Source organism: Streptomyces lavendofoliae, assembly GCF_014649735.1.
Lineage (GTDB): Bacteria > Actinomycetota > Actinomycetes > Streptomycetales > Streptomycetaceae > Streptomyces > Streptomyces lavendofoliae.
Map to the genome: position 1 here is coordinate 1 of NZ_BMTP01000004.1, position 54,921 is coordinate 54,921.

Annotated in this window: 58 protein-coding genes (1 of these 58 only partly in view); 28 read left to right on the top strand and 30 right to left on the bottom strand. The window is 72.7% G+C overall.

Translation table 11 applies throughout. The features are described 5' to 3' along the window. Positions 1 to 201: 201 nt before the first annotated feature. Both IE109_RS08395 and IE109_RS08400 read left to right on the top strand, forming a co-directional pair. Positions 202 to 1,071, top strand: coding sequence for an aminoglycoside phosphotransferase family protein (locus IE109_RS08395; protein ID WP_189550149.1), 870 nt, complete (start codon positions 202 to 204; stop codon positions 1,069 to 1,071). Between the two features lie 59 nt (positions 1,072 to 1,130). Then, positions 1,131 to 1,697: a GNAT family N-acetyltransferase gene (locus IE109_RS08400; protein ID WP_189550150.1), complete on the top strand. Its 567-nt coding sequence runs from the start codon at positions 1,131 to 1,133 to the stop codon at positions 1,695 to 1,697. Here IE109_RS08400 and IE109_RS08405 read toward each other — a convergent pair. From IE109_RS08405 to IE109_RS08435, 7 genes are all read right to left on the bottom strand, one after another. Then, positions 1,687 to 3,243: a P-loop NTPase family protein gene (locus tag IE109_RS08405; RefSeq protein WP_189550151.1), complete on the bottom strand. Its 1,557-nt coding sequence runs from the start codon at positions 3,241 to 3,243 to the stop codon at positions 1,687 to 1,689. The genes IE109_RS08400 and IE109_RS08405 overlap by 11 nt on opposite strands. A gap of 1 nt (position 3,244) precedes the next feature. After that, positions 3,245 to 4,651 carry an ATP-binding protein gene (locus IE109_RS08410; RefSeq protein WP_189550152.1) on the bottom strand — a complete coding sequence of 469 codons (1,407 nt, stop codon included), beginning with the start codon at positions 4,649 to 4,651 and terminating at the stop codon, positions 3,245 to 3,247. Positions 4,652 to 4,666: 15 nt separating this feature from the next. Continuing rightward, positions 4,667 to 6,220, bottom strand: coding sequence for an SCO6880 family protein (locus IE109_RS08415; protein WP_189550153.1), 1,554 nt, complete (start codon positions 6,218 to 6,220; stop codon positions 4,667 to 4,669). Next, the gene (locus IE109_RS08420; RefSeq protein ID WP_189550154.1) at positions 6,217 to 7,590 is read right to left on the bottom strand and encodes a hypothetical protein; all 1,374 of its coding nucleotides are present in this window, start codon (positions 7,588 to 7,590) and stop codon (positions 6,217 to 6,219) included. Before IE109_RS08420 ends, IE109_RS08415 begins: the two co-directional genes overlap by 4 nt. Next, positions 7,580 to 8,428: a DUF8175 domain-containg protein gene (locus IE109_RS08425; RefSeq protein WP_189550155.1), complete on the bottom strand. Its 849-nt coding sequence runs from the start codon at positions 8,426 to 8,428 to the stop codon at positions 7,580 to 7,582. The genes IE109_RS08420 and IE109_RS08425 overlap by 11 nt, the downstream gene beginning before the upstream one ends. Positions 8,429 to 8,527: 99 nt before the next feature. Beyond that, positions 8,528 to 8,836, bottom strand: coding sequence for a DUF8827 family protein (locus tag IE109_RS08430; RefSeq protein WP_017945892.1), 309 nt, complete (start codon positions 8,834 to 8,836; stop codon positions 8,528 to 8,530). A 269-nt stretch (positions 8,837 to 9,105) separates the two neighbouring features. Then, positions 9,106 to 9,675 carry a TetR/AcrR family transcriptional regulator gene (locus IE109_RS08435; protein ID WP_189550156.1) on the bottom strand — a complete coding sequence of 190 codons (570 nt, stop codon included), beginning with the start codon at positions 9,673 to 9,675 and terminating at the stop codon, positions 9,106 to 9,108. A gap of 104 nt (positions 9,676 to 9,779) precedes the next feature. On the opposite strand from IE109_RS08435, the gene IE109_RS08440 reads away from it, so the two are divergent. The 3 genes from IE109_RS08440 (at position 9,780) to IE109_RS08450 (ending at position 12,710) form a co-directional block, all read left to right on the top strand. Further along, positions 9,780 to 10,670, top strand: coding sequence for an NAD(P)-dependent oxidoreductase (locus tag IE109_RS08440; RefSeq protein WP_268251463.1), 891 nt, complete (start codon positions 9,780 to 9,782; stop codon positions 10,668 to 10,670). Positions 10,671 to 10,832: 162 nt separating this feature from the next. Next, positions 10,833 to 11,846: a C40 family peptidase gene (locus IE109_RS08445; protein WP_189550157.1), complete on the top strand. Its 1,014-nt coding sequence runs from the start codon at positions 10,833 to 10,835 to the stop codon at positions 11,844 to 11,846. Between the two features lie 138 nt (positions 11,847 to 11,984). After that, on the top strand, positions 11,985 to 12,710 hold the full coding sequence (locus tag IE109_RS08450; protein WP_189550158.1) for a phosphatase PAP2 family protein: 726 nt from the start codon (positions 11,985 to 11,987) through the stop codon (positions 12,708 to 12,710). Between the two features lie 74 nt (positions 12,711 to 12,784). On the opposite strand, the gene IE109_RS33055 is transcribed toward IE109_RS08450, so the two are convergent. Continuing rightward, complete coding sequence (locus IE109_RS33055; RefSeq protein WP_229890786.1) at positions 12,785 to 12,970, bottom strand: hypothetical protein; 186 nt, start codon at positions 12,968 to 12,970, stop codon at positions 12,785 to 12,787. A 129-nt stretch (positions 12,971 to 13,099) separates the two neighbouring features. Between IE109_RS33055 and IE109_RS08455 the strand changes: the two genes are divergently transcribed. After that, entirely contained in the window at positions 13,100 to 13,912 is an 813-nt protein-coding gene (locus tag IE109_RS08455) for an SCO4651 family lipoprotein (protein ID WP_189550159.1), read from the top strand. A gap of 85 nt (positions 13,913 to 13,997) precedes the next feature. Then, entirely contained in the window at positions 13,998 to 14,183 is a 186-nt protein-coding gene (locus IE109_RS08460) for a hypothetical protein (RefSeq protein WP_189550160.1), read from the top strand. A 20-nt stretch (positions 14,184 to 14,203) separates the two neighbouring features. Here IE109_RS08460 and IE109_RS08465 read toward each other — a convergent pair whose 3' ends face one another. After that, on the bottom strand, positions 14,204 to 14,557 hold the full coding sequence (locus IE109_RS08465) for a metal-sensitive transcriptional regulator (RefSeq protein ID WP_189550161.1): 354 nt from the start codon (positions 14,555 to 14,557) through the stop codon (positions 14,204 to 14,206). A 192-nt stretch (positions 14,558 to 14,749) separates the two neighbouring features. Here IE109_RS08465 and IE109_RS08470 point away from each other — a divergent pair, with 192 nt between their 5' ends. Together IE109_RS08470 and IE109_RS08475 are read left to right on the top strand one after the other, a co-directional pair. Beyond that, entirely contained in the window at positions 14,750 to 15,370 is a 621-nt protein-coding gene (locus tag IE109_RS08470; RefSeq protein ID WP_189550162.1) for a DUF47 domain-containing protein, read from the top strand. 5 nt (positions 15,371 to 15,375) lie between these two features. Next, complete coding sequence (locus IE109_RS08475) at positions 15,376 to 16,374, top strand: inorganic phosphate transporter (RefSeq protein WP_189550163.1); 999 nt, start codon at positions 15,376 to 15,378, stop codon at positions 16,372 to 16,374. Between the two features lie 178 nt (positions 16,375 to 16,552). On the opposite strand, the gene pstB is transcribed toward IE109_RS08475, so the two are convergent. From pstB to mshD, 11 genes are all read right to left on the bottom strand, one after another. Continuing rightward, on the bottom strand, positions 16,553 to 17,329 hold the full coding sequence (gene pstB, locus IE109_RS08480; protein WP_189550164.1) for a phosphate ABC transporter ATP-binding protein PstB: 777 nt from the start codon (positions 17,327 to 17,329) through the stop codon (positions 16,553 to 16,555). Positions 17,330 to 17,351: 22 nt separating this feature from the next. Then, complete coding sequence (pstA, locus tag IE109_RS08485) at positions 17,352 to 18,431, bottom strand: phosphate ABC transporter permease PstA (protein ID WP_189550165.1); 1,080 nt, start codon at positions 18,429 to 18,431, stop codon at positions 17,352 to 17,354. Then, a complete protein-coding gene (pstC, locus tag IE109_RS08490) occupies positions 18,431 to 19,420 on the bottom strand; it encodes a phosphate ABC transporter permease subunit PstC (protein WP_189550166.1) in 990 nt (329 codons plus the stop codon). Before pstC ends, pstA begins: the two co-directional genes overlap by 1 nt. Before the next feature lie 107 nt (positions 19,421 to 19,527). Then, the gene (gene pstS / locus IE109_RS08495) at positions 19,528 to 20,658 is read right to left on the bottom strand and encodes a phosphate ABC transporter substrate-binding protein PstS (protein ID WP_189550167.1); all 1,131 of its coding nucleotides are present in this window, start codon (positions 20,656 to 20,658) and stop codon (positions 19,528 to 19,530) included. Between the two features lie 676 nt (positions 20,659 to 21,334). Then, on the bottom strand, positions 21,335 to 21,736 hold the full coding sequence (locus IE109_RS08500; protein ID WP_308431341.1) for an NUDIX hydrolase: 402 nt from the start codon (positions 21,734 to 21,736) through the stop codon (positions 21,335 to 21,337). Beyond that, the gene (locus IE109_RS08505; protein WP_189550168.1) at positions 21,733 to 22,677 is read right to left on the bottom strand and encodes a CHAD domain-containing protein; all 945 of its coding nucleotides are present in this window, start codon (positions 22,675 to 22,677) and stop codon (positions 21,733 to 21,735) included. Before IE109_RS08505 ends, IE109_RS08500 begins: the two co-directional genes overlap by 4 nt. Further along, complete coding sequence (locus IE109_RS08510) at positions 22,664 to 24,889, bottom strand: RNA degradosome polyphosphate kinase (RefSeq protein ID WP_189550169.1); 2,226 nt, start codon at positions 24,887 to 24,889, stop codon at positions 22,664 to 22,666. Before IE109_RS08510 ends, IE109_RS08505 begins: the two co-directional genes overlap by 14 nt. A 174-nt stretch (positions 24,890 to 25,063) precedes the next feature. Next, positions 25,064 to 26,014: an ABC-2 membrane transporter-related protein gene (locus tag IE109_RS08515; protein ID WP_189550170.1), complete on the bottom strand. Its 951-nt coding sequence runs from the start codon at positions 26,012 to 26,014 to the stop codon at positions 25,064 to 25,066. Continuing rightward, positions 26,011 to 26,904, bottom strand: a complete 894-nt coding sequence (locus tag IE109_RS08520; RefSeq protein ID WP_189550171.1) for an ABC transporter ATP-binding protein — start codon at positions 26,902 to 26,904, stop codon at positions 26,011 to 26,013. Before IE109_RS08520 ends, IE109_RS08515 begins: the two co-directional genes overlap by 4 nt. Next, the gene (locus tag IE109_RS08525; RefSeq protein ID WP_189550549.1) at positions 26,901 to 27,287 is read right to left on the bottom strand and encodes a GntR family transcriptional regulator; all 387 of its coding nucleotides are present in this window, start codon (positions 27,285 to 27,287) and stop codon (positions 26,901 to 26,903) included. Before IE109_RS08525 ends, IE109_RS08520 begins: the two co-directional genes overlap by 4 nt. Positions 27,288 to 27,381: 94 nt before the next feature. Then, positions 27,382 to 28,320, bottom strand: a complete 939-nt coding sequence (mshD, locus tag IE109_RS08530) for a mycothiol synthase (protein ID WP_189550172.1) — start codon at positions 28,318 to 28,320, stop codon at positions 27,382 to 27,384. A gap of 132 nt (positions 28,321 to 28,452) precedes the next feature. Here mshD and IE109_RS08535 point away from each other — a divergent pair, with 132 nt between their 5' ends. Both IE109_RS08535 and IE109_RS08540 read left to right on the top strand, forming a co-directional pair. Beyond that, complete coding sequence (locus tag IE109_RS08535) at positions 28,453 to 30,261, top strand: bifunctional metallophosphatase/5'-nucleotidase (RefSeq protein ID WP_189550173.1); 1,809 nt, start codon at positions 28,453 to 28,455, stop codon at positions 30,259 to 30,261. 177 nt (positions 30,262 to 30,438) lie between these two features. Further along, positions 30,439 to 31,317 carry a phosphatidylinositol-specific phospholipase C gene (locus IE109_RS08540; protein WP_189550174.1) on the top strand — a complete coding sequence of 293 codons (879 nt, stop codon included), beginning with the start codon at positions 30,439 to 30,441 and terminating at the stop codon, positions 31,315 to 31,317. Between the two features lie 248 nt (positions 31,318 to 31,565). Here IE109_RS08540 and IE109_RS08545 read toward each other — a convergent pair whose 3' ends face one another. From IE109_RS08545 to IE109_RS08565, 5 genes are all read right to left on the bottom strand, one after another. Further along, the gene (locus IE109_RS08545; RefSeq protein WP_189550175.1) at positions 31,566 to 32,984 is read right to left on the bottom strand and encodes a HAMP domain-containing sensor histidine kinase; all 1,419 of its coding nucleotides are present in this window, start codon (positions 32,982 to 32,984) and stop codon (positions 31,566 to 31,568) included. Continuing rightward, positions 32,981 to 33,700 carry a response regulator transcription factor gene (locus IE109_RS08550; RefSeq protein ID WP_189550176.1) on the bottom strand — a complete coding sequence of 240 codons (720 nt, stop codon included), beginning with the start codon at positions 33,698 to 33,700 and terminating at the stop codon, positions 32,981 to 32,983. Before IE109_RS08550 ends, IE109_RS08545 begins: the two co-directional genes overlap by 4 nt. Positions 33,701 to 33,719: 19 nt before the next feature. After that, positions 33,720 to 34,679: a S1C family serine protease gene (locus IE109_RS08555; protein ID WP_189550177.1), complete on the bottom strand. Its 960-nt coding sequence runs from the start codon at positions 34,677 to 34,679 to the stop codon at positions 33,720 to 33,722. 162 nt (positions 34,680 to 34,841) lie between these two features. Then, a complete protein-coding gene (locus IE109_RS08560) occupies positions 34,842 to 35,870 on the bottom strand; it encodes a LacI family DNA-binding transcriptional regulator (protein WP_189550178.1) in 1,029 nt (342 codons plus the stop codon). Positions 35,871 to 35,894: 24 nt separating this feature from the next. Beyond that, entirely contained in the window at positions 35,895 to 36,689 is a 795-nt protein-coding gene (locus IE109_RS08565; protein ID WP_189550179.1) for a response regulator transcription factor, read from the bottom strand. A 218-nt stretch (positions 36,690 to 36,907) separates the two neighbouring features. On the opposite strand from IE109_RS08565, the gene IE109_RS08570 reads away from it, so the two are divergent. From IE109_RS08570 to IE109_RS08600, 8 genes are all read left to right on the top strand, one after another. After that, positions 36,908 to 37,723, top strand: coding sequence for an alpha/beta hydrolase (locus tag IE109_RS08570; RefSeq protein WP_189550180.1), 816 nt, complete (start codon positions 36,908 to 36,910; stop codon positions 37,721 to 37,723). Between the two features lie 33 nt (positions 37,724 to 37,756). After that, a complete protein-coding gene (locus tag IE109_RS08575) occupies positions 37,757 to 38,011 on the top strand; it encodes a MoaD/ThiS family protein (protein ID WP_189550181.1) in 255 nt (84 codons plus the stop codon). Between the two features lie 10 nt (positions 38,012 to 38,021). Further along, entirely contained in the window at positions 38,022 to 39,323 is a 1,302-nt protein-coding gene (locus tag IE109_RS08580; RefSeq protein WP_229890789.1) for a hypothetical protein, read from the top strand. A gap of 96 nt (positions 39,324 to 39,419) precedes the next feature. Beyond that, entirely contained in the window at positions 39,420 to 40,112 is a 693-nt protein-coding gene (locus IE109_RS08585; RefSeq protein ID WP_189550183.1) for an LmeA family phospholipid-binding protein, read from the top strand. A 184-nt stretch (positions 40,113 to 40,296) separates the two neighbouring features. Then, positions 40,297 to 40,377 (top strand): putative leader peptide, encoded by an 81-nt coding sequence (locus IE109_RS34000; protein WP_350497993.1) that lies wholly within the window; start codon positions 40,297 to 40,299, stop codon positions 40,375 to 40,377. Positions 40,378 to 40,548: 171 nt separating this feature from the next. After that, positions 40,549 to 41,394 carry a sulfurtransferase gene (locus IE109_RS08590; RefSeq protein WP_189550184.1) on the top strand — a complete coding sequence of 282 codons (846 nt, stop codon included), beginning with the start codon at positions 40,549 to 40,551 and terminating at the stop codon, positions 41,392 to 41,394. Positions 41,395 to 41,443: 49 nt separating this feature from the next. Further along, complete coding sequence (locus IE109_RS08595; RefSeq protein ID WP_189550185.1) at positions 41,444 to 41,731, top strand: DUF1416 domain-containing protein; 288 nt, start codon at positions 41,444 to 41,446, stop codon at positions 41,729 to 41,731. 100 nt (positions 41,732 to 41,831) lie between these two features. Then, positions 41,832 to 42,092, top strand: coding sequence for a DUF3099 domain-containing protein (locus tag IE109_RS08600; protein WP_189550186.1), 261 nt, complete (start codon positions 41,832 to 41,834; stop codon positions 42,090 to 42,092). A gap of 46 nt (positions 42,093 to 42,138) precedes the next feature. Here IE109_RS08600 and IE109_RS08605 read toward each other — a convergent pair whose 3' ends face one another. Further along, on the bottom strand, positions 42,139 to 42,501 hold the full coding sequence (locus IE109_RS08605; protein WP_189550187.1) for a DsrE family protein: 363 nt from the start codon (positions 42,499 to 42,501) through the stop codon (positions 42,139 to 42,141). 241 nt (positions 42,502 to 42,742) lie between these two features. Here IE109_RS08605 and IE109_RS08610 point away from each other — a divergent pair, with 241 nt between their 5' ends. The 3 genes from IE109_RS08610 to ygfZ are packed head-to-tail and all read left to right on the top strand — an operon-like array spanning position 42,743 to position 44,829. Then, on the top strand, positions 42,743 to 43,315 hold the full coding sequence (locus IE109_RS08610) for a heme-binding beta-barrel domain-containing protein (protein ID WP_064067591.1): 573 nt from the start codon (positions 42,743 to 42,745) through the stop codon (positions 43,313 to 43,315). A gap of 50 nt (positions 43,316 to 43,365) precedes the next feature. After that, positions 43,366 to 43,839 carry a Fur family transcriptional regulator gene (locus tag IE109_RS08615; protein ID WP_189550188.1) on the top strand — a complete coding sequence of 158 codons (474 nt, stop codon included), beginning with the start codon at positions 43,366 to 43,368 and terminating at the stop codon, positions 43,837 to 43,839. Positions 43,840 to 43,848: 9 nt separating this feature from the next. Continuing rightward, the gene (gene ygfZ, locus IE109_RS08620) at positions 43,849 to 44,829 is read left to right on the top strand and encodes a CAF17-like 4Fe-4S cluster assembly/insertion protein YgfZ (protein ID WP_189550189.1); all 981 of its coding nucleotides are present in this window, start codon (positions 43,849 to 43,851) and stop codon (positions 44,827 to 44,829) included. A 102-nt stretch (positions 44,830 to 44,931) separates the two neighbouring features. On the opposite strand, the gene dtd is transcribed toward ygfZ, so the two are convergent. Then, positions 44,932 to 45,357, bottom strand: a complete 426-nt coding sequence (gene dtd, locus IE109_RS08625) for a D-aminoacyl-tRNA deacylase (RefSeq protein ID WP_189550190.1) — start codon at positions 45,355 to 45,357, stop codon at positions 44,932 to 44,934. A gap of 144 nt (positions 45,358 to 45,501) precedes the next feature. On the opposite strand from dtd, the gene IE109_RS08630 reads away from it, so the two are divergent. The 4 genes from IE109_RS08630 to IE109_RS08645 all read left to right on the top strand — a co-directional run bounded on the left by IE109_RS08630 (position 45,502) and on the right by IE109_RS08645 (position 49,066). Then, positions 45,502 to 46,098 carry an RsiG family protein gene (locus tag IE109_RS08630; RefSeq protein ID WP_189550191.1) on the top strand — a complete coding sequence of 199 codons (597 nt, stop codon included), beginning with the start codon at positions 45,502 to 45,504 and terminating at the stop codon, positions 46,096 to 46,098. 48 nt (positions 46,099 to 46,146) lie between these two features. Next, a complete protein-coding gene (locus IE109_RS08635; protein WP_189550192.1) occupies positions 46,147 to 47,109 on the top strand; it encodes an asparaginase in 963 nt (320 codons plus the stop codon). Between the two features lie 98 nt (positions 47,110 to 47,207). Next, the gene (locus tag IE109_RS08640; protein ID WP_189550193.1) at positions 47,208 to 48,449 is read left to right on the top strand and encodes a GNAT family N-acetyltransferase; all 1,242 of its coding nucleotides are present in this window, start codon (positions 47,208 to 47,210) and stop codon (positions 48,447 to 48,449) included. A 5-nt stretch (positions 48,450 to 48,454) separates the two neighbouring features. After that, a complete protein-coding gene (locus IE109_RS08645) occupies positions 48,455 to 49,066 on the top strand; it encodes an HAD family hydrolase (protein WP_229890791.1) in 612 nt (203 codons plus the stop codon). Between the two features lie 22 nt (positions 49,067 to 49,088). Here the strand turns inward: IE109_RS08645 and IE109_RS08650 are convergent, their stop codons facing one another. Further along, positions 49,089 to 50,063, bottom strand: coding sequence for a zinc-binding dehydrogenase (locus IE109_RS08650; RefSeq protein ID WP_189550550.1), 975 nt, complete (start codon positions 50,061 to 50,063; stop codon positions 49,089 to 49,091). A gap of 111 nt (positions 50,064 to 50,174) precedes the next feature. On the opposite strand from IE109_RS08650, the gene IE109_RS08655 reads away from it, so the two are divergent. After that, positions 50,175 to 50,789: a TetR/AcrR family transcriptional regulator gene (locus IE109_RS08655; RefSeq protein WP_229890793.1), complete on the top strand. Its 615-nt coding sequence runs from the start codon at positions 50,175 to 50,177 to the stop codon at positions 50,787 to 50,789. Positions 50,790 to 50,912: 123 nt separating this feature from the next. Here IE109_RS08655 and IE109_RS08660 read toward each other — a convergent pair whose 3' ends face one another. Both IE109_RS08660 and IE109_RS08665 read right to left on the bottom strand, forming a co-directional pair. After that, positions 50,913 to 52,112 carry a cytochrome P450 gene (locus IE109_RS08660; RefSeq protein WP_189550195.1) on the bottom strand — a complete coding sequence of 400 codons (1,200 nt, stop codon included), beginning with the start codon at positions 52,110 to 52,112 and terminating at the stop codon, positions 50,913 to 50,915. Beyond that, positions 52,102 to 52,875 carry a cyclodityrosine synthase gene (locus IE109_RS08665; protein WP_189550196.1) on the bottom strand — a complete coding sequence of 258 codons (774 nt, stop codon included), beginning with the start codon at positions 52,873 to 52,875 and terminating at the stop codon, positions 52,102 to 52,104. The genes IE109_RS08660 and IE109_RS08665 overlap by 11 nt, the downstream gene beginning before the upstream one ends. Positions 52,876 to 53,083: 208 nt before the next feature. Between IE109_RS08665 and IE109_RS08670 the strand changes: the two genes are divergently transcribed. Next, positions 53,084 to 54,921, top strand: partial view of a HelD family protein gene (locus tag IE109_RS08670; RefSeq protein WP_189550197.1) — the 5' portion only. Its footprint extends 142 nt past the window's final position; 1,838 of the gene's 1,980 nt are visible here — the first part of the coding sequence; its start codon is at positions 53,084 to 53,086; the stop codon falls past the right edge of the window.

Below are 54,921 nucleotides of genomic sequence, written 5' to 3' on the forward strand. Positions count from 1 at the left end.
TTTCAGCGCCGATGGTACTGCAGGGGGGACCCTGTGGGAGAGTAGGACGCCGCCGAACAATCATTAGCCTCAGTCCCCGGACATCATGTCCGGGGACTGAGGCTTTTTTGCGTTCCCGTGCGTTCTCGTGCGTTCCGGTGCGTCCAGTGCGTTCTCGAAAAGAGTTTGACGGGCTCCGGCGGGCGGCGGTCGGATGACGTTATGCACATCGACGACGAACTCGTGCGACGGCTGATCGCGGGACGGTTCCCGCAGTGGGCGGGGCTCGCGGTGCGGCGGGTTCCGTCCGGTGGCACGGTGAACGCGGTGTACCGGCTCGGTGAGGACATGGTCGTCAGGCTTCCGCTCACCGAGGGCGGGGCGGCCGACGTGGCGCGGGAGCGGGCGTGGCTGCCCCGGCTGGCGCCCCGGCTGCCGGCGGGCATCCCCGAGGTGCTGGGGGCGGGAGAGCCCGCCGAGGGCTTTCCGTGGCCGTGGTCGGTGTACCGGTGGCTGGAGGGGGAGCATCCGCGGGCGGGTGCCGTGGTGGAGCCCGAGTCGCTGGCCGGGGACCTCGCGGAGTTCGTGGCCGCCATGTGGGGCGTCGACCTGCCGGACGCGCCGGCGGCCTACCGGGGAGGGCCGCTCGGTTCGCTCGACGCGGGGACGCGGCGGGCGATCGAGACGCTGCGGGGCGTTCCGGAGGAGGACGTGGACTGTGATGCCGCCCTGGCCGTGTGGGAGGCCGCGCTGGCGGTGCCCGGCTGGGACGGGCCGCCGGTGTGGCTGCACGCCGACCTGATGCCCGGCAACCTGCTGGCCGACCGGGGGAGGCTCACCTCCGTGATCGACTTCGGGTGCATGGGGGTTGGCGACCCGGCCTGCGACCTCTTCCCCGCGTGGAACCTGCTGCCGGACGGGGCGAGAGAGGTCTTCCGGGAGAGGCTCGGCGTCGATGACGCGACGTGGGCGCGCGGGCGGGCGCGGACGCTTTCGCAGGCGTTGATCGCGCTGCCGTACCACCGGCTGACGAACCCGTCGATGGCAGCCAACGCCCGGCATGTGATCCGGGCGGTGCTCGGTCCGCGGTGATGCCGGCGCCGAGGGCGAAATGCGTTGCGGCGACAGGCCGGTGCGGTCAGGATCCGGTCATGGAACACCGCATACGCACGGTCCGGGCCGACGAGTGGCCCAAGGCCCGGGACATCCGCCTCGACGCCCTCCGGGACCCCCTGGCGCCGCTCGCCTTCCTCGACACCTACGAGGCGGCGTCCGCCCGCGACGACGAGCACTGGGAGCAGTGGGCGGGCCGTGGGGCGGAAGGCAGCGACAGTGCCCGGCAGTTCGTCGCGGAGGCGCCGGACGGGTCCTGGGACGGCACGGTGACGGTCCTGGTCGAACGGGCGGGGCGGGAGACCGTGTTCGGTGAGGTTCCCGAGACGGATCAGACACATGTGGTCGGGGTGTACGTACGGCCCCGGGCGCGGGGTGCCGGGCTCGCGGAGGCGCTGTTCCGGGCCGCGGTGGAGTGGTCGTGGTCGACGGCCGGGGGTTCGGTGGAGCGCGTACGGCTGTTCGTGCACGAGCGGAACGGGCGGGCCGAGGCCTTCTACCGGAAGGCCGGCTTCGTACCGACGGGCGTCGGCTTCCCCGTGGAGGGCGACGGCAGCGGCGCGCGTGAGGTGGAGTACGAGATCCGGCGGCCCGTCAGGGGGTGAGGGGCTGGTCCGGCCAGCGGGCGCGGCCCTGTTCGGCCGAGCGGAGCAGGACGTGGGCGGGGAGCCCGAGGTCCTGACCGGCGGTCAGCAGGGCGGGCAGCGACGGCAGGGGGGCCACGGCCGCGACGTCGTCGAGGACGAGCGTCAGTGGTGGGTCGAGCCGACCGGCGGATGACCGTGCGGCCATGCGGCGGCCGTGCTCGACCACGTCTGAGGCGAGCGCGGTCAGCAGGGGCATCGCGCCCGGGTGGGTCCTCGGGTCCTCGATCGGTTCCCCCACCACATAAAGGGTGCCCCCTTCGGCGAGGAAAGATTCCAGTGCCAGCGAATCAGTTCGATTCGGTGTGCACGCCTCGCGGATATGGACCGAGGAGAGGGACGACAGTGCCCGTACGGCCAACTCCTGGGCGACCTCGCGCCGTTCCGGGTACGCGGTGAGGGCCGATTCGAGGAGGCCGGCGTGGCTGTTGGTGGCCTTGGGGTGCGTACGGAGGATGCGTACGGGTTCGTGGGCGCCGTTGTTCTGGGCCCAGCGCTGGACCTGCTTGAAGGGGCGTCCGTCCACGGCGGCGGCGTGCAGCCAGCAGCGGAGGAGCGTCTCGGCCGTGTCGGCGACGGCGGCGTCCACACGGGCCCGGGGGCGCACCGGCGCGAGCAGGGCGGCAGCGCGGGCGGCGGCGGTCGCGGTGTCCTCGCAGCCCTGGGTGGGCGACCAGTGCAGCCGCGCGGGTGTGTCGCACAGGTGGCCCGGGTCATAGACGAGCACGGGGCCGAGCTTGGCGCGGGCGTCCTTGGTGTCGGACCACAGGGCCGGGTCGGATGTGACGACCAGGGCGGGTCCGGCCGCGTCCTCGACGGCCCTGCGGGCGGCCGGGCGACGGGTGGTGGCGTCGCCGTAGAGGAGGCGGGGCGCGGCGGCCGGTGGTGCCTCCGGTACGGCTGTGGGGGCGGCGGGCGCGACCTGGGCCGGCGGCGCCACGGGCGGGGGAGTGGGCGGGGGCGCGGGTGCGTACGGGGCGTCCGCCGGGGCCGGCGCCGTGCCGTACGCCGCGGGGGGCGCGGTGGCAGGCGCCTGCCGCCGTAGCGTGTCCGGCACCGGGGCGTGCACCGCGTCGGGCACCTCGTCACCCGTCGGCGCCCGGGCCGGTACCCGTGCCGGGTCCCGCCGTGCCGCCGCCGCACGGGCGTGTGCCGCTCCGGCCGCCCGGACCGCGCGCCAGCGGGCGAGCGTCCCGACGACGAAGACGGCCAGCACCACCAGCACGAGCAGCTCGCTGATGAACAGGCCCCAGAACAGCCCGTACCCCGAGAGCTGCGCCGCCGGGGTGGCCGGCCAGGCCCCGGCCAGGTCCTGGGGCTGGGAGACCAGGCTCCGTATCGCGAGCGGCGTCCGGGCGAACGTCACCTCGTCGGGCCACGCGCCGTGCGCGAACAGCCCCGACAGCCCGGTCGCCGTCCACGCCAGCAGCGTCACGCCCAGCAGGAAGCCCAGCAGCCCCAGCAGGAGGCCGTCGGGGATGCCGCGCTCCTCGGCCTTGCGGTCCATGTCACGCCACCGTCGACTGGGACGACTCGTTCATCTGCCGTTCGATGAGGGCCGCGCGCTGCTCCGCCTCCCATTCGGCGGCCTGCACGTCCTCCGGCAGCGAGGACGACGACTCCGTCATCGCCCGGTCCGTGTAGACCAGGGGCCGCTCCGCCTCCGTGACCAGGTGCTTGACCACCTGCACATTGCCGTTCACGTCCCAGACGGCGATGCCCGGCGTGAGGGTGGGGATGATCTCCACCGCCCACCGGGGCAGGCCGAGGACCCGGCCGGTGGCCCGTGCCTCGTCGGCCTTCTGGGCGTAGATGGTCCGGGTGGACGCCATCTTGAGGATGGCCGCCGCCTCGCGTGCCGCCGCCCCGTCCACGACGTCGCTGAGGTGGTGGACCACCGCCACGAAGGACAGGCCGAGGCGCCGGCCGAACTTCAGCAGCCGCTGGAACAGCTGGGCCACGAAGGGGCTGTTGATGATGTGCCACGCCTCCTCCACCAGGAAGATGCGCTTCTTGCGGTCGGGCCGGATCCAGGTGTGCTCCAGCCACACCCCGACGATGGCCATCAGGATCGGCATGGCGATCGAGTTGCGGTCGATGTGGGAGAGGTCGAAGACGATGAGCGGGGCGTCGAGGTCGATGCCGACCGTCGTCGGTCCGTCGAACATGCCCCGCAGGTCGCCGTCGACGAGCCGGTCGAGGACGAGGGCGACGTCCAGGCCCCATGCCCGTACGTCGTCTATGTCGACGTTCATCGCCGCCGCCGACTCCGGTTCCGGGTGGCGCAGCTGTTCGACGATGTCGGTCAGGACGGGCTGGCGGTCGGTGATGGTCTGGTTCACGTACGCGTGGGCGACCTTGAGGGCGAAGCCGGACCGCTCGTCCAGGCCGTGCCCCATCGCGACCTCGATGATCGTCCGGAGCAGCGCCAGCTGGCCGGTGGTGGTGATCGACGGGTCGAGGGGGTTGAGCCGGATGCCGTCGTTGAGGGCGGCGGCCGGGTCGAGGCGGATGGGAGTTATCCCCAGTTCCTCCGCGATGAGGTTCCATTCGCCGACCCCGTCCTCGCCCTGGGCGTCGAGGACGACGACCTGTCGGTCGCGGAAGCGCAGCTGACGCAGGACGTAGGTCTTCTCCAGCGCCGACTTGCCGTTGCCGGACTCGCCGAGAACCAGCCAGTGCGGGGCGGGGAGCTGCTGGCCGTACAGCTGGAACGGGTCGTAGATGTACCCCTTGCCGCTGTACACCTCGCGCCCGATGATCACGCCGGAGTCGCCCAGGCCGGGCGCGGCGGTCGGCAGGTAGACGGCCTGGGCCTGGCCCGTCGAGGTACGGACGGGAAGGCGGGTCGTCTCGACCTTCCCGAAGAGGAAGGCGGTGAAGGCCTCGGTGAGGACGGACAGCGGATCTCGCATCAGGATCAGGTGCCCCTATCGGCGGATGCCGGTCGCGAACGGCAAGGTGTTCACAAAGGCCCGGTGGTGCTCGCGGTCGCACCACTCCAGCTTCAGATACGACTTGCCGGCCGAGGCCCTGATCGTCCGCTTGTCCCTGGCCAGGGCCTCGGGCGTACGAGACGACACAGTGATGTACCCGACGAGGTTGACTCCCGCCGCTCCGCTGGCGAGATCTTCACCCCGCTGGTCGAGCCGGCCGTGGGCGGCGATGTCACGCGGGTCGATGGTGCGGTTCATCTTGGCGGCGCGGCTGGCCTCGGCCTCGTCGTTGGTCTTCTCGGTCAGCATGCGTTCGATGGCGACCTCGGTGGGTTCGAGGTCCATGCAGACGGCGACGGTGCGGATGACGTCGGGGGTGTGGACGAGGAGCGGTGCGAGGAAGTTCACGCCGACGGGGGTCATCGGCCACTCCTTGACCCACGCGGTGGCGTGGCACCAGGGTGCGCGGGTCGACGACTCGCGGGTCTTGGCCTGGAGGTACGTCGGTTCGACGGCGTCGAGTTCGGCGGGCCAGGCGTTTCGCTTCGTCATCGCCTGGATGTGGTCGATGGGGTGGTCCGGGTCGTACATGGAGTGCACGAGGGACGCCAGGCGGGACTGGCCGAGGGGCTGGCGGACGCGGATGTCGGCCTCGGCGAGGCGGGCGCAGATGTCGGTCAGCTCGCGGGCCATGACGACCGCGAGGCCGGCGTCCTTGTCGAGCTTGCGGCCGCCGGTCGCCTGACGGGCGGCGCGGGCCATGGTGTGGGCCTCGGCGGCCAGTTCGCGGGTGTAGTGCATGCAGGCGACCAGGTACGCGCGGTGCTGCTCGCTGGAGGTCGACACCATGGACTGGAGCTGCTCGTAGGAGTCGCGGAGCCAGCCGGGGGCGCTCGGGTCGCCGCGCTGGGCGACGTCCTTGGCGTGGGCGTCGGGGTCGGCGGGGAGGGTGCGGGCGAGCATCTGGAGGCGGGTGACGAAGCCGTCGCCGTTGGCCACGTGCTTGAGGAGGGTGCCGAAACGGTCCACCAGGGCTTCCTGGTCCTCGCTGTCGCGCAGGCCGACGCCGGGTCCCTCGATCTCGATGGCGGCGGTGACGGTGCGGCGGTCGGCGTGGAGCAGGACGGCGATCTCGTCGGGCCCGAAGGGGGCGGAGAGCCAGTTGATGCGGCCGATGCCGGGGGGCGGGCCGACCTCGATCTCGCGGCCGTCGAGGCGGGTGCCCGCCTCCATGGCCGTGGAGCGGTAGGTGGTGCCCTGGCGGAGGGTGCGCTTGTAGCTGCGGTTGATCTCGAACCACTTGTAGAAGGTGCGGCCCTTGTACGGGACGTACACGGCGGCGAGCGCGAGCATGGGGAACCCCATGAGCGTCACGATCCGCAGGGACAGGACGGGGACCAGCAGCCCGCTCATCATGCCGAGGAACGCGCCGGCGATGATCAGCGCGATCTCGCCGGTCTCGCGGTTCTTGCCGACGATCGCGTTCGGCCGGGCCCGGCCGATCAGATACGTGCGGCGGGGCGTGATCGTCTGGGACTGGGTCGTCAACGCCCTCCACCTCCTGTGCTTCCTGTGCTGCTGCCTGTGCCGGTGTTGCTCTTACGGTGGGTGTGCGGCGTACCGCTGGTGCCCGGGCTGCGGGGCGGGGGTGCGGCGGAGGGGACGGATCCGCCGTTGCCGCCGCTCCCGGCGGGTGTGCCGCCGGAGGGCTGGTTGCGGGAGCTGTGGGCGGCGACGCCGCCGGACACGGCGCTCGCCGCCTGCGTGTTGCCGCCGCCACCGCCGCCGCGCTGGTGGTTGCGGCTGCTGTGGGTCTTGATGCCCTGTGAGACGAGCGCGGCGGGCGAGGAGATGACGGCGGCGGCCTGGGAGCCGTCGGTGGCCTGCTTGCGGTTCGTACGGGCGGAGGCGATCTCGTCGCCGAAGCCGGGGACGAAGCGGTAGATCATCGCCGACGCGAAGATCGCCAGCAGGATGATGGCGAGGCCGGACACGACGGCCGAGAACGCGTCGGGGCCGTCGTCGGATGACAGTGCCCCGGCGAGGCCGAGGACGATGACGATGACCGGCTTGACCAGGACCACCGCGATCATGATTCCGGCCCAGCGGCGGACGTGTCCCCACATGTTCTTGTCGACCAGCCCGGCGTACACCACGGTGCCGAGCAGCGCGCCGACGTAGAGCAGGGCGGCACGGATGACGAGCTCGAGCCAGAGGATGCCGGCCGCGAGGATCGAGACCAGGGACACGACGATCAGCATGATCGGCCCGCCGCCGATGCCCTCGCCCTTCTTGAGCGCCTCGGCGAACGTCCCGAAGAACGTGTCGGTCTGCCCGCCGCTGCCGCTGGCGATCACCTCGGTGACGCCGTCGGTCGCCGAGACGACGGTGTAGAGGATGAGCGGGGTGAACGCGGAGGCCAGGACGGTGAGCCACAGGAAGCCGATGGCCTCCGACATCGCCGTCGCCAGGGGCACGCCCCGGATGGCGCGCTTGGCGACCGCGAGGAGCCACAGAACGAGGGTGAGGACGGTGGAGGCGGCGAAGACGACGGCGTACTGCTGGAGGAACCTGGGGTTGGTGAAGTCCACCTCGGCGGTGCTCTTCACGGCCTCGCTGAGCTTGCCCACGATCCACGCGGCGGCGTCGGCGCAGCCCCGCGCGAGGGACGCGAGCGGGTCGAGGGCGGCGGTGGGGTCGGCGGGGTTGGAGCGAGGGGCGCCGGGGGCGGGGTCGCCTGTCTCGCACAGGTCGCGTGCGGGACCCGCGATGAGCCCGCAACCGTTGCCGCTCGGGCTGGGCGACGGGGTGGGAGTGGGCGCCGCGGCGGCCCTTGCCGCGAGGAGGAACACGGCGGACTGGACGGCCGCCAGCGTCACGAGGACGGAGCGTCCACGGTGCCGAGGGTTACCGGGCATACGTGAACCCTCCGTATTCGTTGACCGCTCCGGCGATCTCGTCGGACCCCGAAACGGGGTTGTCCCCGGTGACCGGGGTGGGACCGGTCTTCTGTGACGTCTCCAGCACCTTCCAGTCGGAGCCGTTCCACTTCAGCTTCAGACTCACGGTGAACCATCCGCTGGTCACCGGCTTGGTGGACGTTTCTCCGGTCAGGCCGAAAAGGCCCATGCACCAGACCTCGACGTCGGCGGTGCCAGGTGTGAAGTTCTTGACCTTCGTACCGGCGGGCAGCGTCCGGTTCACGAAAGTGGAGCCGGATGGCGCGCTGCCGTCCGCCTTCAGGCCGATCTGGCTGAGGAACGCCTCCGAGTAGTCGGCATCGAAGCCCGATTGCAGTTTGTCCCGTGTGCTCGCGTCCGCGATGGCCCGGACGATCTCACGACGCCGTTCCGTGTTGAACATCCCGTCGGAGCCCAGCGCCACCGCGTAGTTCGCCGCCGCGCTCTGCGCTCCCTGTTCGTCGTGGGCGTAGCCCGCCGGGATGGTGCCGTTCTTGCCCGACACCGGCCTGACGCCCGTCGCGGCCGTGGGGGCGGCGTCGCGCTGGGCGGAGGCGTCCGAGGGGGTGTCGTCGCCGCCACCGCCGCGGTTCGCGAAGGCGATGGCGGCGATCAGCAGCACCACCACGCCCACCACCGTGATCAGCGACCGCGAGTTGCGGGCCGGGCGGCGGGCGCCGCCGTAGACGCCGCCGTAGACGTCACCGGCGCCGCTGTCGGGCAGGCGGGTACGGGTCTGCCCCGTGCCACCGCCTCCCGTGCTGCTGGCGCCGCCGTGCTCGTCGCCGAGGCTCATGACGGGTACGCCCCCTCAACCGTTCGCTGATCTGTATGGTGACTGGACATCAGGTGGCGCGCCTCTAGGGGAGAGCCTGGGATAACGCCTGGCGGAGGGTCAGACGGCCATTCCGTACACGATGGTGAACAGCGTTCCCAGTGATCCGATGATGAAGACCCCGGTGAGGCCGGCCACGATCAGCCCCTTGCCCTGCTCGGCGCTGAACGTGTCCCGGAGCGCGGTCGCGCCGATGCGCTGCTTGGCCGCGCCCCAGATCGCGATGCCGAGGCACAGCAGGATGGCCACGGCCATCACCACCTCGATCATCACGCGGGCCTCGTTCCCCAGGCTCCCGAAGGGCCCCCAGTTGGGGGCGATTCCGCCAATGATGGTGGTGATGTCGCCTTTTTCGGCCGCCAGGTACATGTAACTCACCGCCCCTGTTGGGTAGTTCGTCGCCCCTGCCCCATGGCACGGGTCACCGCACTATCTTCGCTGATGAAACCGCCCATGTGCGCCGACTTGGCTGGTCTCTTTACCCGATCCCCGCACCTTTGACCGGTCCGGGCGCCCTGACCTGCGAAGGCGGGGGGCCGGACGGATGCGAGTACGCGTATCGTCACTCTGTGTATCACGGAGGGTGACTCCGGGCAATGACTGTCGTTACGGCACTCTTGGGGCGGTTGAGACGGTGCTCAGCGGTACGTGGCCACCAGGCGCGCCAGCTGGCGCCCGGCCTGGAGCAGGGGCTCCTCGCTGCGGGTGACCTGGGCGGTCACCTCGGCGCCCTCCAGGGTGCTGATGATCGTGCCGGCCAGTTCGCGGGCGTCGGGCCGGGCGAGGCCGGCGCGCAGGAGTCGGTCGGCGACCAGGTCCTGCCAGCCGCGGAGCGCGTCGGCGCAGGCCCGCTGGATCTCGGAGTCGGTGCCGAGGGTCTCCAAGGCGGCGGCGGTGACGGGGCAGCCGTCGGTCCAGCCCGAGGCGCGCAGTGCGGTGGCGAGCGAGCGGGCGCAGCCCTCGACGGCGGCGGCCGGGTCCTCCTCGCCGTCCAGCGCCTCGCGCAGGATCGCCGCGAACTCCTCGTCGCCGTGCTTGATCGCGGCGACGGCGACGGCCTCCTTCCCGCCGGGGAAGAAGTGGTAGACGGAGCCCAGGGTGGCGTCGGCCTCCTTGGCGATCTGCTTGATGCCCGTGCCGACGTATCCCTGGCGCTGTACGAGGCGGGCGGCGGCGAGGACGATCCGGTCACGGGTGCTGGTCTGCATGGGGCGATCGTACCGAGTCGCTGAGTAGAGCGTTCGTTCTAGGGATGTGCTACGGTCGGTCCGTCCTCTGGATAGAGCGTTCGTTCTAGATATCAGGAGTCCCCGTGCCCAGCACCGCGCCCGTCACCCCCGCGCCCGCTCCCGTCACCGTCATCGGCCTCGGCCCCATGGGCCGGGCCATGGCCGGGACGTACCTCGACCGGGGCCACCCCGTCACCGTCCTCAACCGGACCGCCTCCCGCGCCGACGCCCTCGTGGCGCGGGGCGCCCACCGCGCCGGCACCGTCGAGGAGGCCCTCACCGCCTCCGAGCTGGTGGTGCTGAGCCTCACCGACTACGAGGCCGTGTACGCCGTACTGGACGGCGCCGACCCCGCCGCGTTCGCCGGCCGGGTCCTCGTCAACCTCACCTCCGACACCCCCGGCAAGGCGCGCGAGGCCGCCGCCTGGGCCGCCGCCCGGGGCGCCACGCAGCTCACCGGCGGCGTCCTGACCCCGCCCCAGGGCATCGGCGACCCCGGCTCGTCCACCCTCTACAGCGGCCCCCGTGAGGCGTTCGACGCCCACCGGGGCACCCTGGAGGTCCTGACCGCCGCCGAGCACCGCGGTGAGGACCCGGGCCTCGCCGCGCTGCTCTACCAGCTCAACATGGCGATGTTCTGGCCCGCCCTGACGAGCTACTGGCACGCCGTCGCCATGGCCGACGCCCACGGGCTGAAGGCCGCCGACGTCCTGCCCCTCGCCGTCGGCGCGCTGGACGTCACGCGGTTCCTGGAGTTCTACACACCCCGGGTAGACGCCGGTGACCACACCGGGGACGTCGACCGGCTCGCCATGGGCGCCGCCAGCGTCGCCCACGTCCTGGCCACGGCCGAGGACTCCGGCGCCGACACGACCCTCCCGGCCGCCCTCCTGGACGTCTTCCGGCGCGGCGTGGCCGCCGGGCACGGCGCGGACAGCGCCTCCAGCCTGGTGGAGGTCCTGAAGCGGCCGTAGAGAGCGCCGTGTCGACGCCTCCCGGGGGCCCCGGCCGGCTCCCGAGGGGCCGCGCACGGGCGTCGGCCGTACGCCATGGTGACCCCGACCACCCCCTGAAAGAGGGACCCGCCGCCTACACTGGCGCTCGGTGGACGGCCATGTCGTGAGGGGTGGTTGACGGTGCGTAAGGCGTGGCTGGTCGCCGGGGTGTCCGTCGGGGCGTGCGTGAGCTTCGTCGCGCTGCTGGTCGTCGGGACGTACTCGGCCGCCGCCGGGCTGCTCGGCGGGGCCGGAGGCGCCCTCAACGGGGCGGTCGGGCTGGCGAAGGGCGCCGTGCCCGCCGCGTACCAGCCGCTGGTGCAGAGGTGGGGCAACCTCTGCCCCGCCATCAACCCGGCCCTGCTCGCCGCGCAGCTGTACCAGGAGAGCGGCTGGAACCCCAAGGCGGTGAGCCACGCCGACGCGCGGGGCATCGCCCAGTTCATCCCCGGCACGTGGGCCTCGCACGGGATCGACGGCGACAAGGACGGCGACCGGGACGTGTGGGACCCGGCGGACGCCATCCCGTCGGCCGCCTCGTACGACTGCGAGCTCGCCGGGTACGTCAAGAACGTGCCCGGCGACCGGACGAACAACATGCTCGCCGCCTACAACGCCGGTGCCTACCGGGTGATAAAGGCCGGCGGGGTGCCGGGCATCAGCGAGACGCAGAACTACGTACGGATCATCCGCTCGCTGGAGAAGAGCTTCGCGCGGCCCGTTGGCCGGGTCGAGCCGTCACGGCAGGCGGCCGGGGCGATCTACTTCGCCCAGAAGAAGCTCGGCACGCCCTATCTGTGGGGCGGCAACGGAACGCCCGAGCAGCAGGGGCGGTTCGACTGCTCGGGGCTGACGCAGGCCGCGTACCGGACCGTGGGCATCGAGCTGCCGCGCGTCGCCAACGACCAATACAACGCGGGCCCGCACCCCTCGCGCGAGGAGCTCCTGCCGGGCGATCTCGTTTTCTTCTCGGATGACTTGAACAATTCGCGGGCCATCCGCCACGTGGGGCTGTACGTGGGCGGCGGATACATGATCAACGCCCCGTACACCGGGGCCGTCATCCGGTTCGACAAGATCGACACCCCCGACTACTTCGGAGCCACGCGCGTGACGGAGGATGGCGCGAAAGCGCTCCCCACGGCACGGCCCTGAGCTGCGCGTACGTATCACTCTTCGATAACGTCGTCGTGATCGTTCCGTGGAGAGTGGAACGTACCCCTCCTGCGGGTCGTTCCCTGGACCGACGATGGCGACACTGACCGGGTGACACAAGGCAAGGGGCCGCAGCAGATGGCTGGACTCGCATCGGACGGTTCGAACCCCGATGTCGGCCTGCTCTACGACATCAACGGCCTGGCGAAGGACGCCCCTTCGTGGTTCGACCGCGTCATGGAGTTCACGGGCGAGTACGGGATCATGCTGGCGATGGTGCTGGTCGTGCTCTGGTGCTGGTGGAGCGTGCGCCGGCGCGGTGGCCCGGAGGACTCCGTCGCGGCCGTCGCGGGCCTGGTCTGGGCCCCCCTCGCGGCCGGGGTCGCCCTCCTCGTCAACATCCCCATCCGCGGGTTCGTGGAGCGGCCCCGGCCGTTCAGGGAACACCAGGGGCTCGAGGTGCTGGTGGACGGGAAGACCGACTTCTCGTTCGTGAGCGACCACGCCACCATGGCCATGGCGATCGGCGTCGGGGTGTTCGTCGCCAACCGCCGCTTCGGCCTCGCCGCCATCGGCCTCGCCCTCGTCGAGGGCTTCTGCCGCGTCTACATGGGCGTGCACTACCCGACCGACGTCGTCGGGGGCTTCGCCCTCGGCACGGCGGTGGCGCTGCTCCTCGCCCCCGTCGCCCTCGCGTTGCTGACCCCGCTGGTGCGGGCCGTGGCCCGCTCCGGGAGGGCCGGCCGGCTCGTACGGTCGCGCCGGGCGCCCGCGTGGGAGCGGCACGAGACGCTGGACATCGCCGACCCCCGGCTCGGCTCCGGCTCCGCCTCGGGCCCCGACGAGAACGACCTGGCGGCCTAGGGCCCGTCTTCCCCGCCCGACGGCCCCCCTCCGGGACGGCGTACCGGTGGCCCCCGCCCCGTACGGGCCGGCGCTCAGGCCCCGGCGGGTGGTGGCGGTGGTCCCGTGTGCTCCGCGGCGTCCACGCGCGCGCGGTCCCTGGACCGTCTCGCGGGACCGGCCCAGCCACAGGTGCAGCGGGCGACGGCGAACGAACCACGCTCGGTGGTCGTGGCGTTGTGGACGGCCGGGACGGCGGGCGTCTGATCATGCGCGTGCACGGCTCCACGGTACCGGCGTGACGGCGCGCCCGGGCGTTCGTTAGGTGGGTGGGGTCTCCTCGGCTCCCCAGGGCCCGGGGAGGGCGGGGCCCCGGCAGCCGGCGGCACAGTGTTGGGGGTTGGCAGGCGATGGTGGTGCAGCAGAGGCGCAGGGGCGGCACGTTCGCCGTCGCGGTCGCCGTGGTGGGTGCGGTCGTCAGCGGATGCTCGGCGGCGGCCGACGCCTCGCCCGGCGCGGACCCCGGCGACACGGTGCGCGGGGCCCCCGACACCCTGACCCGGGTGGGCACCGCCAAGGCGCGTACGTCCATGGAGATGGCGACCGGCGGGACACGGGTCACCATCCGGGGCGAGGGCGCGTACGACTTCGTCAGACGGCACGGCCGGCTCAGGGTCGTCCTGCCCGAGGACCCCTCCGGGGCGGACGGGCACCGCCCGATCACCGAACTCCTCGCGCCCGGCGCGCTCTACATGAAGAACCGCGGCGCCGGTGTCCCCGCCGACAAGTGGGTCCGCGTCGACACCACCACCCTGGAGGACGGCAACCTCGTCACCGGCGGGGCGACCGACCCGGCCGCCGCGGCCGAGCTGCTGCGCGGCGCGCGGGACGTGAGCTACGTCGGCGAGGAGGAGCTCGCCGGGGTGCGGGTCGTCCACTACCGCGGGGTCAGCGACCTGGGCCGGGCGGCGCGGGCGGCCTCCCCACAGGTGCGGGGGGCGCTCGAGGCGGCGGCGAAAGGGTTCGCCAGGGACGCGGTGCCGTTCGACGCGTACCTGGACGGCGAGGGGCGGCTGCGCAAGGTGCGCCACCAGTTCAGTTTCGCCAACCAGGGGCGTACGGTCGCCGTCTCCTCGACGACGCTGCTGTACGAGTTCGGCGTCCCCGTCGCCGTACGGCTGCCGGCCCGACACGACATCTACTCCGGCAAGGTCAGGGCCTGACCATCGGAAGAATGGTCCGGACGTGCCATGCGCGGTGCGTGTCGCGCTCCCTACGCTGGGAAGCCGACCCCGGCAGAAAGAGGTGATGCGCGTGGCCCCGCCCACTCCGACGACAGTCCAGGACCACGTGGCCCTCGCCGAGATCGAGCTGTGCGGTGAGCTGATGATCGCGGCGTCCGCCGCGGACGGGGAGCGGCTCAGCGCGGACCTCATCGACGAGGTGCTCAACGTGATACCCGAGGGGCGCGGCGATGCTGCCGCGCCCCGTTGAGCGGTTTCGCGCCAGTCGCTTCAGGTTCGCATCATGCGGGCGATGGCCTTCGTCGCCTCCTCGACCTTCGCGTCGATCTCGTCCCCGCCCTTGACGGCGGCGTCGGCGACGCAGTGCCGCAGGTGTTCCTCCAGGAGCTGGAGGGCGAAGGACTGGAGGGCCTTGGTGGACGCGGAGACCTGGGTGAGTATGTCGATGCAGTAGACGTCCTCGTCGACCATGCGCTGGAGGCCCCGGATCTGGCCCTCGATGCGGCGCAGGCGCTTGAGGTGCTCGCTCTTCTGCTGGTGGTATCCGTGCACGCCGTGGTCGTGGTCCGTAGCGGCGGTTTCCTGTTCCGTGACCGGAAGGCCGGCCGCCTCGGTGGTCGTCATCGCGTCCTCCCGTTGTCCTGGGGAAATGGATACCCCGCGTGGGTATATGGTACCGATCCTTTGCCGCGGCGGGCGGGGGCCGGTTCTGTTCACTGTGCCTGATGGGCGACACTGAAGAACGCCGGTTAGCCGTGGCCGGATGATGCGCCTAGCATCAGCCTGACCGAAACCCATGCACCTAGAGGACCCCACGTGCGCTTTCGTCTGACCCCCAGGGAGACGAGCTTCTACGACATGTTCTCCGCGTCCGCGGACAACATCGTCACGGGCTCCAAACTCCTGATGGAACTGCTCGGCGCGGAACACTCCGCCCGGGCCGAGATCGCGGAGCGGATGCGGGCAGCGGAGCACGCGGGCGACGACGCCACCCACGCGATCTTCCACCAGCTGAACTCCTCCTTCATCACGCCGTTCGACCGTGAGGACATCTACTCCCTCGCGTCGTCGCTCGACGACATCATGGACTTCATGGAGGAGGCGGTCGACCTCGTCGTCCTCTACAACGTGGAGGAGCTGCCGAAGGGTGTCGAGCAGCAGATCGAGGTGCTGGCCCGGGCCGCCGAGCTGACCGCCGAGGCCATGCCGCACCTGCGGACGATGACCAACCTCACCGAGTACTGGATCGAGGTCAACCGGCTGGAGAACCAGGCGGACCAGATCCACCGCAAGCTGCTGGCCCACCTCTTCAACGGCAAGTACGACGCCATGGAGGTGCTCAAGCTGAAGCAGATCGTGGACGTGCTGGAAGAGGCCGCCGACGCGTTCGAGCACGTGGCCAACACGGTGGAGACCATCGCGGTCAAGGAGTCCTGAGCTTCGTGGACACCTTCGCACTGGTCGTGACCATCGGTGTCGCGCTCGGCTTCACATATACGAACGGCTTCCACGACTCGGCGAACGCCATCGCCACGTCGGTCTCCACCCGGGCGCTGACCCCCCGCGCGGCGCTCGCCATGGCCGCGGTGATGAACCTCGCCGGTGCCTTCATGGGCAGCGGTGTCGCCAAGACGGTGAGCGAGGGCCTGATCCAGACGCCCGAGGGCCAGCGCGGCATGGGCATCCTGTTCGCGGCGCTGGTCGGCGCGATCGTCTGGAACCTGATCACCTGGTACTTCGGGCTTCCCTCGTCGTCCTCGCACGCACTGTTCGGCGGCATGGTCGGCGCGGCGCTGGCGGGCGGCACCACCGTCTACTGGGGCGGTGTCGTCGACAAGATCGTCATTCCGATGTTCGTGTCGCCGGTGGTCGGCCTGGTGGTCGGCTACCTGGTGATGTGCGTGATCCTGTGGCTCTTCCGCAAGGCGAACCCGCACAAGGCGAAGCGGGGCTTCCGTATCGCCCAGACCGTCTCCGCGGCGGGCATGGCGCTCGGCCACGGCCTCCAGGACGCGCAGAAGACCATGGGCATCGTGGTGATGGCGCTGGTCATCGCCGATGTGCAGGACGCGGGCGACGCCATCCCGATCTGGGTGAAGGTCGCGTGCGCGGTGATGCTGTCGCTGGGTACGTACGCCGGCGGCTGGCGCATCATGCGCACCCTGGGCCGCAAGATCATCGAGCTGGACCCGCCGCAGGGTTTCGCGGCGGAGACGACGGGCGCGTCGATCATGTTCGGCTCGGCGTTCCTCTTCCACGCGCCGATCTCGACGACCCACGTGATCACCTCGGCGATCATGGGTGTGGGCGCGACGAAGCGGGTGAACGCGGTGCGCTGGGGCGTCGCGAAGAACATCATCCTCGGCTGGTTCATCACCATGCCGGCGGCGGCGCTGGTCGCCGCGGTGAGCTTCTTCGTGGTCCAGCTGTTCTTCGGCTGACGGCCGGCGCCGCGTACGAGCGGTACGTGAACGGGCCCGCCCCCTGGGACAAGGGGGCGGGCCCTTCGCCTTGCGGTGGCACCGCCATGCAGCACCGCAGGACGTACATCCCGGGGCGTCCCCGTCCCCGGCGCGCCCCGGGCGGGGGCGCCGGCCGGGACGGCCCCGGCGGGGGCCACTATCCGAAGCGGCCGGAGATGTAGTCCTCCGTCGCCTGGACCGACGGGTTGGAGAAGATGCGCTCCGTCTCGTCGATCTCGACCAGCTTGCCGGGCTGGCCGACCGCGGCCAGGTTGAAGAACGCCGTGCGGTCCGAGACACGGGCCGCCTGCTGCATGTTGTGGGTCACGATGACGATCGTGAACCGCTCCTTCAGCTCGCTGATCAGGTCCTCGATCGCCAGCGTGGAGATCGGGTCGAGCGCCGAGCAGGGCTCGTCCATCAGCAGCACCTCCGGCTCGACCGCGATCGCGCGGGCGATGCACAGGCGCTGCTGCTGGCCGCCGGAGAGCCCGGAGCCGGGCTTGTTGAGGCGGTCCTTGACCTCGTTCCAGAGGTTCGCGCCCTTGAGGGAGCGCTCGACGACCTCGGCGAGTTCGCTCTTGCGGTACGAGCCGTTCAGGCGCAGCCCCGCCGCCACGTTGTCGTAGATCGACATGGTCGGGAAGGGGTTCGGGCGCTGGAAGACCATGCCGACCGTACGGCGCACGGTGACGGGGTCCACGTCCTTGGCGTACAGGTTCTCGTCGTCCAGCATCACCTTGCCCTCGACGCGGCCACCGGGGGTGACCTCGTGCATCCGGTTCAGGGTGCGCAGGAAGGTGGACTTGCCGCAGCCGGACGGGCCGATGAAGGCCGTCACGGAGCGGGGCTCGACGGTCATGGAGATGTCGTCGATCGCCTTGTGGGAGCCGTAATAGGCGGTGAGGCCGCTGACGTCGATTCGCTTGGCCATTTCACTCACTTCCGGGGTGGCCTCAGCGGCCGGTCTTCGGGGCCTTCCAGCGGGCGATGCCGCGGGCGACCAGGTTCAGGATCATGACGAAGGCGATCAGGACGAGGGCGGCGGCCCAGGCGCGGTCGTACGACGCCTCGCTGCCGACCCGGTACTGCTCCCAGATGTAGAAGGGGAGCGAGGACTGGGCACCTTCGAAGGGGTTGGTGTTGATCAGCTGGCTGCCGAAGACCAACAGCATGATCGGGGCGGTCTCGCCGGCGATGCGGGCGATCGCGAGCATCACGCCGGTGGTGATGCCACCGATCGCCGTCGGGATGACGACCTTCAGGATGACGCGCCACTTCGGTACGCCGAGGGCGAGCGCCGCCTCGCGCAGCTCGTTGGGGACGAGCTTGAGCATCTCCTCGGTGGAGCGGACCACGACCGGGATCATCAGGATCGCCAGCGCCAGCGCGCCCATGAGGCCGGACGGCGCCAGGCCCGCGATCAGCATGATCGAGAGGATGAAGAGGCCGGCGACGATCGACGGGATGCCGGTCATGACGTCGACGAAGAACGTGACGGCCTTGGCGAGCGCGCCCTTGCCGTACTCGACGAGGTAGACGGCCGTGAGCAGGCCGATGGGGGCGGAGACGAGGGTGGCGAGGCCGACCTGCTCCAGCGTGCCGATCAGCGCGTGGTAGACACCGCCGCCGGTCTCGAAGCCGGGGACACCGGCCATGGAGTGGGTGAGGAAGTAGCCGTCGAGGACCTTGACGCCCCGGCCGACCGTCGTCCAGATCAGGGACAGCAGCGGCACGACGGCGAGGAGGAAGCACACCCAGACGACGCTGGTGGCGAGCCGGTCCTTGGCCTGGCGCCGGTTCTCCACGGCCGAGGTCACCACGTAGGAGACGACGACGAACAGGGCGGCCGCGATCAGGCCCCACTGGATGCGGCTGTGCAGACCGGCGCCCGCGCCGACGGCGACGCCGAGGGCGATCGACACGGCGGCGAAGCCGGCCGGTGCCCAGCGCGGCAGGTGGCGCTGGCTGAGAGTGCCCTTGCTCAGGCCGCGGGCGGCCTGGGCGGGGGTCGCGTCCTGGATCACGTTGCTCATCAGGCGTTCGCCCCCGAGTACTCCTTGCGGCGCGCGATGATCAGGCGGGCCGCGCCGTTGACCAGCAGGGTGAGGACGAAGAGCACCAGGCCGGAGGCGATCAGGGCGTCGCGCCCGAGCTCGTTGGCCTCGTCGAACTTCGCGGCGATGTTCTGGGCGAACGTACCGCCGCCCGGGTTGAGCAGGTGCAGCGAGATCACGAAGCTCGGGGACAGGACCGTCGCGACGGCCATCGTCTCGCCGAGCGCCCGCCCGAGGCCCAGCATCGAGGCGGAGATGACGCCGGAGCGGCCGAACGGCAGGACGGACAGGCGGATGACCTCCCAGCGGGTGGCGCCGAGGGCCAGGGCGGCCTCCTCGTTCATGCGCGGCACCTGGAGGAAGACCTCGCGGCTGACGCTGGTCACGATCGGCAGGATCATGATCGCGAGCAGGATGCCCACGGTGAACAGCGAACGGGCGACGCCGACCTCGGTCTTCTCGAACAGGTACGTCCAGCCGAGGAACTCGTCCAGCCAGAGGTTCAGGCCCTCCAGGTACGGGACGAGGAAGAGGGCGCCCCAGATGCCGTAGATGATCGACGGCACGGCGGCCAGCAGATCGACGACGTACGCGAGGGGCGCGGCCAGCCTGCGGGGCGCGTAGTGCGAGATGAACAGTGCGATGCCGACGGCGATGGGGACGGCGATCACCATGGCGACGAGCGAGCTGACGATCGTGCCGAACAGCAGGACCGCGATGCCGAAGACGGGCGGGTCGCCGGCCGGGTTCCAGTCGAAGGTGGTGAGGAAGTTGCCGTCGTTCTCGGCCAGGGCGAGCGAGGCGCGGTACGTGAGGAACACGGCGATCGACGCCATGATCACCAGGAGCAGGATGCCGGAGCCCTGGGAGAGGCCCAGGAAGATCTTGTCGCCCGCGCGGCCTGTCGAGGTGGGGCCCGGCTTTCCGGCGACCGGCGGAGCCGGCGCGTTGTCAGTCGTTATAGCCATGGTCTTTCCGGTCTGTGTGGGGGAAGTCCGCGGTGGCGGCTCCCCTGGCGGCGGTGCACCGGATGGGGGTGGGGGCCGGCCCGGCGAGCGGCCGGGCCGGCCCTCGGTCAGGACAGGCCCTTGACGGTCTCGCGGACCTTGGCGTTGATCTCGGCCGGGATCGGGGCGTAGCCGGCCTCGGAGAGGACCTTCTGGCCCTCCTCGGAGGAGGTGTAGGTCAGGAAGGACTTGACGGTGCTCAGCGTCTCGGGCTTGTTGCCGGTGTCGCAGACGACCTCGTACGTCACCAGGACGACCGGGTACGCGCCCTCGGACTTGGTGGCGTAGTCCAGGTCGAGCGCCAGGTCCTTGCCGGTGCCCTTGACCTTGGCGGCGGCGATGGCCTTGGAGGCGTTCTCCGAGGTGGCCGCGACCGGGGCGGAGGCGCCGGTGTCGATCTGGACGGTCGGGATGCTCTGCGAGGTGGCGTAGCTCAGCTCGAAGTAGCCGATGGCGCCCTCGGCCTGCTTCACCTGGGCGGCGACGCCGGACGAGCCGGACGCGGCCTGACCGCCGGGGGCGGGCCACTTCTTCTCGGCCTCGTACGGCCAGTCCGCCTTGGCGGCCTTGCCGAGGTACTTGCCCAGGTTCTGCGTGGTGCCGGAGTCCTCGGAGCGGTGGAAGGCCTGGATCGGCGTGCTCGGGAGCTTGGCGTTCGGGTTGAGCTTGGCGATCGCCGCGTCGTCCCACTTCTTGATCTTGTCGTTGAAGATCTTGGCGATGGTGGGGGCGTCGAGGACGAGGTCCTTCACGCCGGGCAGGTTGTAACCGATCGCGATCGGGCCGCCGACCATCGGGAGGTTGATGCCCTGGCCGCCCTTGCAGATCTTCTTGGACTCGGTGACCTCGTCCGGCTTCAGCGCGGAGTCCGAACCGGCGAAGCCGACGGTGCCCTGGTTGAAGGCGACGATGCCCTCGCCGGAGGAGGAGGACTTGTAGTTGACCTCCACGCCCGTGCAGGCGGCCATGTAGTTCTTGACCCACAGGTCCATCGCGTTCTTCTGCGCGGACGAGCCGGAGGCCAGCAGCTGGCCCTTGGCGCCCTCGCACGCGATGTTCGACGCGGCCCCGGTCTTCTTGCCGCCGGTGGAGGCGCCGGTGTTGTCGTCCGAACCACACGCCGTGAGGACCAGGGCGCCGGAGACGGCGAGGGCGCCGAGCGCGGTGGCGCGAAGCCCGTTCTTGCGCTGAAGCTTCACTTTCGGGTGTTCCTTCCAGAAGCCGCCGGTCCGGTGTGCGTGGTGGGCGGCGTGTGTCGGGGAGTGGATGACGGGCGGCGCGTCCCGTGCGGGCGGCGCCGTTCACCGTGCAAGGCCGAAATTAGGCAGAACAGGTGAAGTGGCCGACGGAGGAGAGTGAACGGCAGGTGAACCGTGACGGAAGCCGTGGTGAGGCACCGTGCGGGTCATTTTCCCCGGGCGCGGCGCCGCCCGGTGGTACCCCTTGTGCGGGGCGCGACCGTGTGCTGCGGGCCGCGCGGGGGCGCCCGGTGGGCGCGGGGGCGGGGGCGTACGCCGGTGCGTGCGGTACGCGGGGCGGGGCGCGGACCACCCGGGAGGGGGGCGCGCCCCGGGTAGGGCGGTAACCCGGGGGTGTGAGCCGGGCGCGTTGCGCCTCCGGCCGTGCGGTGCGAGTCCTCGGCGGGGCGTGCGGCCTGCGCGTTGCCGTCCCTCGGCGCCGAGCCCCCTCGCAGAGGCGACCCCCTGTTCGGCCCCTCCGGCCGTGCCCAGGCGCAACCCGCCACCGGCCCGCGGACCGCCACGCATCGACACGAGGCCGCGCCACCGGCCCGCGGACCGCGCACGACCGGGGTGGAGCCGTGCAGGGTTGCCCGCGCAGGGGCCGGCGGCGACGGCAGCGCGGGCGGGCGGCGCGTCAGGCGGCGGGGCCGGTGGCCAGGAACGCGGTGACGAGGTCCTTGTCCTTGGCGTACGTCAGGCGGGTCAGGGCCGCGTCGGGGGCGAGCCAGAGCAGTTCGTCGACCTCCCGGTTGGGGCGGAAACCGCCGCCCGTGGCCTCGGCCGCCCAGTAGCGGACCTCCTTGGCGCGGCCCGCGACCTCGTACCGCGCGGTCGGCAGTTCCGCGCCGGGGGCGCAGGTCATGCCGGTCTCCTCCAGCACCTCGCGGACCGCCGCCTCGCGCGACTGCTCGCCCGGCTCCAGCTTGCCCTTCGGCAGCGACCAGTCCCCGTGCTTGGGGCGGTGGATCACCGCCAGCTCGATCCCGGCGCCGGCCGGAGCGTGGCGCCACAGCACGCAGCCCGCCGCCCGGATCACGTCGTCACCGCCGTACGCCGCCAGGCCCGCTGGAAGGCGTGCCGCGCCGCCTCCACGTCGTGCCGCTGGTCGGCGTGCAGCACTCCGAGCGCGTACGCCGTCGCGGGGGCGATGCGCGGCGTCCGCGCGGCCGTCGCGGCGGCGGTCGCGGCCTCGGCAGCGTCCCGGTGGCGGTCCAGCGCCCGGCCGGCCTCGTACAGCCGCGGCTCCGCGCCCCGCACCTCGCCCGCGTACCGGTGCAGCCGCAGCAGGAGCCGTACCTGGTGCCAGGGCCCGTCGAGCTGCTCGCCGCCCACCGCGGGGGCCATGGGCAGCGCGGCCACCGCGTCCAGCAGGCGCCGCTCGACGGCCTCCGCCTGCGGGCCGAGCACCTCGCGGGCCGGCGCGGCGGCGGCGGGGCCCAGGGGCACCTCCGAGGCCAGCAGCGCCACCGCGTCGGCGACCGCGTGGAACCGGGACGAGCCCAGCGCCTGGAGCGCGGCGGAGTGGGCGCGGGTCCTGGCCAGGGTGAGCTGCCGCTCCAGCAGCGCACCCGCCCGGGCGGCGCCCACGGCCATGGCTTGGGAGCCGGAGCCACCGCTCCTGGGGGCAGGCACCGTGGCCGTGCCGCCCGACAGCCGGCCCAGGGCGTCGACGAGCCGGACGAGCCGTGACGTACAGGCGTGCTCGGCGGCCAGCGTGCCGGACAGCCAGGCGAGTTCGGCGCGCAGCTGGTCGGCCCAGGCGGGGTCCAGCAGCGGCCGGAAGGTGTGCAGCGTGCCGCTGATGCGGCGGGCGGCGGCGCGCAGCCCCCGGGTGGCCTCCTCGGCGCCCGCCGTGTCCGCGCCGCACTCGGTGTGGTGGCGCAGGCTGCGGAGGAAGTCCGCGGCCCGGGCGTGGAGGTAGGGCGACAGGACCTCGCCCGCCGAACCGGGCCTGAGGTGATGGTCAGGGTTGAGCACGTCGGCGCCTCCGCGCGTCGATCAGCATCTCCTGGACGTGCCGCAGTGGCTGGCCGTCGTGGTCGGTCGCGTGCCGCGTCCATTCCCCGTCCGGTCCGAGGTGCCAGGACGAGGTCGTGTCGGCCATGCCGGTGTCCAGCAGCCGGTTGAGGGCGGCCCGGTGGGCCGGGTCGGAGACCCGTACCAGTGCCTCTATGCGGCGGTCGAGGTTGCGGTGCATCATGTCGGCGCTGCCGAACCAGACTTCGGGCTCGCCGCCGTTGCCGAAGGCGAAGATCCGGGAGTGTTCCAGGAAGCGGCCGAGGACGGACCGGACGCGGATGTTCTCCGACAGGCCGGCCACTCCCGGGCGTACGGCGCAGATGCCGCGCACCCAGATGTCCACCGGTACGCCGGCCTGCGAGGCCCGGTAGCAGGCGTCGATGACGGCCTCGTCGACCATCGAGTTGACCTTGATGCGGACGTGGGCGGGCCGTCCGGCGCGGTGGTGGACGATCTCCTTGTTGATGCGGGAGACCAGGCCGTCGCGCAGCGACTTGGGCGCGACGAGGAGCCGGCGGTAGGTCTCGCGGCGCGAGTAGCCCGAGAGCCGGTTGAACAGGTCGGACAGGTCCGCGCCGACCTGCGGGTCGGCGGTCAGCAGGCCGAGGTCCTCGTACAGGCGGGCCGTCTTGGGGTGGTAGTTGCCGGTGCCGACGTGGCTGTAGCGGCGCAGCGTGTCGCCTTCCTGGCGGACGACGAGCGACAGCTTGCAGTGGGTCTTCAGGCCGACGAGGCCGTACACGACGTGGCAGCCGGACTCCTCCAGCTTGCGGGCCCATTTGATGTTGGCCTGCTCGTCGAAGCGGGCCTTGATCTCAACGAGGACGAGGACCTGCTTGCCCGACTCGGCCGCGTCGATGAGGGCGTCGACTATCGGGGAGTCGCCGGAGGTGCGGTACAGCGTCTGCTTGATGGCCAGGACGTCCGGGTCGCCGGCCGCCTGTTCCAGGAATGCCTGGACGGAGGTGGAGAAGGAGTCGTAGGGGTGGTGCAGGAGCACGTCGCGTTCGCGTACGGCGGCGAAGATGTCGGGCGCGGACGCCGACTCGACCTCCGCGAGGTCGCGGTGAGTGCCGGCGACGAACTTGGGGTACTTCAGCTCGGGCCGGTCCAGGGCGGAGATGCCGAACAGGCCCGTCAGGTCGAGCGGTCCGGGCAGCGGGTACACCTCGGCGTCGGAGACCTTCAGCTCGCGGACGAGGAGGTCGAGGACGTACGGGTCGATCGACTCCTCGACCTCCAGGCGCACCGGCGGCCCGAAGCGGCGCCGCATCAGCTCCTTCTCCAGGGCCTGGAGGAGGTTCTCGGCGTCGTCCTCCTCGACCTCCAGGTCCTCGTTGCGGGTCACGCGGAACATGTGGTGCGCCAGCACCTCCATGCCCGGGAACAGCTCCTCCAGGTGCGCGGCGATGACGTCCTCGAGCGGGACGTAGCGCTGCGGGGAGGCTTCGAGGAAGCGGGAGAGCAGCGGCGGGACCTTGACGCGGGCGAAGTGGCGGTGCCCGCTGACGGGGTTGCGCACGACGACGGCCAGGTTGAGGGAGAGGCCCGAGATGTAGGGGAAGGGGTGCGCCGGGTCGACGGCGAGCGGGGTGAGGACCGGGAAGATCTGCTGGCGGAACAGCGTGAACAGCCGCGCCTGCTCCTTCTCGGTCAGCTCGGGCCAGCGGATGAGGTGGATGCCCTCGTCGGCCAGGGCGGGGGCGATGTCCTGCTGGAAGCAGGCCGCGTGCCGGGCCATGAGCTCCCGCGACCGGGTCCAGATCAGGTCGAGCACCTCGCGGGGCTGGAGCCCGGACGCGGAGCGGGTGGCGACGCCGGTGGCGATGCGGCGCTTGAGGCCGGCCACGCGCACCATGAAGAACTCGTCCAGGTTCGAGGCGAAGATCGCGAGGAAGTTCGCCCGTTCGAGAAGGGGGGTCGCCGGGTCCTCGGCGAGTTCCAGCACCCTTTCGTTGAACGCCAGCCAGCTGCGCTCACGGTCCAGGAAGCGGCCGGCCGGCAATTCGGCGCCGGTGCCGTCGTCCTCGTAGGAGTCGAGATCGGCGTCGAGATCGCGCGCCAGGTCGGACACCGGCCCGTGGGCCACGGTGTGCGGCCGGTGCGCGGCTATGGAGCCGACGGACGGCTGGGACTGCGGGCTCTGGACCTCGGCGGGCTGCTGGCTCATGGCACCATTCTTCCGCGCGATGGGCTGGTCAAGCGCGTCGGAGCGGGCCGGGGGCACGGCGGGCTTCATTGAGCGAGCTTCGCAAGCGTGTCTGAATGGTCGGTAACGGTGACGTGACGTGCTGGGGGCGGACGGCCGGACCCCCGTCCCGGCCGTCCGACCCCGATGGCGCGGTCAGGCGTGGTGGCGGCGCAGCACCCGGAAGGCGATGGCGGTGGCCAGCGCCGCGAGGGCGAGGAGGATGCCGGTCTCGACGAGCTGGAGGGGCCAGAAGTGGTCGCTCGGGTGGTGGACGGTGTACCACTGTCTCGCCGAGCGCGCCTCCCGGCACCCCGGTGAGGTGACGGTGTACACACAGTCCTGGAGGCGTCGGCCGGTCGGTGTGATCAGCCCGTTCTCCAGCTGCCAGGCGCTGTTGCCGAGTTCTCCGCGGGAGTTCCTCCACACTTGCTCGGCAGGGGGCCACAGGTCGGACCGCCAGCGCTCGCAGAGCACCATCACCAGGCCGGTGACGGCGAGCGCGATGCCTCCGGCGGGCAGCGCCCGGCGAACCAGCAGGCCGGCGAGCGCGCCGACGGCGAGTGCGAGCAGGCCGTACGCCAGCACCACGGGGCCCATCGCGACGAAGACGTCGGCGTAGTGCCACTGGTCGCCGAGTACCTCGGCGCCGGCGCTCCGGGCCCAGCGGTACAGCAGCGAGAGCAGCGAGAAACCGGCGGTGATCACCACGGCGGGGAGAACCAGCTTGGTGGCGAACCAGCGGCCGGGAGTCACGGACTGGGTCCAGGCGACTCGGGCCGTGCCGCGTTCCAGCTCCGCTCCGAACAGCACGGCACCCGCGTAGAGGGCCACGGCCAGAGGGAGCAACGCGATCACGGTGGACGCGAGGCTTACGTAACCGGCGACGTCGGAGGAGGGCAGCAGGGCGACGTCGGCGCAGTCCGGCAGGTCGGGAGTGGGCGGTGAGGCGCACGGGCCGTTCCGGTCGACGGCCTCCTGCCCCGCCGAGCGCAGCCAGATCAGGGCGACGGCGGCGAGCACGAGGAAGGCGCCGGAGACCAGCAGCGCCCGGTGGTGCACCCGGAGCACCGTCCAGGTCAGCCCCTGCGGGGCGAGCGCGCTCACGCCGCCACCGCCCCGTCCGCGTCGGCGGCCGCGCTCGGGGTGAGGAGCGGCGGGGCGTCCGGGGAGCGGAGATGGGCGAGCAACAGGTCCTCCAGGGTCGGTTCCGTGGTGTGCCAGGTCGTGGTGTCGACCGGGCCGTCGGGGCGGACCAGCGCGGTGAGCTGGCGGCCGGTGACGCGGGCCTCCACGACCGTGTGCGGAGCCAGGTCACGGACCGGCCCGGTGAGCAGGGTGTGGGCGGTGAGCAGATCGTCGATGCCGCCGCCGAGGCGGACCCGGCCGCCGGTGACGAGGAACAGGTGGTCGCAGACGCCCTCCAGCTCGCTCAGGATGTGCGACGACATCACGATGCCGGTGCCGCGCTCGGCGGCGTCCGCCATGAGCGTGCCCATCAGCTGGTGGCGGGCGAGCGGGTCGAGGTCGGCCATCGGCTCGTCGAGCAGGAGCAGTTCGGGCCGCTTGCCGAGCGCGAGGGCGAGGGCGACGCGGGTGCGCTGACCGCCCGACAGGGCGCGGACGCGGGCCGCGCGGTCGAGCGTGCCGACGACGCGGTCGGCCGCCTCGGCGTCCCAGCGGCCGGGGTTGAGCTCGGCGCCCAGGCGCAGGGTTTCGGCGACCGTGAGCTGCGGGTACAGCGGCTTGTCCTGGGCCACGTACGCCACGCGTTCACGGGCGGTCACCGGGTCGGTGCCGAGGACCCGGACGGTGCCGGCGGTCGGGCGCGTCAGGCCGGCGGCCAGTGCGAGGAGCGTGGACTTGCCCGCGCCGTTGGGGCCGACGAGCGCGCAGACGCGGCCGGCGGGGACCCGGAGGGTGCAGTCGGCCAGGGCGGGGTCGCCCCGCCGTCCGTACCGTTTGGTGAGGCCGTGGGCCTCCAGGGCGCTGGTCATGAGTCGTCCCCCTCATAGAGCTGGTCCAGTACGGAGGTGAAGAGCGCGGTCAGGTCGTCCCGCTCCAGCCCGGCCGCGCGGGCGCGGGCGGCCCAGTCGGCGAGTTCGCCGCGCAGCGGGGAGTCGGCCGGGGCGCTTCCCAGGGTTCTCCGTACGAAGGTGCCGAGGCCGCGGCGGGCCTCCACCAGGCCCTCCCGCTCCAGTTCGCGGTAGGCCTTGAGCACCGTGTTCGGGTTGATGGCGGTGGCCTCGACGACCTCGCGGGCCGTGGGCAGCCGGTCGCCGGGTTCCAGCAGGCCCAGGCGGAGGGCCTGTTTGGTCTGCTGGACGATCTGGAGGTAGGTGGCGACACCACTGCGCCGGTCGATGCGGTACTCGACCACGTCCTGCACCACCCTTTCACTAATCAAGTAGTGAAAGGGTGGTGCAGAAGAGGGCGGGGTGTCAACACCCCGCCCTCCCCTCACGACCCGCGCGTCACGTCTCCGAGCGGTACATCAGGTCCACCTCGTGCGTGGTGAACCCCATCCCCTCGTACACCCGCACCGCCGCCGTGTTGTCCGCGTCGACGTACAGCATGGCCGTCGGGACGCCCTGCGCCGCCAGGTACCGCAGCCCGACCGAGGTCAGCGCCTTGCCGAGGCCGCCCCCCTGCGCGTCGGGACTGACGCCGACGACGTACACCTCGCCCAGTTGCTCCTCGGCGTGCACCTTCGTCCAGTGGAAGCCCACGACCGCGCCGTCCGACTCCCGTACGGCGAGGAAGAAGCCCTTGGGGTCGAACCACGGTTCGGCCTTGCGGTCGTCCAGGTCCCGCTGGGTCAGCGCGCCCTGCTCGGGGTGGTGCGCGAACGCGGCCGCGTTGACGGCCAGCCAGGCGGCGTCGTCCTGGCCGGGCACGAAGGTGCGGACGGCCACTCCGGGCGGGAACACCGGCTCGGGAACGTCCGACAGGTCGGCCAGCGGCCGGCGCATCTGCCGCAGCTCCCGGAACAGGGTCAGCCCCAGTACCTGGGACAGGTGGCGGGCGGCCGACTTGCCGCCGTGCGCCCACACCCGCAGCCGCTTGCCCGAGGCCGCCAGCAGCGCGGAGCCCAGCGCCCGGCCGTGCCCCCGGCCGCGGTGCGACGGATGGACGACCAGCTCGGCCGCCGGGGCCTCGACCGGATCGGTGTCCTCCAGCTGGGCGTAGCCCACGAGGTCGCCGCGGACGGTGAGCAACAGGTGGGACACCCCTTCGCGCCGTCCGCCGCGCAGCTGGAGGCGCCCCTGCTCGGACACCGCCTGCATGCCGTCGGCACGGGCGGCGTCGGTGAGGAGGGCGAGGACGGCCTGGGCCTGCTCGTGGGTGAGCTCGTCGAAGGTGTCGATGCGGCGGCCGGGTTCGAGGGCCGGTACGGGGGCGTCAGTCGTCATGCGTACGAGCCTACGACCGGCTGCCGGTGGCCGATGGCAACCGGCTTGTAACCCGCCAACCCCTGTTGCGCTACGCGCGTTGACTCTAGGCTGCGCTGGGCCCTACCGAACTTGTCGACCACGAGGGGACAGATGTCAGCGACACCGCACAAGAACCGGGTGGCGAGGCGGATACTCGCCACCGCCGCCGGCCTGGCCACCGTCGGCGCGATGGTCGCCGCCCTGCCCGCCGGCGCCGACGACCGGGGCAAGCCGGCCGGCCACCACCCCGGGCGCACCGTCGACGTGCAGCTGCTCTCCTTCAACGACCTGCACGGCAATCTGGAGCCGCCGGCCGGTTCGTCCGGGCAGGTCACCCGCACCAAGCCGGACGGCACGACCGAGAAGGTCGACGCGGGCGGCGTCGAGTACCTCGCCACGCACCTGCGCACCGCCCGCCAGGGCAACCCGTACTCCGTCACCGCCGCCGCCGGTGACATGATCGGCGCCTCGCCGCTGATGTCGGGCCTCTTCCACGACGAGCCGACCGTCGAGGCGCTGAACAAGCTGAAGCTCGACGTCTCGTCGGTCGGCAACCACGAGTTCGACGAGGGCGCCAGGGAACTGGCCCGCATGCAGGACGGCGGCTGCCACCCGACCGGCGGCTGCTTCGAGGAGGGCAAGACCTTCCCCGGCGCCGCCTTCCCGTACCTCGCGGCCAACGTGACGAACGAGAAGACCGGCAAGCCGATCCTGGACCCGTACTTCATCTGGGAGCGCAAGGGCGTCAGGATCGGTTTCATCGGGGTGACCCTGGAGGGCACGCCGAACATCGTCTCAGCCGAGGGCGTCAAGGGCCTGAAGTTCGGTGACGAGGTCGAGACGATCGACAAGTACACCAAGGTCCTGGAGCGCAAGGGCGTCAAGTCGATCGTCGCCCTGATCCACGAGGGCGGCGCGCCGGCCTCGTCCTCGTACAACTACGACTGCGACAGCCCGGGTGCGGGCGACGGGATATCCGGTCCGGTCGTCGACATCGCGAAGAGGCTGAACCCCCAGGTCGACGCGCTGGTCACGGGTCACACCCACCAGGCGTACGTGTGCACCGTCCCGGACCCGTCCGGCAAGCCGCGCATGGTCACCTCGGCGGCCTCGTACGGCAAGCTCTACACGGACACGACGCTGACGTACGACCGCCGGACCAAGGACATCGTGCGGACGTCGGTGGAGTCGGCGAACCACGTGGTTACGCGCGACGTGCCGAAGGCCGCCGACATGACCTCGCTGATCCAGCGGTGGAACGCGCTGGCCGCGCCGATCGCGAACCGGCCCCAGGGCTTCATCGCCGCCGACATCAACGGCCGCGGGTCCTCGGAGTACGAGAAGCCGCTCGGTGACCTGATCGCCGACGCGCAGCTCGCCGGGCTGGCCCCCGCCGACAAGGGCGGGGCGCAGATCGCGCTGATGAACCCGGGCGGTATCCGCTCGGACCTGGTGTACAAGGCGTCCGGCGCCGAGGGCGACGGGGTGGTGACGTACGGCGAGGCGTTCACCGTGCAGCCGTTCACCAACATGATGAACGTGGTCGACCTGACCGGAGCCCAGCTGATCGCGGCGCTCCAGCAGCAGGTCAGCGGCTCCAACGAGACCTCCCCGAAGATCCTCCAGGTCTCGAAGGGCTTCACCTACACGCTCGACATGACCAAGGCGGGCGCGGCGCGTGTCGTGGCCGACTCGGTGAGGCTGAACGGTGCGCCGATCGACCCGGCGAAGTCCTACCGCGTCGCGATGAACGAGTTCCTCGCGGGTGGCGGCGACGGCTTCCCGGCCCTGGCCCAGGGCAAGAACAAGCTGGTCGGCGCGTCCGACCTGGACGTCTTCAACGCCTACCTGGCGGCCAACTCGTCGGCGGCCGCGCCGATCGCGCCGCCGAAGGCCGACCGGATCACGGTCGTCAAGTAGGGGCACGCGGTACGAGCGCGGGGCGGCGGGCCGGTGAAACGGTTCCGCCGCCCCGCGCGGCCGTTCGCGGCGGACGCGCCCCCCGGCCGGCCCCGGTCGGGGGGCGCCGCGGGGCCGGGCGGCTCGGGCGTGCACGCGTCTGGTGATGGGTGACGTGTACGCGTCATACTCCGGCGCATGAATCCGGACCTGAGCCGACGGAGCTTCCTCGCTGCCACCGCCGCCGTGTCAGCCACCGCCCTGCTGGGCACCCCCGCCCACGCCCGTACCCGGGTGCTGGGCACCCAGGACTGGATGGCCCGCCTCCCCGGTGACATCCCGCTGCGGGCGCTGACCATCCCCGGTACGCACAACTCCGCCGCCCCCGCCGGCGGGCTGTGGGTCGCCTGCCAGAACACGAGCGTCGCCCGGCAGCTGGACAGCGGCATCCGCTTCCTGGACATCCGGTGCCGGGTCACCGGAGACGCCTTCGCCATCCATCACGGGGCGTACTACCAGAACCAGATGTTCGGCGACGTCCTCGCCGCCTGCCGCGACTTCCTCGCCGCGCACCCCACCGAGACGGTGCTGATGCGCCTCAAGCAGGAGTACTCCGAGGACTCCGACGCCACCTTCCGGCGGATCTTCGACCTCTACCTGGACACCAAGGGCTGGCGCCCCCTGTTCCGCATCGGCGACGGCCTGCCCGCGCTCGGCGAGGCACGCGGCAAGGTCGTGCTCCTCGCCGACAACGGCGGCCTGCCGGGCGTGCGGTACGGGGACGGCGCGCTGTTCGACATCCAGGACGACTACATGGCCGAGCCGTCCGCCAAGTACCCGAAGATCGAGGCCCACTTCCGCAAGGCCGCCGCCCGGCCCGGCAGGCTGTACGTCAATCACGTCTCCACCGCCGCGCTGCTCCCGCCCCGCTGGAACGCCGACCGGCTGAACCCGCGCGTCCACGGCTTCCTGGACGGGCCGGAGGCGGCCGGCTGGACGGGACTCGGCATCGTCCCGATGGACTTCCCCAACGTCCGTGCCGGGCTCGTCGAGTCCCTGATCCGCCACAACGCCTGAGCCGCCGCAGGGGATTCGCGGGGCCGAGGTTCCCTCGGCGGGCGGTGAAAAACGTCATGGCATGCATCCGCCCATTCGGTTTGCGCCGCGAGAGGCCGGCCGGATAGCCATGTATGCGCACGTCCGGCCGGGGCCGAGGGGGAACCGGCCCCCGGCCGGACGTCCCGATCCGCTTCCGGCCCGCACCGGACCGGCCCCACGACCGGCCGCGGCCCGCACCCCACCGTTCCCGGTACGGCTCAGGCCGCTCACGGCGCGGACGGCGGTGGCGTCGGCGCGCCCGGCAGCCGGATCACCGCGCGCGTACCGCCGCCCTCCGCCGCCGTCAGCTCCACCTCACCGCCCGCCTGCCGCACCGTCCGGGCCACGATCGACAGGCCCAGCCCCGAGCCGGGCAGGCCGCGCGCCGACGGCGAGCGCCAGAACCGCTCGAAGACGTGCGGCAGCTCGTCCGGCGGGATGCCCGGCCCGTGGTCCCGCACGGTCAGCTCGCCGTCCGCCAGCGCCACCTCCACCCTCCCGCCCGGCGGGGAGAACTTCACCGCGTTGTCCAGGACGTTCACCAGGGCGCGCTCCAGCGCCGCCGGCTCCGCCCGTACGTACCAGGGCCGCACGTCGTCCGCCGAGACGGTCAGCTCCGGCCCCCGCAGCCGGGCCCGGTCCAGCGCCGTACCGAGGAGGTCGTGCAGCGCGACCACCTCCAGCCGGCCGGGGACCGCCGCGTCCGGCCGGGACAGTTCCTGGAGGTCACCGATGAGCGCCGCCAGTTCGGTCATCTGCGCCTTCACGGACGCCATCAGGGCCCGCCGGTCCTCCGGCGGGATGGCCCGCCCCGTCTCGTCGCTGCGGGCCAGCAGCTCGACGTTCGTCCGCAGCGAGGTCAGCGGCGTGCGCAGCTCGTGCCCAGCGTCGGCGATCAGCTGTGCCTGCCGGTCCCGGGAGGAGGCGAGGGCGGCCGTCATGGCGTTGAACGACCGCGACAGGCGGGCGATCTCGTCCTCGCCGTCGACCGGGATGCGGACGGTGAGGTCCTCCGTCCGCGCCACGTGCTCCACCGCCCCGGTCAGCCGGTCCACCGGCTTCAGCCCGGTCCGGGCCACCCACAGCCCCGCGGCGCCCGCGCCGACGACCCCGATGCCGGCGACGAGGCCCAGCACCAGGGTGAGGGTGTTGAGGGCGTCGTCGACCTCGTTCAGCGGCCGGGCCACGGACACCGCGCCGGACCAGCCCGGCAGGGGATAGGTGAGCACCCGGTAGTCCGAGCCGTCGGACGCCCGGGCGTCGTGCGCCGCCTCCGCCGCCCGCCCGTCGGCGACCGCGAGGTCGTCGGCGGTCACGGTGACCGACTGCCGGCCGACCACCACGCAGCTGACGCCCTTGGCGTCGACGACCTGGATGGTCTGCTGGAACAGGTCCTGGTTGGGGCGGTCCGGCGGGGCCGAACCCGGCGCCCGGCAGCCCCCCGAGCGGAACACGGCGAGCACCTCCGCCGGGGCCACCCGGTTCTCCCGCAGCGCGTCGTCCAGCGACCCCACCAGGGCGTTGCGCACCATGAACCAGCAGGTCACCGACACCGCCGCCACCGCGACCGCCACCGCCGTCGCGGTGAGCAGAGCGAGGCGGGAGCGCAGCGGCAGCGCGCGGAAGCGGTGAAGCGGTCCGGTCATTCGGCGGCCCCGCCGCGCAGCACGTACCCCACACCCCGGACGGTGTGCACCAGCCGGGGCTCACCGCCCGCCTCGGTCTTGCGCCGCAGGTACATCACGTACACGTCCAGCGAGTTGGAGCTGGGCTCGAAGTCGAAGCCCCACACCGACTTGAGGATCTGCTCCCGCGTCAGCACCTGCCGCGGATGCGACAGGAACATCTCCAGGAGCGTGAACTCCGTACGGGTCAGCTCCACCGGCCGGCCGCCGCGCGTCACCTCGCGCGTCGCCAGGTCCATCCGGAGGTCGGCGAAGGACAGGGCGTCGCCCCGGGGCTCCGGGCGGCCGGATGCCGCCGCGTAGGAGCTGCGCCGCAGCAGCGCGCGGATGCGGGCGAACAGTTCGTCGAGCTCGAACGGCTTCACCAGGTAGTCGTCCGCGCCCGCGTCGAGCCCGGTCACCCGGTCGCCGACCGTGTCACGGGCGGTGAGCATCAGGATGGGGACGGTCGAGCCGGCGGCGCGGATGCGCCGGGCGGCGGTCAGGCCGTCCATGCGGGGCATCTGCACGTCGAGGACGACGAGGTCGGGGGCGTGCGCGTCCATCCGCGCGAGCGCGTCGGCGCCGTCGACGGCGACATCCGTCCCGTACCCCTCGAAGGCGAGGCTGCGCCGCAGCGCCTCGCGCACGGCGGGCTCGTCGTCCACGATGAGGATGCGGTCGGCGTCGGTGTTCATGGGGCCAGCGTCGCACGCGTCAGGAACCCGCCCGGAGGTCGTCCAGGTCGGCCTTGACGGTGTCGATGGGGATGGCGAAACCGAGGCCGACGCTGCCGGCCGTGGACCCGGTCGCGGAGCTGGGCGCGTACATGGCCGAGTTGATGCCGATGATCCGGCCGTTCATGTCGATCAGCGCGCCGCCGGAGTTGCCGGGGTTGAGCGAGGCGTCGGTCTGGATCGCCTTGTACGTCGTCTTCGTGTCGCCCGTGTCGCCGTTGAACCGCTGTCCGCCGAACTCGAAGGGCCACTGGTCGCGCGGGCCGGACTGCTGCTGCCCCCCGTCGTCCTTGGCCACCGTCACGTCCCGGTCGAGCGCGGAGACGATCCCGCTGGTGACGGTGCCGGTCAGGCCCTCCGGCGACCCGATGGCGACGACCTGGTCGCCGACGCGGACCTTCCCGGATTCGCCGAGCGTGGCGGCCTTCAGCCCGGACGCGCCCCGGAGCTCGATCAGCGCCAGGTCCTTCCCGGGGTCGGTGCCGACGACGCCGGCGGTGTAGGTCCGGCCGTCGCCGAGCCGGACCTCGATCTCCGAGGCGCCCGCGATGACGTGGTTGTTGGTGACGACCTCCCCGCCGGCGGTGATGATCACGCCCGAGCCGGTGGACGTGCCGGCGGTGGACGCCGCGCTGATCTCCACGATGCTCGGCGACACCGCCTGGGCCACACCGGCGACGGTGCCCCGGCTGGACTGCGAGACGCTGGTGCCGGTCACCCCGCCGCCGGATGCGACCGGTGCCGGGTCGCCGCCGGTGAGCTCGTGCACCAGCGCCGAGGCGCCGCCACCGACCAGCGCGGCGGCCAGGGCGACGGCCGCGACCAGCGCCACCGGCCTCCTGGGGCGGCGGTGCGCGGCGGGCGGGAGGGGCGGGTACGCCGGGGGCGGCGGGTACGCGGGGGCCGGCTGCTGCTCGCCGGAGGAGGAGAGGTCCGTCATGGGTACGACTCTCGGAGCCGTACATGAGAACCGTCTGAGGACGCCCTGAGAGTAGGGGCAAAGTCTCGTATGCCCGATGTAAGGACCCCTCTCGGGGTGGGGCTCCCGGGGTGGCACGCTCCCGGCGCCATCCCGGCGCTCCCGGCCACCGGCCTGCCGGGGCTACTGCCCGTCGCACCCGCAGGAGCGGCGTACCACCAGCGCCGAGGGGAACTGCTTGACGCGCTCCCGGCGCGACCCCGCCACCCGCAGCCCGTCGTCGAGCACCAGGTCCACCGCCGCCCGCGCCATCGCCGGGCGGTCGGAGGAGACCGTCGTCAGCGGCGGGTCCGTCAGCGCGGCCTCCTTGACGTCGTCGAACCCCGCCACCGCCAGGTCGCCCGGCACGTCCAGGCGCAGCTCGCGGGCCGCGCGGAGCACGCCGATGGCCTGGTCGTCCGTGGAGCAGAAGATGGCCGGCGGCCGGTCCGGGCCCGCCAGCAGCTTCAGCGCCACCTGGTAGGCGTCGTAGCGGTTGTACGGGGCCTGGAACAGCCGGCCCTCCACCGAGCGGCCGGACTCCAGCATCGCGCGGCGCCAGCCCTCCTCGTGGTCGGCGACCGGGTCGCCGACGGCGGGGGTGTCCTCCACGCCGCCGAGGCAGGCGACGTACTCGTGGCCGTGCTCCAGGAGGTGCCGGGTGGCGAGCTGGGCGCCGCCGATGTCGTCGGTGACGACGGCGACGTCGTCGAGGGCCTCGGGCCGCTCGTGGAGCAGCACCACGCGCGCGTCCCACGCCTCGATCTCCTGGGCGGCGCGCTCGCTCATGCCCTGGCTGACGAGGATCAGCCCGGCGACCCGCATCCCGAGGAAGGCACGCAGATAGTGGATCTCGCGCTCGTCGCGGTAGTCGGAGTTGCCGACCAGGACCATCTTGCCGCGGTCGGCGGCGGCCCTCTCGACCGCGTGCGCCATCTCGGCGAAGAACGGCTGCCGGGCGTCGGGGACGATCATGCCTATGAGGTCGGTGCGCCGCGAGGCCATGGCCTGCGCGACGCGGTCGGGCCGGTAGCCCAGCTGCTTGATCGCTGCGAGTACCCGCTCGCGCGTGGCCGGGGCGACCGGCCGGGGTCCGTTGTTGATGACGTAGCTCACGACCGCGGTGGAAGTCCCCGCCAGTCGCGCCACATCGTCCCGCGTCACCTTGGCCACGCGCGGCAGTCTACGCGGGGTGACCTACCTCTGGGCAGGTCGTACGGCGGCTTCCTCCGCCCCTTCGGCGTCCGCCGCACGGGTGACGGCCGCCGGTGTGGCCGCCTTCGTCTCCTTCGTCCGTGCCTCCTCGGCCGCGCGCTCCACCTTCTCGGGCGTCACGAAGCGGTAGCCGACGTTGCGCACGGTGCCGATCAGCGACTCGTGCTCGGGGCCCAGCTTGGCGCGCAGCCGCCGTACGTGGACGTCCACGGTGCGTGTACCGCCGAAGTAGTCGTAGCCCCACACCTCCTGGAGGAGCTGTGCGCGGGTGAACACCCGGCCCGGGTGCTGGGCCAGGTACTTCAGCAGCTCGAACTCCTTGAAGGTCAGGTCCAGGACCCGGCCCTTGAGCTTGGCGCTGTACGTGGCCTCGTCGACCGACAGGTCGCCGTTGCGGATCTCCATGGGGGAGTCGTCCGCGGTGATCTGCTGGCGGCCCGTCGCGAGCCGCAGCCGTGCCTCGACCTCGGCCGGACCGGCCGTGTCCAGCAGGACGTCGTCGATGCCCCAGTCGGCGGTGACGGCCGCGAGACCGCCCTCGGTGACGACCAGGATCAGCGGGCAGCCCGGCCCGGTGGAGCGGAGCAGCTGGCACAGCGACCGCACCTGCGGCAGGTCGCGGCGGCCGTCGACGAGGATCACGTCCGCGCCCGGGGTGTCCACGAGCGCCGGGCCCTCGGCGGGGGCCACGCGCACGTTGTGCAGCAGCAGTCCCAGAGCGGGGAGCACCTCTGTCGACGGCTGGAGGGCATTGGTCAGGAGCAGCAGAGAACTCATCGTTCCCCCCATGCCCGGGTCGTCCTGCGGTCGTACACGGTTCGCCGGCCCATACGTCGGTTCCTCCTCGGTCCCTGCGAGGACGTTGCGGCACTGCTTCCTGCGTGGCTCCTCGCGCCCTGAGAGCCCTTGTTCACCTGTCTGTAACAACGGACGGAAAACACAAAAGGATCCGGGGGCTGCGTCGCCCGGATCCTCTTCCCAGGAGAATAGCCCACATGACTTCCGAGGAAGAGGGCGCGTTTCACATCGTGGATGTTCCCTCGCTCACGTCCGGTTCCCGGCGCGCCATGCTGCGTACATCCGACGGGGTCCGGATCGAAGCGGTCCATTCGCCGCTCGCGGCACCGCGCGCCGCAGGTGTCCCCGACACGGCCGTCGTGGTCGCCCATGGGTTCACGGGCTCGGTCCACCGGCCGGCGGTGCGGCGCACGGCGCGGGCGTTCGCCCGGCGGGCCGGGGTCGTCACCTTCTCCTTCCGGGGGCACGGCCGGTCGGGCGGCCGGTCCACGGTCGGCGACCGCGAGGTGCTGGACCTGGCCGCGGCGGTGCGCTGGGCGCGGGAGCTGGGGTACGCGCGCGTGGTGACGGTCGGGTTCTCGATGGGCGGGTCGGTGGTGCTGCGGCACGGGGCGCTGTTCAAGGACGCCCCGTCCCGGGCGGACGCCGTGGTCGCGGTGAGTGCCCCGGCGCGCTGGTACTACCGGGGTACGGCTCCGATGCGGCGGGTCCACTGGGTGATCACCCGGCCCGCCGGGCGGCTGGTGGGCCGCTACGGGCTGCGCACCCGCATCCACGACCGGGACTGGGACCCGGTTCCGATGTCGCCGGTCGAGGCGGTGCCGCTGATCGCCCCGACGCCGCTGCTGATCGTGCACGGCGACCGCGACCCGTACTTCCCGGTGGACCACCCGAGGATGCTGGCGGCCGCGGGACCGGCGGAACTGTGGTTGGAGGAGGGCATGGGGCACGCCGAGAACGCGGCCGGTGAGGCCCTGCTCGCCCGCATCGCGGACTGGCTGTCCCTGCCATAGCCCATGATGGAGGCCGACGAAAGGAGTGCCGCTATGGCAGCGGGGACCATCCGCTACTGGGCCGCGGCCAAGGCCGCCGCCGGGACCGCCGAGGAGCCGTACGCCGCGGAGAACCTGGCCGAGGCGCTGGACGCGGTGCGCGAGCGGCACCCCGGGGAGCTGACGCGGGTGCTCCTGCGGTGTTCGTTCCTGGTCGACGGTGATCCCGTCGGGACCCGGAGCCATGAGACCGTACGGCTGGCCGAGGGCGGCACGGTCGAGGTGCTCCCGCCGTTCGCAGGAGGGTGAACCCCACAGCATGAGCAGCGATCAGCAGTACCCGTACGGACACGGGTACGAGGACCCGGACGCCGCGCGGACGCCGGACGTCGCGCAGACGTGGGAGGGCCAGACCTGGGACACCCAGTACCAGCCGGCCGTCCAGCCCGCGCCGCAGCCGTACCCGCAGCCCGCCCAGCCGTACGCGGCGGACACCGCCTACCTGCCGGTGCAGGGCGCGGGCGCTTCCGAGGGCCCGGGTCCCGGTTCGTACCCGCTGCCCCCCGAGGTCCCGTACGAGGCCCGCGCCCCGTACGACCCGTCGGCACCGTACGGCGCGTCCGCCCCGCACGACCCCTACGGCGCGTCCGCCTCGCACGACCCGTACGGCGCCCAGGCCCCGTACGGAGATCAGGCCCCCTACGACCCGCCGACCACGCTCCTGCGGCCGGTCACCGACGGGGCGGCACCCGCGCCGGCCCGGGCCGCCGGGCCCGCCGACGGGCTCACCGCCGCGTCCGCCGCCGCGCCCGCCGGGCCTGGGTACGGCACGGCCACGACCTCGGGTCACGTGCGGCTGACCGACGCCCAGCGGGCCCGCGCCGAGGGCCGCTCGCCGATCATCGACCCGGGTATGCAGCCGGCCGTGCTGACCGCCGCGCTCGGTGGCCTCCTCGCCGCCGGCGCCGCCCTCGGGACGTACGGTCCACTCGTCCCGCTGGTCCTGCTCCAGGCCCTCACCGCCGCCGGCTGGTTCCGGCTCAACGGCATGTGGCCCGCCCGCCAGGGCATCGCGCTCGCCTTCGCGGGCGGCCTCACCGCGGACGTGGCGCTGCTCGCCGTCGGTGAGGAGCACGCGCCCGCCGCGCTGCTCGGCACGCTCGGGGTGTGGGTGCTGCTGGTGATCGTCCTCCAGCTGCGCAGCCACGCGGGCTCCGACGAGCGGCAGTACGGCCTGATGGCCACCGTCGCCTCGTCGGCGCTCGCGGTCGTCGCGGCCGGGTTCCTGGCCGCCGCGTCCGTCGCGTCCGACGCGGTCGTCGTGGGCGGCCTCGCGGTCGCCGTCGCCATCCCGGCCCGCGCCCTGCCCCTGCCCGGGCCGGCGACGCTCGTGGTGGCGCTGCTCGCCGCGGCCGGTGCCGGGGCCGCCGCCGGCGGGCTGACCGGCATGGGGGCGCAGGGCGCGCTGCTGGGCCTGGGCGCCGGGGTGTGCGCCCTGGCCGGGCACCGGGTGGCCGCCTACGACTACCCCTCCCGCTTCGTCCACATGACGGCCGGGGTGGCGCTGCCGCTCGCCCTCGCGGCGCCGGCCGTGTACGTGCTGGGGCGTGCGCTGGCCTGAGCGGCCGGAGCGGGGGAAGGGAACCAACGGGTGCCCCCGAACGTCGATCATGACGTCACGGGGGCGGTCGCCGACAGGGTGGGGGAACACCGAGCAATGCGAGCACTGCGAATACTGCTGATCACCGCTGTGGTCCTCGGTGGCCTCTTCGTCGTCGCCGACCGCCTGGCGGTGAACTACGCCGAGTCCGAGGCGGCCGAGCGAATACGGACCGCGCAGGCACAGGCCGGCTCCGCCGACGTCTCGATCGAGGGCTTCCCCTTCCTGACCCAGGTCCTGGGCAAGGAGCTGGACCGGGTCGACGTCACGCTCACGGGCGTGGAGGCGACGGCCGGCGGACGCCGGGTCCGCGTCACCGAGATGAAGGCCGCCCTGCGCGACGTGCGGCTGGAGGACAACTTCTCGCGGGCCGTCGCCGCCTCCGCCGACGGCACGGCGCGCATCTCGTACGCCGATCTGGGCGCGGCGTCCAGCGAGGACGTCACCGTCGGCTACGGCGGCAACGGCAAGGTCAAGGTCACCGGCTCGGTCGAGATCCCGTTGCTGGGCAAGGTCACCCGCAGCGTGCTGTCCTCGGTCAGCCTCGCCGGGGACGACACCATCCGCGTGCGCGCCGACAAGGTCCCCGGTGAGGGGCTCCCGGGCGTCGAGGAGCGGGTGCGCGAGCGCACGGACTTCGACCGCCAGGTCGGCGGGCTGCCGGCCGGGCTGAAGCTGCGGAAGGTCGAGGCGACGCCGGAGGGCGTCGTGGTCACGGTCACCGGCAAGGACGTCGTGCTGACCGGCTGAAACCGGCTTTCGGCCACATCGTGAGACGGGGCCGTCCGATCCGCAGATGGCGGGGGACGAAGCCCGGCGACACGGTCGGCCGCCACCCGTTCGGCCGAGTGTGCGTCCCACATCATGGACGATCGTGTCTCACGATGCGACACGCCGGTGACACGGCCGCCCGTCCGTCCCTACGATCGGCGTCATGAAGCGACAGGCGGACCTCACGAAGCGGCGGGCAGTAGACCTGTGCCGCGTCGCCGCCATGCTCTGTCGCTCCGTCTGAGCGGGAGCCCGACCTCCCGTATCCCAGGGCCCGTCACGCACCCCGAGGCCCGCCCCTGTGCCGAATCCGCCGCGTGGACCCGTACCCCCGTACGAGCGAGCGCGCAGAGGCGAAGAGCACCCGGCACCACCCCGCCACACCCCGCCGCACACTGCCCCGGAGGAGAACAGCATGAGCCGCAGCGACGTCCTGGTAGACGCCGACTGGGTCGAGGCCCACATCGACGACCCGAAGGTCGTCATCGTCGAGGTCGACGAGGACACGTCGGCGTACGACAAGAACCACATCAAGAACGCCGTCCGGATCGACTGGAAGCAGGACCTCCAGGACCCGGTCCGCCGCGATTTCGTCGACCAGGAGGGCTTCGAGAAGCTCCTGTCCGCGAAGGGCATCGCCAACGACGACACCGTCGTCCTCTACGGCGGCAACAACAACTGGTTCGCCTCGTACGCCTACTGGTACTTCAAGCTGTACGGCCACGAGAGCGTCAAGCTCCTCGACGGCGGCCGCAAGAAGTGGGAGCTCGACTCCCGCGACCTGGTCGACGGCTCCGAGGTCCCGAACCGCCCGGCCACCCAGTACAAGGCCAAGGCCCAGGACACCTCCATCCGCGCCTTCCGCGACGACGTCGTGGCCGCGATCGGCAACCTCAACCTGGTCGACGTGCGCTCCCCCGACGAGTTCAGCGGCAAGCTGCTCGCCCCGGCGCACCTCCCGCAGGAGCAGTCGCAGCGCCCCGGCCACGTGCCGAGCGCCCGCAACATCCCGTGGTCGAAGAACGCCAACGACGACGGCACCTTCAAGTCCGACGAGGAGCTCAAGGCGCTGTACGCCGACGAGCAGGTCGACCTGGAGAAGGACACCATCGCCTACTGCCGCATCGGTGAGCGCTCGGCCCTGACCTGGTTCGTGCTCCACGAGCTGCTCGGCCAGGAGAACGTCAAGAACTACGACGGCTCGTGGACCGAGTACGGCTCCCTCGTCGGCGTGCCGATCGAGCTCGGCGCCAACAAGTAGTCCCGGACCTCCCGTCCCTTCCCTCCCCGAAGACCCCTCAGGAGCACCCATGTGTGGAGCACAGGCCGGCGGCCCGGACGCTTCGACGATCAAGCCCGGTGAGACCACGATCCAGGGCCAGGTGACCAAGGACGGCGAGCCCGTCGTCGGTTACGTGCGTCTGCTGGACTCGACCGGTGAGTTCACCGCCGAGGTCCCGACCTCCGCGACCGGTCAGTTCCGCTTCTACGCGGCCGAGGGCACGTGGACCGTCCGCGCCCTCGTCCCGGGCGGCACGGCCGACCGCACGGTCGTCGCCCGGCAGGGCGGCCTGGCCGAGGTCGCCATCGCCGTCTGACGGCACCGCTCACTGGCCGCAGGGCCGCGCCTCCTGGGGGTTGGACGCTTACCGGGACCGAGGTGCGGCCCTTCGGTCGTTTCCGTCCTACGCTGGACGTATGTACGCCCGGCGCCGGCACGTGTACTTCGTGATGATGACGGCCTGCCTGGTGCTCTTCGTGGGCGCCTGGGCCGTCGTACGGCTGTGGTCCACGCCCGCCGCCGTCGCCATGTGCTTCGTCGCCATGGTCATCCCGCCGGTCGCCGCGATGGTCGCCAACCGGCGGGGCCCGGAGGACCGCTGGTGGGACGACCCCAGCGGTGACCCCACGTCCGACGAGTGGTGGGACGAGCTCGACGGCAAGCGCAGACGCCGGTGACGGCAGCCCCTCGGACCCCGGGCCGGCGTACCGCCGCAGGCGGGCGTCAGTAGACCAGCGCCTGCGCGTCGTCGGCCAGCGCCTCGCTCACGAAGACCTGCGCCCCCGCGATCCGCACGCCCTCCAGGACGTCCTTCTCGGTGATGTCGCGCCGCGCCGCGCACTGTGTGCACAGCGTGACGCGCCCGGCCGCCAGAACCGAGTCGATCAGGTCCGGCAGCGGCGCCGCGTGCGGCAGCTCGAACTCCGCCGCCCGGCCCGGCAGCGCGAACCACGAGGACTCACCGGTCAGCCAGAGCGAGACCTCCACCCCGCTGGCGACGGCGACCGCCGCCACCGTGAAGGCCTGCGAGCAGCGCTCGGGGGCGTCGGCCCCTGCGGTCACCTTGATCACGAGCTTCTTCGCCATACGCCGCACTGTAGTGCGCGGCGGGGAACCTCACACGGAGGGCCATGGCCCCACCCATTACGCTGGGACCCGGCCCTTTCTTCGCCCACACCGCTCACCGAGGAGCATCCTGTGCTTGAGGCTTTCTTCTCCGCCCTGCTGGTCCTGGTCTGCGTCGGCGTGCTCGGCTTCGCCGTCCTGACCGTGAAGAAGCTGTACCAGGGCCAGCGCTGACCACTCCTACAGATCGACTGAGCTGCTCATGATCGAGATTCCGTCCGACCTGAACCCCGACCTCGTCCCCCTCGCGTTCCTCCTGGGCACGTGGGAGGGCGCGGGCGTCTCCGACTTCCCCGGCGCCGAGAAGTGCAACTTCGGCCAGTCCGTGACCTTCAGCCACGACGGCCGGGACTTCATCGAGTACACCTCCCGCACCTGGGTCCTGGACGCCGAGGGCAACAAGGTCAAGCCCCTGGAGTCCGAGAGCGGCTACTGGCGCATCGACAAGGAGCGCAAGGTCGAGATCGTGATGGTGCGCGACCAGGGCATCGTCGAGGTCTGGTACGGCGAGCTCGCCGACCAGAAGCCGCAGATCGACCTGGTCACCGACGCCGTCGCGCGGACCGCCGCCTCCGGGCCCTACAGCGGCGGCAAGCGGCTCTACGGGTATGTGAAGGGCGACCTGATGTGGGTCGGGGAGAAGTCGACGCCCGAGGTGCCGCTGCGGCCCTACATGTCGGCCCACCTGAAGAAGGTCGTCACGCCCGAGCAGGTCGAGGCCTGGGCGAAGGACCTCGGCGACCTGCCGGACGACGGCATCGCGTTCTTCAAGTAGCCCTCCGGCAGCCCTCGGTCTTCGCGGTCGGTGCTCCTACACTGGAGCGCGTGGTGAGCACCGACTGGAAGAGCGACCTGCGGCAGCGCGGCTACCGGCTGACTCCCCAGCGCCAGCTTGTCCTGGAGGCGGTGGACGTCCTGGGGCACGCGACGCCCGACGACATCCTCGGCGAGGTGCGCAGGACCGCCTCCGGCGTGAACATCTCCACCGTCTACCGGACGCTGGAGCTGCTGGAGGAGCTGGGCCTGGTCAGCCACGCCCACCTCGGCCACGGCGCCCCCACCTACCACCTCGCCGACCGGCACCACCACCTGCACCTGGTGTGCCGCGACTGCGCGGACGTCATCGAGGCGGACGTGGAGGTGGCCGCCGAGTTCACCGCGAAACTCCGCCGCACCTTCGGTTTCGACACCGATATGAAGCACTTCGCGATCTTCGGGCTGTGCGAGAAGTGCGCGAAGAAGGCCCCGGGGGCCGAAGAGGCCCAGGAGGCCGGTGCCCCGTCCGGCGGCGAGTCGTAGGCTGATCACATGCTGCGACATTCACCGACCAGCCCTCTCCTGTCCGTGCCCGGCGCCGTGCCCGCCGAGGGGCGCGACGAAGGTGTCGCCGCGCACTACGGCGACCTGTTCCGCGAACAGCGCGCCCTCGCCGCCGGCACCGGCCTGGTCGACCTGAGCCACCGCGGGGTCGTCACCGTCACCGGCGAGGACCGGCTCGGCTGGCTGCACCTGCTGCTCACGCAGGCCGTCAGCGAACTCCCCGCCGGCCAGGCCACGGAGGCGCTGATCCTCTCCGCCAACGGCCACATCGAGCACGCGCTGTACCTCGTCGACGACGGCGAGACGGTCTGGGCGCACGTCGAGCCCGGCACCCAGGAGGCCCTCATCGCCTACCTGGAGTCGATGAAGTTCTTCTACCGGGTCGAGGTCGCCGACCGGACGGAGGACATCGCCGTCGTCCACCTGCCGGCCGGCTCGATCGCCGACGTCCCGGACGGCGTCGCCGTACGGGAGACCGCGTACGGCCGCGACCTGTTCCTGCCGCGCGGCGACCTGGCGGCGTACGCCGAGAGCCATGGGCCGCTCGCCGGGATGTGGGCGTACGAGGCGCTGCGCGTCGAGGCGCACCGCCCCCGGCTCGGGTTCGAGACCGACCACCGCACCATCCCGCACGAGATCGGCCTGATCGGCACCGCCGTCCACCTCCAGAAGGGCTGCTACCGGGGCCAGGAGACCGTGGCGCGCGTCCACAACCTGGGGAAGCCGCCGCGCCGGATGGTCTTCCTGCACCTCGACGGCAGCGAGGTGCACCTGCCCCCGCACGGCACGCCGATCCGGCTCAAGGCCGACGGTGAGGAGGGCCGGCAGCTCGGGTTCGTCACCACCGCCGTACGCCACCACGAGCTCGGCCCGATCGCGCTCGCCCTGGTCAAGCGCAACGTCCCGGTGGACGCGGAGCTGCTCGCGGGCGGCACGGCCGCGGCCCAGGAGGTCGTGGTCGAGGCGTAGGGCGCGGCCGGGGCATCGAAGGCCGCGCCCGCCCCGAGAAGCCGGGCGCCCCGGGCGCCCGGTTCCTCGCGGGCCCGGGTGGCCCGGACGCCCCGGCGGGTCTCAGACGTCGACGACGAGGGTGAACGGGCCGTGGTTGGTGAGTGAGACCCGCATGTCCGCCCCGAAGCGGCCCGTCGCCACCGTCGCCCCCAGTTCCCGCAGCCGCGCCACCACCTCGTCGACCAGCGGCTCGGCGACGTCACCGGGCGCCGCGGCGTTCCAGGTGGGGCGGCGGCCCTTGCGGGCGTCCCCGTAGAGGGTGAACTGCGAGATCACCAGCAAGGGCGCGTTCACGTCCGAGCAGGACTTCTCGCCCTCCAGAATCCGCACCGACCACAGCTTCCGCGCGAGCTGCGCCGCCTTGTCGGGCGTGTCCTCGTGGGTCACGCCCACCAGGACGCACAGCCCCTCGCCCACGATCTCGCCGATCGTCTCACCGGCGACGACGACCGAAGCCCCGTCGACCCTCTGTACCACCGCACGCATACGTACCAACCTATCCGCGTCCGAACGGGTGCACGCGACTGCATCGACACCGGCACCAATGGCACCATGCCTCTCAGGCGGTGCTTCCCCTCGGCCCTTCGGGCCCGGGGAGACCTCAAGCACCGGTCGAGGGGACGGATTCCTATGAGTACACCTGGCGCCGGGCAGACGCCGCATCCCGTACCGATGACATGTGCCGGTGGCAGGGGGCCGCTGCGGCCTCCCGCCCAGCGGACCGGTGACGCCGTCCTCCCGGAGGCGCGGCAGCACGACCTGAAGGGCATGCGGCTGCCCGAGCTGCGGGCCCTGCGCCGCGACTCGCACGGCGACGAGGCCGACCTCAGCTACGTACGGAGGCTCCTCCAGGGGCGGATCGACATCCTGCGCGCCGAGCTGGCCCGCCGGGGCGGGACGGAGGTGCCGGTGGTCGACCGGCTGTCGGAGATCCTCGCCGACACCCCGTCGCGTCATCGGTCGTCGGCCCGCCACGTGACGGTGGGCACGCCCCGCGGCGAGGAGTACCGGCGGCTGGCCGCCGAGATGCTGGCGGAGGTCGAGCTGTCGGACCTGACCGCCCGAACGGACGAAGAGCTGCACGCCGCGATGGGACGGCTGGCGCGCTACGAACAGCAGGTCTCCCGGCGCCGGCAGCAGCTCCAGCGCACGGCCGACGACTGCAGCGCCGAGATCGCCCGCAGGTACCGTGAGGGCGAAGCACAAGTGGACGACCTGCTCCGCTGAGGACGCCCCAGGGGGCAGGTCACCATCCCGGAAGGAAGGCCCGCCACCATGACCTCCTCCGCCAACGCGATCATCCCCCCGGTCCTCGCCGAGGTCGTCCGCTCCGGGTTCGTCGAGGGGCACCACCGGGGGTCCCTGGTCCTGCTCGGCGCGGACGGCACCGTCGAGATGTCGGCCGGCGACCCGGCGGCCCCGGTGTTCCCCCGGTCGTCCAACAAGCCCATGCAGGCCGCGGCGGTGCTGCGGGCCGGCGTGGACCTGTCGGGCGAGCGGCTGGCGCTGGCCGCCGCGAGCCACTCCGGTGAGCCGTTCCACCTCGACCTCGCCCGCAAGATGCTCGCCGAGCACGGCTTCACCGAGTCCGACCTGCTGACCCCGCCGGGCCTGCCGCTGGACCCGGTGGAGGCCGAGGCGCACCTGGCCGCCGGCGGTGTCAGGGAGCGGATCGCCATGAACTGCTCGGGCAAGCACGCGGCGATGCTGGCCGCCTGCGCCGTGAACGGCTGGGACCCGGCCGGCTATGCGGACCCGGCCCACCCGCTGCAGCGGCTCGTCCGCGACGAGGTCGAGGCGGCGACCGGCGAGACGGTGCCGGTGGTCGGTGCGGACGGGTGCGGCGCGCCGCTGATGGCGACCAGCCTGGTGGGCCTCGCGCGGGCGTTCCGCTCGTACGTGCTCGCCGAGCCGGGGACCCCGCAGCGGCGGGTCGCCGACGCGATGCGCGCGCACCCCGAGTACGTGGCGGGGACCCGGCGGCCGGACACCTGGCTGATGCGGGACGTGCCGGGCGCGCTGTCCAAGATGGGCGCCGAGGCCGTCCAGGCGGTCGCGCTGGCGGACGGCCGGGCGCTCGCGTTCAAGATCGACGACGGTTCCGGGCGGGCGCTCGGCCCGGTCCTGGCGCGGGCGCTTCGGATCCTCGGCGTCGACGGCCCGGCGGTCGACCGCATCGCCGACGCACCGCTGCTGGGTGGCGGCCGGCGGGTCGGGGAGATCCGCGCCGCCTTCTGAGCCGCCGCGGACGGGCGGAGCGCGCCGCAGGGCCCGCCGTGGACGGGCGCCGGAAAACCGGGTGCGGGGGCCGGGGCGCGCCGCCTAGCGTGACGCGCATGAGCCTCGACGTCCGCGCGGTCACCGAGTCCGAGTTCCCCGACTGGCTGCGTGCCCGCCGCATCGGTTTCATGCAGCCGCCGACCGTCACGGAGGAGGAGGTCGCGCAGCGGCTGCCCCACGTCGACCTGGCCCGGACCCGGGGGACGTTCGACGGCGGGCGCTGCGTCGCCACGTTCCGCTCGTTCGCGCAGGAGCTCTCCGTGCCCGGCGGCGCCCGCGTCGGCGCGAGCGCGGTGACCAACGTGGCCGTCGCACCGACGCACCGGCGGCGCGGGCTGCTGAGCCGCATGATGGCGCTGGACCTGGCGGCGGCCAAGGAGCGTGGGGACGCCGTCTCGACGCTGATCGCCGCCGAGTACCCGATATACGGGCGGTACGGGTACGGCCCGGCCACCTGGACCACCGAGTGGACCGTCGACGTGCGGCGCGCCGGGCTGGACCCGCGCTGGTCGGGGCCGGACGACGGCGGTCGCGTCGACCTGGTCGAGCCGCGGGACGTCCGCGCGGTGGGCCCCGCCCTGCACGACCGGCTCGGCGCCGTCCGGCACGGCGTGGTCAGCCGCGACCGGCGGGCCTGGGACATCGCCACGGGCGCCGCGCTCCTGTCCGGCCGGCCGTGGCAGGAGCCCTTCTACGCGACGTACCGCTCGGCGGCGGGCGAGCTCGAGGGGTACGTCTGCTACGTCACGGACGACACCTGGGAGGACAAGCAGCCGCTGTGCGGCGCGACCGTGCGCGACCTGATCGCCGTGACCCCCGCCGCCGAGCGGGCCCTGTGGCACTTCGTCTGCTCGATCGACTGGGTGATCACGGTCAGGTCCGGCTACCGCGCCCCCGACGACCTGCTGCCCCTGCTGCTGCCCGACCCCCGGGCGGCGCGGATCACCACGCACGCCGACCTGATGTGGCTGCGGGTCCTCGACGTCGCCCGGGCCCTGGAGGCGCGGACGTACGGCGGAAGGGGCTCCCTGGTGCTGGAGCTGGTCGACCCGGCGGGTCTGGCGGGCGGCCGTTTCCGGCTGGACGCCTCGCCGGAGGGCGCGTCGTGCGTGCCCACCACCGCGTCGCCCGACCTCACGATGGACGTGGCGGAGCTGGGCGCGCTGTACCTGGGCGACGAGTCCGCGGTACGGCTCGCGGCCCTCGGGAGGGTGGAGGAGTCGAGGCCGGGGGCGGCGGCGCTGGCCGACACGCTGCTGCGCACCCCGCGCCGGCCGTGGTGCCCGGACGTGTTCTAGGGCCTGTGCGCACCCGTCCGGATCTGACACCCTCGTCCCTACCCCTGGTCCCCGACCCCCTGGCGGCAGCTGTGTACGACGACCTCATCGACGTCATCGGCGGCACCGAGCACGTCCTGTTCGGCTTCGACGGCCCGCTGTGCCGCCCCGGTCCCCCGGCGGCGGTGTGGCCCACGCCCTACGCCGACCCCCTGGTCCGCACCCTCGCCGCGGTCGGCACGGGCCTCGCGGTCGTCGGCGGTGCCTCCCCGGCCGCGGTGCGGGCCTACCTCGCCGGCCGCGGCCTGGCCGGCTGCTTCGGCGCGCGGGTGTACGGCGACCTCGGGACCGCCCTCGCCTCGCTGGACGCCCGGCCGTCCGCGTCCCTGCTGATCGGCGCCACGCCCGGCGACGTGACGGCCGCGCGGGAGGCGGGCGTGGCGTTCCTCGGGTACGGCCGGGACGAGCGGGGCGCCGAGCCGCTGCGCCGCGCCGGGGCCCGGTGGGTGCTGCCGTCGCTGGAGCCGGTGCTCACCGCCGTACGCTCGGCGGCGCGGCGCTCGGCGGGCACGTACGCCTCGGGCGGGAACGCCTCGGGTACGGGGGCGGCGGGGACCCCCGCCGAGCAGCGCACCTGACGGGCCGGGACGGCGGACCGGGTCACACGGTCAGCACCACCTTGCCCAGCAGGCTCCGGTTCTCGATCGCCGCGTGCGCCTCGGCCGCCCGCTCCAGCGGGAACCGCCCGCCGATCACCGGGCGCAGCCGCCCGGCCGCCGCCTCCGCGAGCACCCGGCCCAGCAGCCGGACGTGCTCCCGCTCCGGCAGCCGGACGTCCCCGATGCCCAGCAGCCGCACCCCGCGCCGCTGTGCCGAGGCCGGGTCGACCGGGGCGAACCCGCCGGTCGGCGCCCCGTGCGCGGAGAACCGCCCCCCGTCCGCCACCAGCCCGAACGCCGCCGCGCCCACCTCGCCGCCCACGCCGTCCAGCACGACGTCCGCCCCGGCGGGACCGAGCGCCCCGCGCGCCCGCTCGACCCAGTCGGGCGGGCCCGGGTCGACCACCGCGCCGGCCCCCAGCTCCCGCACGAGCGCGGTCTTGCGCGCGCCCCGCGCGGTGCCGACGACCCGCGCGCCCGCCGCCTTCGCCAGCTGGACGAGCAGCGTGCCCATCCCGCCGGACGCGCCCACCACCAGGACCGTCTCGCCGGGCTTCGGCTCCGTCGCCTCCAGCAGGGCGGCCGCCGTGACGCCGTCGTGGACGAGGGCCACCGCCTCGGTGAGCGCCAGCACCTCGGGGACCGGCGCCAGCGAATCGACCCCGGCGACGGCACGCTCGGCGTACCCGCCCGTGACGCCGAGCGAGGCGGCCACCCGGCGGCCCGACCACACCGCCTCGTCGACGCCCGCGCCGACGGCCCGGACCGTGCCGGCGATGCCGCCACCGGGCACGTACGGCGGTTCGAGGGCGAAGAACTCGCCGCCCCAGCCCGACCGCAGCTGGGTCTCCAGGTAGATGGTGTCGACGGCGGCGACGTCCACCAACACCTGCCCCGGCCCCGGCACCGGGTCCGGTACCTCGGCCGCCACCAGGACCTCCGGTCCGCCGAACCTCGTCGCCCGCACCACGCGCATCGCGGTCACACCCTCCCGTTCGCCGGCGGGCCCCGGTCCGTCCGGTGCCGGCGGGGACGAGTCTGGAACGTCAAGTCCGCTTGAGGTCAACGGATGCGTAGGCTCGGCGGCATGAGCGGTGACATGGGGCTGCGCGAACGCAAGAAGCGGCGGACGTACCGGACGATCTCCGACACGGCGATCGCCCTCTTTCTGGAGCGGGGCTTCGACCGGGTCCCGGTCGCCGAGGTCGCGGCGGCGGCCGAGGTCTCCAAGCCCACGCTCTTCCGGTACTTCCCGACCAAGGAGGACCTGGTCCTGCACCGGTTCGCCGACCACCGCGAGGAGGCGGCGCGCGTGGTCGCTGGACGCCCGGGGGGCGTCGGCCCGCTGGAGGCGCTGCACCGCCACTTCACCGGGGGACTCGCCCGCCGCGACCCGGTGACCGGGCTGAACGACGACCCGGACGTGCTCGCCTTCCACCGGCTCCTGTACGGCACGCCCAGCCTGATCGCACGGCTGTACGCGTACCAGGGCGCGTCCGAGGCGGCGCTCGCGGACGCGCTCGGGGGAGGCGGGCTGCGGGACCGTCTCGCGGCGGGCCAGATCGTCGCCGTACAGCGGATCCTGGCGGAGGAGAACTGGCGGCGGATCGAGGCGGGGGAGACCGCCGACGGGGTGGAGGCGGACGCGGTGGCCGCCGCCGGACTCGCCTTCCGGCAGCTGGCGGAGGGCCTGCGCCTCTGAGACGGCGGCCCGGCCGCCGCTCCCTCCCGCGGAAGCGGCGGCCCCTCGCGGGCACCCCCCTGCGGGGGCCCGCGTCACCGTCACGGCACCACGGTCACCCCCCTGCCGGGGCCCGTCCCACCGTCACCACATCACGGGCAGCCGCTCCGGGATCCGCTTCATGAAGCCGGTCCGCCACACCAGCTGCTCGATCGGCACCGCCAGCCGGAGGCCGGGCATCCGGTCGAGCAGCGCCTCCAGGGCGATCTCCGCGTGCCTCTTGCCCAGCGCGGTCGCGGGGCAGTAGTGCCGGCCGCCGCCGAAGGACAGGTGGGCGGCGCCGTTCTCGCGCGTGAGGTCCACGGTGTGCGGGTCGGGGAACACCTCCGGGTCGAAGTTGGCCCCCTCGACCAGCACCAGCACCAGCTCGCCCCGGCGCACCTCCACGTCGCCGAGCGTCACGTCCTCCGTCGCCAGGCGGGGCAGCCCGTCGCCGATGGAGAGGTTGACGCGCAGCAGTTCGTCGACGGCCGCCGGGATCCTCCCGCGGTCGGCGAGGAGTTCGGCCTTCAGCTCCGGGTGCTGGATCAGGGACACCAGGGCCATGGTCAGGAAGCCGGAGGTGGAGATGACCCCGGCGCCGAACATGGTCACACCGACCGTGGCCAGCATCTCGTCGGTGAGGTGGGCGTAGTCCGGGTCGTCGCGCAGCGCCGCCAGTTCGGCCATCAGCCCGGTGGTGGCCGGGTCGTCCAGGCGCTCCACCATGTACGCGATGTCGCGGTCCCAGTTCAGCTTCGCGCCGGCGATCGGGCAGGCGGAGTTCATGAACGCGATGTCCAGGCTCCGCATCAGGCGGGGCGCGTCCGCCTGCGGGATGCCGAGGATGTGGCAGTGCATGGCGGCGGAGTACGGGTCGGCGAACCGCCCCCGCAGGTCTCCCGGCGCCCCGTCGTCGAGGATGCGGTCGGCCAGGTCGGCGGCGGCCGACCGCATCCACTCCACCAGGCCGGGGGCCTTCGGGTTGAGCGCCTTGAGTACGGCCTTGCGCAGGCCGGCCCCGGTGATGTTGCCCATGTTGTTGACGACCTCGGGCGGGATCGTCAGCGCGTACTGGCGGGGCACGCCCGGTGCGGAGGTGTCCTTGAGGCTGAAGCGCGGATCCTCCAGGACCCGCTTGCACAGCGCGTGGGAGGAGACCAGCCACGCCTCGTCACCGGCGATGGTCCGCACCCGCCTGACCGGCCGCTCCTTGCGCAGCAGCTCCACCTCGGCGGGGACGCGGTCGCCGCGCCAGGAGAACGGGAAGTCGAGAAGCTCGTCGGGCAGTGTCTCAACGGACATCGGGGGAAGCTCCTTCGGCGGCGTGCTGAGCGCGCTGTACGGGGGTGACGACGGCATGGCCCTGGTTGCGGGAGGCGCGCAGCCCGGAGCCGCGCGAGTAGAGCAACTCGGCCATCGGCAGCAGCTGGTGGTAGCAGTTGAGGGACGACGGCACGCCCAGGATGGCGGGAGTGTCGAGGAACAGCGGAGCCTCGGCGCACACGTACTCGACGCACACCTCTCGCTGCCGGGCCGTGGGCGTCCTGCCGTCCAGGACCCTGGAGGAGAGGAACGCGTCGATGAGCGCGTCGCACGTGGCGCGGAAGTCGGGGTCCGTCTCCAGCCGGTTCAGCAGGTGCCGGTGGATCTCCCGGTACGCCGGGTTGTCCAGGAAGGCCGACATGGGGTGGGCGCGCAGCCGCCGCCCGTCGGGGTCGACGGCGGCGACGGCGTTGGTGACCTTGGCTCGTACGCCCCGGAGGTTCTTCACCGCTTTGCGGCGGGCGTCCTCGGGGGTGTAGCCGGATGCCTCGTACATCTCGGCCACATGGAGGTCGGTGTAGACGAAGTCCACCCGGTCGAAGTGGGCGGTGCCCCAGCGGGCCAGGTCGGTGACGCGGTGGGCGGAGAAGTAGCTGTTGCCGGGCGAGACGCCGATCACGGCGTGGGCGCCCTCGGCGTGGATCACCCGGCAGTGGGCGGTGTAGGGCTGAACGGTGAACAGACCGGCAGCGGGGTCCGGAGTGGTGAAGGGCTGAATCTCGAAGACGGTGTCAGTCGTCAACTGTGAGGTCCTTCGCGCCGCTAGTCCCTGGGGAGCCTCGTGCTCCTGGTGTGGCGACGACGCCGTGAAGTTAGCTTTCGTGCACGGAGAGTGTCAATGATCACTCGTTCGTTACTGTCGCGTACATGAAGAATTACCCTCCGTGTCACCTGGTGTTCATTCATGAACCCGGTAAGAAACGTGACTCGGTTGCTCTATTCTGGTCGTCATGACGTCACTCGACCATGAGCTGAGCAAGGAACGGACCCACCACGACACCTGCCGCGCCGCCCTGCACCGCATGGTCGACGGCGCCGCCCACCACGTCGTCACCGGCGAGGACGTCTCCGCGTCGGGCGCCGACGCCGAAGTCCTCGGCCACCACCTGCGCAGCCGCGCCAAGGCGCTGCGCGAGCTGCCGCCCGGTCCGCTGTTCTTCGGCCGGCTCGACCGCGAGGACGGGCAGTGCCACCACATCGGCCGCCGCCGCATCGGGGAGCACCCGGCGTCCCCGCCGCTGGTCGTCGACTGGCGGGCGCCCGTCGCGCGCGCCTTCTACCAGGCGAGCGCCCGCGATCCGCAGGGCGTCCGGGTGCGCAGGCGGTTCGGCTGGGCGCCGTTCAGCGGCGGCGACTCCGCGGACCTGACCGGCCTGGAGGACGAGCACCTGGCCGCCGGGGAGGCCGGCCCGCCGAGCGCGATCCTCGCCGGGGAGATCGAACGCCCCCGGATCGGGCCCATGCGGGACATCGCCGCCACCATCCAGCCCGAGCAGGACGACCTGGTCCGGGCCGGCCTCGACGCGTCCCTCTGCGTCCAGGGCGCCCCGGGCACCGGGAAGACCGCCGTCGGGCTGCATCGGGCCGCGTACCTCCTCTACACCCATCCGCAGCGCATCCGGCGCGGCGGGCTGCTGATCCTCGGGCCCAACCGCACGTTCCTGTCGTACGTCTCCGAAGTCCTGCCCGCGCTCGGCGAGTCGGACGTCCGGCAGTCCACGGTCGAGGAGGAGATCGACCGGGGCCACCCGGTGCGGGCGGTCGACCCGCCCGCGGCGGAGGTGGTCAAGCACGACGCCCGGATGGCCGGTGTCCTGCGGCGCGCCCTGTACGCGCGGGTGGGCGCGCCCTCCGAACCGCTGGCCGTCCCGGACGGCTCGTACCGGTGGCGGGTGCCGCTGGAGGAGCTGGCCGCGATCGTCGAGGAGGTGCGCGCGGAGGCCCCGCCCTACGCGGTGGGGCGGGAGCGGGTGCGCGGCCGGGTGGTGCGGGAGGTCCAGCTGCGGGCGGAGCGGCGGGCGGGGCCGAGGGGTACGGCGTGGACGCGGCGGATCGAGCGGTCCCGGGCGGTGACGGCCCTGGTGGACGCCTGCTGGCCGAGGGCCGTCCCCGAGGAGGTCCTCGCCGGGGTGCTGGCCGACCCGTGCGACCCGGCGCTCACCGCGGCGGAGCGGGAGGCGATCCGGTGGCGGCGGCCCCCGCGCTCGTACCGGTCGGCGCGGTGGAGCGCGGCCGACCTGCTGCTGCTCGACGAGCTGGCCGGGCTGATCGAACGCCCCGCCGGATACGGGCACATCGTGATCGACGAGGCCCAGGACCTCTCCCCGATGCAGTGCCGCGCCATCGCCCGCCGCGCCGGCTTCGGCACCCTCACCGTCCTCGGCGACCTGGCGCAGGGCACCACCCCGTGGGCGGCCCGCGACTGGCGGGAGCAGCTGGCGCACCTGGGCCGGACGTCGGTGCCCGTGGTCGCCCTGACGACCGGCTTCCGCGTCCCCGCCGGTGTCGTCGCGCTCGCCAACCGCTTGCTCGACGCCCTCGACGTGGACGTACCGCCCGGCCGGTCGCTGCGCCGGGACGGCAAGGTGACGATCCGTGAGGTGCCGGATGTGCGGGAGGCCGTGGTCGGGGCCGTGCGGGCGGCGCTCGCCCGCGAGGGCTCCGTCGGCGTGATCGCCGCGGACCGGTCGGCCGACGGGCTGCGCGCGGCGCTGGACGGCGCGGGCCTCACCGGGCCCCGCGTCACGGTGCTGCCGGCCACGCTCGCCAAGGGCCTGGAGTACGACCA

Coding starts and splice junctions, on each gene's coding strand:
- IE109_RS08395 (WP_189550149.1), top strand. CDS start 202: ATGCACATCGACGACGAACTCGTGCGACGGCTGATCGCGGGACGGTTC.
- IE109_RS08400 (WP_189550150.1), top strand. CDS start 1,131: ATGGAACACCGCATACGCACGGTCCGGGCCGACGAGTGGCCCAAGGCC.
- IE109_RS08405 (WP_189550151.1), bottom strand. CDS start 3,243: ATGGACCGCAAGGCCGAGGAGCGCGGCATCCCCGACGGCCTCCTGCTG.
- IE109_RS08410 (WP_189550152.1), bottom strand. CDS start 4,651: ATGCGAGATCCGCTGTCCGTCCTCACCGAGGCCTTCACCGCCTTCCTC.
- IE109_RS08420 (WP_189550154.1), bottom strand. CDS start 7,590: ATGCCCGGTAACCCTCGGCACCGTGGACGCTCCGTCCTCGTGACGCTG.
- IE109_RS08425 (WP_189550155.1), bottom strand. CDS start 8,428: ATGAGCCTCGGCGACGAGCACGGCGGCGCCAGCAGCACGGGAGGCGGT.
- IE109_RS08430 (WP_017945892.1), bottom strand. CDS start 8,836: ATGTACCTGGCGGCCGAAAAAGGCGACATCACCACCATCATTGGCGGA.
- IE109_RS08435 (WP_189550156.1), bottom strand. CDS start 9,675: ATGCAGACCAGCACCCGTGACCGGATCGTCCTCGCCGCCGCCCGCCTC.
- IE109_RS08450 (WP_189550158.1), top strand. CDS start 11,985: ATGGCTGGACTCGCATCGGACGGTTCGAACCCCGATGTCGGCCTGCTC.
- IE109_RS08455 (WP_189550159.1), top strand. CDS start 13,100: ATGGTGGTGCAGCAGAGGCGCAGGGGCGGCACGTTCGCCGTCGCGGTC.
- IE109_RS08460 (WP_189550160.1), top strand. CDS start 13,998: ATGCGCGTGGCCCCGCCCACTCCGACGACAGTCCAGGACCACGTGGCC.
- IE109_RS08465 (WP_189550161.1), bottom strand. CDS start 14,557: ATGACGACCACCGAGGCGGCCGGCCTTCCGGTCACGGAACAGGAAACC.
- pstB (WP_189550164.1), bottom strand. CDS start 17,329: ATGGCCAAGCGAATCGACGTCAGCGGCCTCACCGCCTATTACGGCTCC.
- pstA (WP_189550165.1), bottom strand. CDS start 18,431: ATGAGCAACGTGATCCAGGACGCGACCCCCGCCCAGGCCGCCCGCGGC.
- pstC (WP_189550166.1), bottom strand. CDS start 19,420: ATGGCTATAACGACTGACAACGCGCCGGCTCCGCCGGTCGCCGGAAAG.
- IE109_RS08510 (WP_189550169.1), bottom strand. CDS start 24,889: ATGAGCCAGCAGCCCGCCGAGGTCCAGAGCCCGCAGTCCCAGCCGTCC.
- IE109_RS08520 (WP_189550171.1), bottom strand. CDS start 26,904: ATGACCAGCGCCCTGGAGGCCCACGGCCTCACCAAACGGTACGGACGG.
- mshD (WP_189550172.1), bottom strand. CDS start 28,320: ATGACGACTGACGCCCCCGTACCGGCCCTCGAACCCGGCCGCCGCATC.
- IE109_RS08535 (WP_189550173.1), top strand. CDS start 28,453: ATGTCAGCGACACCGCACAAGAACCGGGTGGCGAGGCGGATACTCGCC.
- IE109_RS08540 (WP_189550174.1), top strand. CDS start 30,439: ATGAATCCGGACCTGAGCCGACGGAGCTTCCTCGCTGCCACCGCCGCC.
- IE109_RS08545 (WP_189550175.1), bottom strand. CDS start 32,984: ATGACCGGACCGCTTCACCGCTTCCGCGCGCTGCCGCTGCGCTCCCGC.
- IE109_RS08550 (WP_189550176.1), bottom strand. CDS start 33,700: ATGAACACCGACGCCGACCGCATCCTCATCGTGGACGACGAGCCCGCC.
- IE109_RS08555 (WP_189550177.1), bottom strand. CDS start 34,679: ATGACGGACCTCTCCTCCTCCGGCGAGCAGCAGCCGGCCCCCGCGTAC.
- IE109_RS08565 (WP_189550179.1), bottom strand. CDS start 36,689: ATGAGTTCTCTGCTGCTCCTGACCAATGCCCTCCAGCCGTCGACAGAG.
- IE109_RS08570 (WP_189550180.1), top strand. CDS start 36,908: ATGACTTCCGAGGAAGAGGGCGCGTTTCACATCGTGGATGTTCCCTCG.
- IE109_RS08575 (WP_189550181.1), top strand. CDS start 37,757: ATGGCAGCGGGGACCATCCGCTACTGGGCCGCGGCCAAGGCCGCCGCC.
- IE109_RS08580 (WP_229890789.1), top strand. CDS start 38,022: ATGAGCAGCGATCAGCAGTACCCGTACGGACACGGGTACGAGGACCCG.
- IE109_RS08585 (WP_189550183.1), top strand. CDS start 39,420: ATGCGAGCACTGCGAATACTGCTGATCACCGCTGTGGTCCTCGGTGGC.
- IE109_RS34000 (WP_350497993.1), top strand. CDS start 40,297: ATGAAGCGACAGGCGGACCTCACGAAGCGGCGGGCAGTAGACCTGTGC.
- IE109_RS08590 (WP_189550184.1), top strand. CDS start 40,549: ATGAGCCGCAGCGACGTCCTGGTAGACGCCGACTGGGTCGAGGCCCAC.
- IE109_RS08595 (WP_189550185.1), top strand. CDS start 41,444: ATGTGTGGAGCACAGGCCGGCGGCCCGGACGCTTCGACGATCAAGCCC.
- IE109_RS08600 (WP_189550186.1), top strand. CDS start 41,832: ATGTACGCCCGGCGCCGGCACGTGTACTTCGTGATGATGACGGCCTGC.
- IE109_RS08605 (WP_189550187.1), bottom strand. CDS start 42,501: ATGGCGAAGAAGCTCGTGATCAAGGTGACCGCAGGGGCCGACGCCCCC.
- IE109_RS08610 (WP_064067591.1), top strand. CDS start 42,743: ATGATCGAGATTCCGTCCGACCTGAACCCCGACCTCGTCCCCCTCGCG.
- ygfZ (WP_189550189.1), top strand. CDS start 43,849: ATGCTGCGACATTCACCGACCAGCCCTCTCCTGTCCGTGCCCGGCGCC.
- dtd (WP_189550190.1), bottom strand. CDS start 45,357: ATGCGTGCGGTGGTACAGAGGGTCGACGGGGCTTCGGTCGTCGTCGCC.
- IE109_RS08630 (WP_189550191.1), top strand. CDS start 45,502: ATGAGTACACCTGGCGCCGGGCAGACGCCGCATCCCGTACCGATGACA.
- IE109_RS08635 (WP_189550192.1), top strand. CDS start 46,147: ATGACCTCCTCCGCCAACGCGATCATCCCCCCGGTCCTCGCCGAGGTC.
- IE109_RS08640 (WP_189550193.1), top strand. CDS start 47,208: ATGAGCCTCGACGTCCGCGCGGTCACCGAGTCCGAGTTCCCCGACTGG.
- IE109_RS08650 (WP_189550550.1), bottom strand. CDS start 50,063: ATGCGCGTGGTGCGGGCGACGAGGTTCGGCGGACCGGAGGTCCTGGTG.
- IE109_RS08655 (WP_229890793.1), top strand. CDS start 50,175: ATGAGCGGTGACATGGGGCTGCGCGAACGCAAGAAGCGGCGGACGTAC.
- IE109_RS08660 (WP_189550195.1), bottom strand. CDS start 52,112: ATGTCCGTTGAGACACTGCCCGACGAGCTTCTCGACTTCCCGTTCTCC.